This window comes from Bradyrhizobium sp. GW821-FHT12B03 (genome assembly GCF_058807535.1).
This window is the reverse complement of sequence record NZ_JBXAQU010000002.1, coordinates 342053-396877: the sequence shown is the minus strand read 5'-3', so window position 1 is coordinate 396877 and position 54825 is coordinate 342053. Positions and strand designations below refer to the sequence as shown.

General features: G+C 64.0%; 55 protein-coding genes (1 of these 55 running past the window's edge). 25 read left to right on the top strand and 30 right to left on the bottom strand.

From position 1 onward, the window contains the following. The 4 genes from AC1RUR_RS05885 to AC1RUR_RS05870 all read right to left on the bottom strand — a co-directional run. Positions 1 to 916: the 5' portion of a HEAT repeat domain-containing protein gene (locus tag AC1RUR_RS05885; protein ID WP_492842146.1), read on the bottom strand. 62 nt of this gene lie to the left of the window's left edge; 916 of the gene's 978 nt are visible here — the first part of the coding sequence; it begins with the start codon at positions 914 to 916; its stop codon lies beyond the left edge, outside the window. 2 nt (positions 917 to 918) lie between these two features. Further along, complete coding sequence (locus AC1RUR_RS05880; RefSeq protein WP_008141081.1) at positions 919 to 1152, bottom strand: 4Fe-4S dicluster domain-containing protein; 234 nt, start codon at positions 1150 to 1152, stop codon at positions 919 to 921. Positions 1153 to 1183: 31 nt separating this feature from the next. Then, positions 1184 to 2926 (bottom strand): fumarate reductase/succinate dehydrogenase flavoprotein subunit, encoded by a 1743-nt coding sequence (locus AC1RUR_RS05875; RefSeq protein ID WP_492842145.1) that lies wholly within the window; start codon positions 2924 to 2926, stop codon positions 1184 to 1186. A gap of 102 nt (positions 2927 to 3028) precedes the next feature. Continuing rightward, the gene (locus AC1RUR_RS05870; RefSeq protein ID WP_492842144.1) at positions 3029 to 3802 is read right to left on the bottom strand and encodes a ferredoxin--NADP reductase; all 774 of its coding nucleotides are present in this window, start codon (positions 3800 to 3802) and stop codon (positions 3029 to 3031) included. A gap of 199 nt (positions 3803 to 4001) precedes the next feature. Here AC1RUR_RS05870 and AC1RUR_RS05865 point away from each other — a divergent pair, with 199 nt between their 5' ends. Beyond that, positions 4002 to 4304: a gamma-butyrobetaine hydroxylase-like domain-containing protein gene (locus tag AC1RUR_RS05865; protein ID WP_492842143.1), complete on the top strand. Its 303-nt coding sequence runs from the start codon at positions 4002 to 4004 to the stop codon at positions 4302 to 4304. A gap of 78 nt (positions 4305 to 4382) precedes the next feature. Here AC1RUR_RS05865 and AC1RUR_RS05860 read toward each other — a convergent pair whose 3' ends face one another. Next, the gene (locus AC1RUR_RS05860) at positions 4383 to 4949 is read right to left on the bottom strand and encodes a hypothetical protein (protein WP_492842142.1); all 567 of its coding nucleotides are present in this window, start codon (positions 4947 to 4949) and stop codon (positions 4383 to 4385) included. A gap of 316 nt (positions 4950 to 5265) precedes the next feature. Here AC1RUR_RS05860 and AC1RUR_RS05855 point away from each other — a divergent pair, with 316 nt between their 5' ends. From AC1RUR_RS05855 to AC1RUR_RS05840, 4 genes are all read left to right on the top strand, one after another. Beyond that, entirely contained in the window at positions 5266 to 6039 is a 774-nt protein-coding gene (locus AC1RUR_RS05855; RefSeq protein WP_492842141.1) for a Crp/Fnr family transcriptional regulator, read from the top strand. Between the two features lie 180 nt (positions 6040 to 6219). Beyond that, positions 6220 to 7641 (top strand): ABC transporter substrate-binding protein, encoded by a 1422-nt coding sequence (locus AC1RUR_RS05850; protein WP_492842140.1) that lies wholly within the window; start codon positions 6220 to 6222, stop codon positions 7639 to 7641. Beyond that, on the top strand, positions 7638 to 8543 hold the full coding sequence (locus AC1RUR_RS05845) for an ABC transporter permease (RefSeq protein ID WP_492842139.1): 906 nt from the start codon (positions 7638 to 7640) through the stop codon (positions 8541 to 8543). Before AC1RUR_RS05850 ends, AC1RUR_RS05845 begins: the two co-directional genes overlap by 4 nt. Further along, a complete protein-coding gene (locus AC1RUR_RS05840) occupies positions 8540 to 9412 on the top strand; it encodes an ABC transporter ATP-binding protein (RefSeq protein WP_492842138.1) in 873 nt (290 codons plus the stop codon). Before AC1RUR_RS05845 ends, AC1RUR_RS05840 begins: the two co-directional genes overlap by 4 nt. A 181-nt stretch (positions 9413 to 9593) precedes the next feature. On the opposite strand, the gene AC1RUR_RS05835 is transcribed toward AC1RUR_RS05840, so the two are convergent. The 7 genes from AC1RUR_RS05835 to AC1RUR_RS05805 form a co-directional block, all read right to left on the bottom strand. Continuing rightward, positions 9594 to 10652 carry a YeiH family protein gene (locus AC1RUR_RS05835; protein ID WP_492842137.1) on the bottom strand — a complete coding sequence of 353 codons (1059 nt, stop codon included), beginning with the start codon at positions 10650 to 10652 and terminating at the stop codon, positions 9594 to 9596. Positions 10653 to 10763: 111 nt separating this feature from the next. After that, positions 10764 to 10982 carry a hypothetical protein gene (locus AC1RUR_RS05830; protein WP_027546306.1) on the bottom strand — a complete coding sequence of 73 codons (219 nt, stop codon included), beginning with the start codon at positions 10980 to 10982 and terminating at the stop codon, positions 10764 to 10766. 167 nt (positions 10983 to 11149) lie between these two features. After that, entirely contained in the window at positions 11150 to 11863 is a 714-nt protein-coding gene (locus tag AC1RUR_RS05825; protein ID WP_492842136.1) for an ABC transporter ATP-binding protein, read from the bottom strand. After that, on the bottom strand, positions 11860 to 12615 hold the full coding sequence (locus AC1RUR_RS05820) for an ABC transporter ATP-binding protein (protein WP_492842135.1): 756 nt from the start codon (positions 12613 to 12615) through the stop codon (positions 11860 to 11862). Before AC1RUR_RS05820 ends, AC1RUR_RS05825 begins: the two co-directional genes overlap by 4 nt. Before the next feature lie 2 nt (positions 12616 to 12617). Next, positions 12618 to 13637, bottom strand: coding sequence for a branched-chain amino acid ABC transporter permease (locus AC1RUR_RS05815; protein ID WP_492842134.1), 1020 nt, complete (start codon positions 13635 to 13637; stop codon positions 12618 to 12620). After that, positions 13634 to 14536 (bottom strand): branched-chain amino acid ABC transporter permease, encoded by a 903-nt coding sequence (locus tag AC1RUR_RS05810; RefSeq protein WP_492842133.1) that lies wholly within the window; start codon positions 14534 to 14536, stop codon positions 13634 to 13636. Before AC1RUR_RS05810 ends, AC1RUR_RS05815 begins: the two co-directional genes overlap by 4 nt. Positions 14537 to 14626: 90 nt before the next feature. Then, the gene (locus AC1RUR_RS05805; protein ID WP_492842132.1) at positions 14627 to 15886 is read right to left on the bottom strand and encodes an ABC transporter substrate-binding protein; all 1260 of its coding nucleotides are present in this window, start codon (positions 15884 to 15886) and stop codon (positions 14627 to 14629) included. 168 nt (positions 15887 to 16054) lie between these two features. On the opposite strand from AC1RUR_RS05805, the gene AC1RUR_RS05800 reads away from it, so the two are divergent. Genes AC1RUR_RS05800 through AC1RUR_RS05790 form a run of 3 tightly spaced genes read left to right on the top strand, consistent with a single transcriptional unit; the run spans position 16055 to position 20093 of the window. Next, positions 16055 to 17548: an AMP-binding protein gene (locus tag AC1RUR_RS05800; protein WP_492842131.1), complete on the top strand. Its 1494-nt coding sequence runs from the start codon at positions 16055 to 16057 to the stop codon at positions 17546 to 17548. Continuing rightward, positions 17545 to 18186: a TetR/AcrR family transcriptional regulator gene (locus tag AC1RUR_RS05795; RefSeq protein ID WP_492842130.1), complete on the top strand. Its 642-nt coding sequence runs from the start codon at positions 17545 to 17547 to the stop codon at positions 18184 to 18186. Before AC1RUR_RS05800 ends, AC1RUR_RS05795 begins: the two co-directional genes overlap by 4 nt. Continuing rightward, positions 18183 to 20093, top strand: coding sequence for a flavin-containing monooxygenase (locus AC1RUR_RS05790; protein WP_492842129.1), 1911 nt, complete (start codon positions 18183 to 18185; stop codon positions 20091 to 20093). Before AC1RUR_RS05795 ends, AC1RUR_RS05790 begins: the two co-directional genes overlap by 4 nt. A 213-nt stretch (positions 20094 to 20306) precedes the next feature. Here the strand turns inward: AC1RUR_RS05790 and ald are convergent, their stop codons facing one another. Then, positions 20307 to 21422: an alanine dehydrogenase gene (ald, locus tag AC1RUR_RS05785; RefSeq protein ID WP_492842128.1), complete on the bottom strand. Its 1116-nt coding sequence runs from the start codon at positions 21420 to 21422 to the stop codon at positions 20307 to 20309. 141 nt (positions 21423 to 21563) lie between these two features. Between ald and AC1RUR_RS05780 the strand changes: the two genes are divergently transcribed. The 4 genes from AC1RUR_RS05780 (at position 21564) to AC1RUR_RS05765 (ending at position 26483) form a co-directional block, all read left to right on the top strand. Then, positions 21564 to 22043, top strand: a complete 480-nt coding sequence (locus AC1RUR_RS05780; RefSeq protein WP_492842127.1) for an Lrp/AsnC family transcriptional regulator — start codon at positions 21564 to 21566, stop codon at positions 22041 to 22043. Between the two features lie 225 nt (positions 22044 to 22268). Continuing rightward, positions 22269 to 23456 (top strand): cupin domain-containing protein, encoded by a 1188-nt coding sequence (locus AC1RUR_RS05775; RefSeq protein WP_492842126.1) that lies wholly within the window; start codon positions 22269 to 22271, stop codon positions 23454 to 23456. Between the two features lie 84 nt (positions 23457 to 23540). Beyond that, positions 23541 to 25898 carry an Orn/Lys/Arg family decarboxylase gene (locus AC1RUR_RS05770; protein ID WP_492842125.1) on the top strand — a complete coding sequence of 786 codons (2358 nt, stop codon included), beginning with the start codon at positions 23541 to 23543 and terminating at the stop codon, positions 25896 to 25898. 6 nt (positions 25899 to 25904) lie between these two features. Next, positions 25905 to 26483 (top strand): GNAT family N-acetyltransferase, encoded by a 579-nt coding sequence (locus AC1RUR_RS05765; protein ID WP_492842124.1) that lies wholly within the window; start codon positions 25905 to 25907, stop codon positions 26481 to 26483. A gap of 3 nt (positions 26484 to 26486) precedes the next feature. Here the strand turns inward: AC1RUR_RS05765 and AC1RUR_RS05760 are convergent, their stop codons facing one another. From AC1RUR_RS05760 to AC1RUR_RS05750, 3 genes are all read right to left on the bottom strand, one after another. After that, entirely contained in the window at positions 26487 to 26699 is a 213-nt protein-coding gene (locus tag AC1RUR_RS05760; protein ID WP_492842123.1) for a hypothetical protein, read from the bottom strand. A gap of 213 nt (positions 26700 to 26912) precedes the next feature. Further along, complete coding sequence (locus AC1RUR_RS05755) at positions 26913 to 27353, bottom strand: flagellar basal body rod protein FlgC (RefSeq protein ID WP_492842399.1); 441 nt, start codon at positions 27351 to 27353, stop codon at positions 26913 to 26915. Positions 27354 to 27470: 117 nt separating this feature from the next. After that, positions 27471 to 28520 (bottom strand): hydroxyacid dehydrogenase, encoded by a 1050-nt coding sequence (locus AC1RUR_RS05750; protein WP_492842122.1) that lies wholly within the window; start codon positions 28518 to 28520, stop codon positions 27471 to 27473. 239 nt (positions 28521 to 28759) lie between these two features. Here AC1RUR_RS05750 and AC1RUR_RS05745 point away from each other — a divergent pair, with 239 nt between their 5' ends. The 3 genes from AC1RUR_RS05745 to AC1RUR_RS05735 all read left to right on the top strand — a co-directional run bounded on the left by AC1RUR_RS05745 (position 28760) and on the right by AC1RUR_RS05735 (position 30386). Next, positions 28760 to 29326 carry a thiamine pyrophosphate-binding protein gene (locus AC1RUR_RS05745; protein WP_492842121.1) on the top strand — a complete coding sequence of 189 codons (567 nt, stop codon included), beginning with the start codon at positions 28760 to 28762 and terminating at the stop codon, positions 29324 to 29326. A gap of 8 nt (positions 29327 to 29334) precedes the next feature. Beyond that, positions 29335 to 29931 (top strand): thiamine pyrophosphate-dependent enzyme, encoded by a 597-nt coding sequence (locus AC1RUR_RS05740; protein WP_492842120.1) that lies wholly within the window; start codon positions 29335 to 29337, stop codon positions 29929 to 29931. A gap of 77 nt (positions 29932 to 30008) precedes the next feature. Beyond that, positions 30009 to 30386, top strand: coding sequence for a VanZ family protein (locus AC1RUR_RS05735; protein ID WP_492842119.1), 378 nt, complete (start codon positions 30009 to 30011; stop codon positions 30384 to 30386). 39 nt (positions 30387 to 30425) lie between these two features. Here AC1RUR_RS05735 and AC1RUR_RS05730 read toward each other — a convergent pair whose 3' ends face one another. The 11 genes from AC1RUR_RS05730 to AC1RUR_RS05680 form a co-directional block, all read right to left on the bottom strand. Further along, entirely contained in the window at positions 30426 to 30809 is a 384-nt protein-coding gene (locus AC1RUR_RS05730) for a DUF1236 domain-containing protein (protein ID WP_027546318.1), read from the bottom strand. 112 nt (positions 30810 to 30921) lie between these two features. Next, positions 30922 to 31809, bottom strand: a complete 888-nt coding sequence (locus tag AC1RUR_RS05725; RefSeq protein ID WP_492842118.1) for a 2-hydroxy-3-oxopropionate reductase — start codon at positions 31807 to 31809, stop codon at positions 30922 to 30924. Positions 31810 to 32016: 207 nt separating this feature from the next. After that, positions 32017 to 32802 carry a hydroxypyruvate isomerase gene (gene hyi, locus AC1RUR_RS05720; RefSeq protein ID WP_492842117.1) on the bottom strand — a complete coding sequence of 262 codons (786 nt, stop codon included), beginning with the start codon at positions 32800 to 32802 and terminating at the stop codon, positions 32017 to 32019. Between the two features lie 12 nt (positions 32803 to 32814). After that, positions 32815 to 34605 carry a glyoxylate carboligase gene (gene gcl, locus AC1RUR_RS05715; protein ID WP_492842116.1) on the bottom strand — a complete coding sequence of 597 codons (1791 nt, stop codon included), beginning with the start codon at positions 34603 to 34605 and terminating at the stop codon, positions 32815 to 32817. A gap of 152 nt (positions 34606 to 34757) precedes the next feature. Then, on the bottom strand, positions 34758 to 36560 hold the full coding sequence (locus tag AC1RUR_RS05710; RefSeq protein ID WP_492842115.1) for an adenine deaminase C-terminal domain-containing protein: 1803 nt from the start codon (positions 36558 to 36560) through the stop codon (positions 34758 to 34760). 85 nt (positions 36561 to 36645) lie between these two features. After that, the gene (locus tag AC1RUR_RS05705; RefSeq protein ID WP_492842114.1) at positions 36646 to 37446 is read right to left on the bottom strand and encodes an NYN domain-containing protein; all 801 of its coding nucleotides are present in this window, start codon (positions 37444 to 37446) and stop codon (positions 36646 to 36648) included. Positions 37447 to 37496: 50 nt separating this feature from the next. Beyond that, positions 37497 to 38996: a tripartite tricarboxylate transporter permease gene (locus AC1RUR_RS05700; protein ID WP_492842113.1), complete on the bottom strand. Its 1500-nt coding sequence runs from the start codon at positions 38994 to 38996 to the stop codon at positions 37497 to 37499. Further along, positions 38996 to 39493: a tripartite tricarboxylate transporter TctB family protein gene (locus AC1RUR_RS05695; RefSeq protein WP_492842112.1), complete on the bottom strand. Its 498-nt coding sequence runs from the start codon at positions 39491 to 39493 to the stop codon at positions 38996 to 38998. The genes AC1RUR_RS05700 and AC1RUR_RS05695 overlap by 1 nt, the downstream gene beginning before the upstream one ends. Continuing rightward, a complete protein-coding gene (locus AC1RUR_RS05690) occupies positions 39490 to 40458 on the bottom strand; it encodes a Bug family tripartite tricarboxylate transporter substrate binding protein (RefSeq protein ID WP_492842111.1) in 969 nt (322 codons plus the stop codon). Before AC1RUR_RS05690 ends, AC1RUR_RS05695 begins: the two co-directional genes overlap by 4 nt. A 105-nt stretch (positions 40459 to 40563) precedes the next feature. After that, complete coding sequence (locus AC1RUR_RS05685; protein ID WP_492842110.1) at positions 40564 to 41406, bottom strand: IclR family transcriptional regulator; 843 nt, start codon at positions 41404 to 41406, stop codon at positions 40564 to 40566. A 90-nt stretch (positions 41407 to 41496) separates the two neighbouring features. Further along, on the bottom strand, positions 41497 to 43626 hold the full coding sequence (locus AC1RUR_RS05680) for an acetate--CoA ligase family protein (protein ID WP_492842109.1): 2130 nt from the start codon (positions 43624 to 43626) through the stop codon (positions 41497 to 41499). 350 nt (positions 43627 to 43976) lie between these two features. On the opposite strand from AC1RUR_RS05680, the gene AC1RUR_RS05675 reads away from it, so the two are divergent. From AC1RUR_RS05675 to AC1RUR_RS05640, 8 genes are all read left to right on the top strand, one after another. After that, positions 43977 to 44669, top strand: a complete 693-nt coding sequence (locus tag AC1RUR_RS05675) for a GntR family transcriptional regulator (RefSeq protein WP_162137408.1) — start codon at positions 43977 to 43979, stop codon at positions 44667 to 44669. Between the two features lie 74 nt (positions 44670 to 44743). Further along, positions 44744 to 46477, top strand: a complete 1734-nt coding sequence (gene oxc, locus AC1RUR_RS05670) for an oxalyl-CoA decarboxylase (protein WP_492842108.1) — start codon at positions 44744 to 44746, stop codon at positions 46475 to 46477. Between the two features lie 66 nt (positions 46478 to 46543). After that, entirely contained in the window at positions 46544 to 47821 is a 1278-nt protein-coding gene (frc, locus tag AC1RUR_RS05665; protein WP_492842107.1) for a formyl-CoA transferase, read from the top strand. Between the two features lie 482 nt (positions 47822 to 48303). Further along, on the top strand, positions 48304 to 48732 hold the full coding sequence (locus tag AC1RUR_RS05660; RefSeq protein ID WP_492842106.1) for a hypothetical protein: 429 nt from the start codon (positions 48304 to 48306) through the stop codon (positions 48730 to 48732). Between the two features lie 499 nt (positions 48733 to 49231). Then, positions 49232 to 49834, top strand: a complete 603-nt coding sequence (locus AC1RUR_RS05655) for an SEL1-like repeat protein (protein ID WP_492842105.1) — start codon at positions 49232 to 49234, stop codon at positions 49832 to 49834. An 85-nt stretch (positions 49835 to 49919) separates the two neighbouring features. Continuing rightward, positions 49920 to 50252, top strand: a complete 333-nt coding sequence (locus AC1RUR_RS05650) for a hypothetical protein (RefSeq protein ID WP_492842104.1) — start codon at positions 49920 to 49922, stop codon at positions 50250 to 50252. Positions 50253 to 50530: 278 nt separating this feature from the next. Continuing rightward, positions 50531 to 51097 (top strand): hypothetical protein, encoded by a 567-nt coding sequence (locus AC1RUR_RS05645; RefSeq protein WP_492842103.1) that lies wholly within the window; start codon positions 50531 to 50533, stop codon positions 51095 to 51097. 114 nt (positions 51098 to 51211) lie between these two features. Further along, the gene (locus AC1RUR_RS05640; RefSeq protein WP_492842102.1) at positions 51212 to 51394 is read left to right on the top strand and encodes a hypothetical protein; all 183 of its coding nucleotides are present in this window, start codon (positions 51212 to 51214) and stop codon (positions 51392 to 51394) included. 152 nt (positions 51395 to 51546) lie between these two features. Here AC1RUR_RS05640 and AC1RUR_RS05635 read toward each other — a convergent pair whose 3' ends face one another. The 3 genes from AC1RUR_RS05635 to AC1RUR_RS05625 all read right to left on the bottom strand — a co-directional run bounded on the left by AC1RUR_RS05635 (position 51547) and on the right by AC1RUR_RS05625 (position 52382). Beyond that, entirely contained in the window at positions 51547 to 51777 is a 231-nt protein-coding gene (locus tag AC1RUR_RS05635) for a hypothetical protein (RefSeq protein ID WP_492842101.1), read from the bottom strand. 54 nt (positions 51778 to 51831) lie between these two features. Next, complete coding sequence (locus AC1RUR_RS05630) at positions 51832 to 52074, bottom strand: transcriptional regulator (protein ID WP_492842100.1); 243 nt, start codon at positions 52072 to 52074, stop codon at positions 51832 to 51834. A gap of 98 nt (positions 52075 to 52172) precedes the next feature. Further along, on the bottom strand, positions 52173 to 52382 hold the full coding sequence (locus AC1RUR_RS05625) for a cold-shock protein (RefSeq protein WP_097663012.1): 210 nt from the start codon (positions 52380 to 52382) through the stop codon (positions 52173 to 52175). A gap of 969 nt (positions 52383 to 53351) precedes the next feature. Between AC1RUR_RS05625 and AC1RUR_RS05620 the strand changes: the two genes are divergently transcribed. Together AC1RUR_RS05620 and AC1RUR_RS05615 are read left to right on the top strand one after the other, a co-directional pair. Further along, on the top strand, positions 53352 to 54041 hold the full coding sequence (locus tag AC1RUR_RS05620) for a hypothetical protein (RefSeq protein ID WP_492842099.1): 690 nt from the start codon (positions 53352 to 53354) through the stop codon (positions 54039 to 54041). Positions 54042 to 54174: 133 nt separating this feature from the next. Then, positions 54175 to 54618: an SRPBCC family protein gene (locus tag AC1RUR_RS05615; protein ID WP_092188903.1), complete on the top strand. Its 444-nt coding sequence runs from the start codon at positions 54175 to 54177 to the stop codon at positions 54616 to 54618. Positions 54619 to 54825: the final 207 nt, after the last annotated feature.

The window sequence follows — 54825 nt, the reverse complement described above, 5'->3', positions numbered from 1 at the left end:
GGACGTCGGGATCGCCATCGTCGGCGATGACGGCCAGGAACGCCTCACCGTCGGGATGGGCGATCTCGCCCAGCGCGGCGGCCGATTCCTTCCGCAAATTGGCCTGGTCGTGGTTGATGCAATTGCCGATCGGGCGGACCGCACGCTCGATCTTCATCTTACCCAAGCTGCGGATCGCCTTCAGCCGCACCTGCCAGAATTCGTCGGCAAGGCAGGCGATGAGCTGGTCGGCAGCGAGCGAACCGTTGACGTTGAGGCCGAGCGTTTCCGCCGCCATCTCGCGGACCATCCAGTCCGAATCCTTCAGCGCACGCGTGATCGTCTCGGCCGCCGGCTTCAGCTGCGAGAACGCCAGCGCGCTGACGGCGGCGCGGCGCACATGGGCATCGGGATCGTTGATCAGCGCGGTCAGCGCCGGAATGGATTCTTCCAGCTTGAGGAACCCGATCACGCCGATTGCCTGCACGCGCACCGCAGCGTCGGAATCCAGGAGCGCTTCCAGCGCCGGCTTCAGCGTGTTCTTGCAGCGCAGCTCCTTCAGCGCGCGCAACGCGCCCATACGAACGAAGGCGTGAGCGTGCTTGACCAGCGGCAGAATGATTTCGGCACAGGCCGGATCCTTGAACTCGGCCATGCTGTCGGCCGCGGCCGATGCGACGATTCTCTCGGGATCGACCAGCAGCTTCACCAACGCGCTCGCGGCCTCCGGCCCGTCAAACTCGCCGAGCGCCATGGCGACCTGCTGGCGCACGCCGGCATCGGGATCCGCCACCATGTTGGCGAGATGGCCGACGGCCGCGGGATCGCCGGAATGACCGAGCGCGATGATGGCGACACGGCGCTCGCCGGGATCGGCGGCCTGAAGCCGCTCGTCGGCGTCTTCGAGATCGTCATAGGACTCGAACGGGCTCGACATGATCACCTCAGCAGATAGGGAATGTTGACGGTGACGGCACCGGTCGGGCAATCGGCTTCGCAGGGCATGCAGTACCAGCACTCGTCATAGGCCATGTAGGCCTTGCCGGTCATGTCGCTGATGCGCAAGACGTCGAGCGGGCAGACGTCGACGCAGACGGTGCAGCCCTTGTCGGCGATGCATTTGGCGTCGTCGACGACCACCGGAACCGATGTCTGATAGGACGCGAGAGGCATTTGATGTCTCCTGTTGCTGTGGTCTGGTGGGTCAGGCCGAGGCGCGGATGCGCTGCTTGTCGTAGAGATCCTTCTCGTCGTCGGCGATCGGCACGACGTAAGGTTCGACGGCGCGCTTCTCGCTGGTCATCTTGCCGTCCTGCTTGGAGAGCAGCGTGTGGCAGAACCAGTTCTCGTTGTCCTTCTCCGGGAAATCCGTGCGCCAGTGATAGAGGCCCCAGCGGCTCTCCTCGCGGTACAGCGAGGCATGCACCGCCATGTCGGCGCAGTCCATGATCGACTGCACTTCCAGCGCGCGCAGCAGCTCGTGGGCGTTGCGCGCGATCATGTGCTCCTGCATGTCCTGCCGCGTCTCGGCGAGGCGGCGCATGCCGAGCTCGTATTTGCGCGTCACCTTCGGCGGCTGGAGATAATCGTTGACGAGCCGGCGGGTCTTGTACTCGACCTGGTTCGGCGGAATGCCGTCCTCACGCTTGGTCGGCGCCATCACGCGGTCGCGTTCCCTGGCGACATCGGCTGCATCAAATTCTGCGAAGTCGTGATTGTCGGCGAACTCCATCGCGTCGATGCCGGCAACCGAGCCGTTGGTGAAGGCGCCGAGCATGTAATTGTGCGGCACGCTCGCCATATCGCCGGCGGCATAGAGGCCGGGCACGGTGGTGCGGGCATTGTCGTCGACGAACACGCCGGAAGCGCTGTGGCCGGAGCAGAAGCCGATCTCGGAGATGTGCATTTCGATCGACTCGCTGCGGTAGTCGACGCCGCGCCCCTGCTGGAACAGGCCGCGCGTGGGACGCTCCACTTTGTGCAGCGTGGACTCGATCTCCGAGATCGTATCAGGATGGAGATGCTTGAGCTGGAGGAACACCGGCCCCTTGCCGGACAACAGCTCGTTGTAGAATTCGAGCATCATCTGGCCGGACCAGTAGTCGCATTCGATGAAGCGTGAGCCCTCGTTGTTGGCGGTGAAGGCGCCGAAGGGACCGGCGACATAGGCGCAGGCCGGGCCGTTATAGTCCTTGATCAAAGGATTGATCTGGTAGCATTCGAGGTTCGCGAGCGCGGCGCCGGCGTGATAGGCCATGGAATAGCCGTCGCCGGAATTGGCGGCATTCTCGTAGGTGCCGAACATGTAACCGGAGGTCGGCAGGCCGAGGCGGCCGGCGGCGCCCATGCACAGGATCACGGCCTTGGCCTTGATCACCAGCATTTCGGCGGTGCGGGTGTTGACGCTGATCGCACCGGCAATGCGGCCGTCGGACGATTTGAGCAGCCGCGTCGCCATGTAGCGATTCGAGATCAGGATGCGGGCGCGGCGGAGCTGGCGGTACAGCGCCTTCTTCACGGTCTCGCCGTTCGGCATCGGCAGAACGTAGGTGCCGATGTGATGCACCTTCTTGACGGCGTAGTCGCCGTTCTCGTTCTTCAGGAAGCGGATGCCGAAACTGTCGAGCTCCTCGATAATCTTGTAACAGTTCTGCGCATATTTATAGACCGCCTTCTGATCGACGATGCCGTCATTGGCGATGGTGATTTCCTTGGTGTACTGCTCCGGCGTCGCGTAGCCGGGGATGACCGCGTTGTTCAACCCGTCCATGCCCATCGAGATCGCGCCGGAGCGCTTGACGTTGGCCTTTTCGAGCAGGACGACATTGGCCTTCGGGTTCTTCAGTTTCGCCTTGAGTGCTGCCATCGGGCCGGCCGTGCCGCCGCCGATCACCAGCACATCGCAGGAAACCTCCGAAAGTCCGTCGACGATCTGATCTAGTGCCATCGCTTGCTCCTGGTTCGCCGATAGTCGGCGCCTTTGCATCAGATTTGTTCAGGGGGCTGTCCGGCGATAGCAATTAGTTGTCGCCGGGACGCGATTTGCGCCTCAGCGCTCGACAAAGGCCTTTTCGATGACGAAATGGCCGGGCCGGCTGTGATTGCCCTCGACAAAGCCGCGTTCGGAGAACATCGCGGGGAGTTCCTCGAGCATTGCCGGGCTGCCGCACAGCATGATGCGGTCGGTCTCGATGTCGAGACCTGACAGCCCGATGTCGTCGAACAGCTGGTTCGAGGCGATCAGATCGGTGATGCGGCCGCGGTTCCTGAACGGCTCGCGCGTGACGGTCGGATAGTAGACCAGCTTGTCGCGGATCAGGGGACCGAAGAATTCGTGGTTGCGCAGGCCTTCGACCAGGTGCTCGCCATAGGCAAGTTCGGAAACCTGCCGGCAGCCATGGGCGAGCACGATGGTCTCGTAATTCTCGTAGACGTCGGGGTCCTTGATCAGGCTGGCGAAGGGCGCAAGGCCCGTGCCGGTCGAGAGCAGCAGCAGGCGTTTTCCCGGAATGAGGTTGCCGGTGATCAGCGTGCCCGTCGCCTTGCGGCCGACCAGGATGATGTCGCCTTCCCGGATCTTCTGGAGGCGCGAGGTCAGCGGGCCGTCCTGCACCTTGATCGAGAAGAACTCGAGCGCCTCCTCGTGATTGGCGCTCGCCATGCTGTAGGCCCGCATCAACGGCTTGCCTTCGACCTCCAGCCCGATCATGGCGAACTGGCCGTTCTGGAAGCGGAAGCCTGGATCACGCGTCGCGGTGAAGCTGAACAGGGACTCGGTCCAGTGCCGGACCGACAGGACCGTTTCCTTCTGAAATGCGCTCATGCTCTCTCCTTGGCCATCGATGGGGACAAGGTCTCGGAGAGAGGAGAGTCCGGCAATTCGTAAGTGAAATCCCCGGTCGATTAGTTTCACATTTCGCGGGCGGTGATCGAAGAGAAGGCACATGGCCACGCCCGTGCCGGCAATTAGTTGCTATTCGCGGCCGCTCGCGCCGACGTAGATAGAGAGTCGGAGATACGTCATGACAACGACCTTGGTGGCACCGACCGTAGCCGACTACGAAGCCAGCGCCGATCTCGCCACACTCCTCGTTCGCACCACGCAGGACGACGCGTTGAGCTTGCCGGCCGAACAGCTTCGCCTCTCCTGCAAATGCGCCCACTGCACCCGCGCCCGCTTCGACGGCCGCTTCCCCGAGGCATTCCCGGGCATTGCGATCACCGAGATCGGCGATCTCGGCTATGGGCTGAACATCTCGTTTTCGGACGGGCACAACCGGGGGATTTACCCGAAGCCGTATCTGCTGAGCCTGGCGGGGCGCTGAGGTCGCGGCGCCCATTGTCGCGAGGGGTCATGCTCCCCCGTCCGTACCGGCCCTGGTCACGGCCGGATGATGCAATCCTCAGTTCGTCCTGACCGCCCGCTCCGCAAATCCCGCCGCCAATGCCAGCACGCGAAATTGTTCGGTGGCGTCGCCAGCCCCGCGTGAGGCGCCTTCATTGACGATCACCGCAACGGACCGGCGCGGCGGCGTGTCGGCCCGGCACAGCGCGATCGCTTCTCTCACGATCGCATCGTTGGCCGCAGCGTAAGCGGCCTCGCCGTCGCCGGCATCGAGGACGACGACGTCGCCGGCCTTGCCCACCTCGTCCACGACGCGATCGAACAGCCCGCCCCAGTCGCCGGGACGGTCGGTCACCGACGTCTCGCGGAACCGGCCGGGCGCGAACGGCAGCACGATCCGGCGCCGGATGCCGAGGCGTCCGGCCTCCTCGAGCGCAATCAGATCGGCCCCGCACGCCGCCGAGCAGACCAGGGCAACGGCCTGCTCCTGCTGGAAGAGATCGGCAAGCCGCTGGCGGACCAGCGGCACCGCGTCCAGCGGAAAGCGCGTCGCCTTGGCGTCCGGAGCATCAATGCGGCGGCCGGCCAGCGCAATGACGGCCTTCTGTGGTTCGTCCTGCGGCATCACATGCTCCTTAACGAGGTGGTAGACATCTTTAACGAGGTGGTGGACATCTTTCGAGCTCGGCCAGAATCGCCACGCTCATCAGCCCGAAAATCCCGCCGCCGTTGCAGGACAGGATACGCTTTTGTCCGCCAGAAGTACGTTTCTGTTGTGGCGTTCGGTGCCCGGTAGGCTGACGTGCATCTGCTGCAAACGCAAGCTCTCGATGTGCAGGACGCGGCCCGCCACCGTATCGCTGTTCCGCAGCAGCCGCTGCCGGGATCTGGCACGGACATTGCTCCTCTTTAGAACGATTTGAACGTTCCGGAGGCACACAATGTTGCAGGCGGCCAATGTGGTTCGCGGGACGGTTCCCGCAACAGTCCGGCCTGCCGGCAGCTCCTCGCTGCTGCTCACCGAGAACCAGCAATGGATCGGCGGACCGCCGTCGCTGATGGACAAGCTCTCACCGCGCGAGCGGGAGCTGGTGCTGAAGCAGGGCCGCCGCAAGGTGCTCAACCGCGGCCAGACGCTGTTCAGCCAGGGCGGCAAGCATGACGGCATCTGGCTGATCGAAAGCGGCCGCATCCGTGTGTTCTACACCTCGCCGCTCGGGCGCGAGATCACGCTGGCCTATTGGCATGTCGGCAATTTCGTCGGCGGCCCCGAAGTGTTCGAGGGCACCGTGCATCAATGGTCCGGCGTCGCATCCAGCAATTGCAGCGTGGTGCACCTTCCCGGAAAGGAACTGCGGTCCCTCGCCTCGGAGATCCCCAACCTTGCGATCGGCCTGATCGAAGGCCTCACCTTCAAGGGCAAGTGCTATTCGGCGCTGGCGCAGATGCTGGGAACGCGCTCCATCACGCAGCGCCTTGCGCATCTGTTGCTGCATCTCGTCGAGCTGTACGGCGTTGCTGACGCCGACGGCACCGTGATCGCCGCCGCCTTCACCCATGCCGACATCGCCCACATGGTCGGCGCGACCCGGCAATGGGTCACGATCAGCCTGAAGCGGATGCAGGAGAAGGGAATCGTCGTGACCAAACGGTCGCAGATCGTGGTCTGCCGGCCCGACGTGCTGGAAGAGATGCGCGGCCAGGCGTCTGATTAGAGGGCCCGCGACCGGGGCCGCTGCCCAGGCAAGCGGCTTTATAATGCAGGACTGCCCAAGGAGTATGCAATCAGCTTTTCCCGGCAACTAATCGACTGCGGTCATCATTCCGGATTTGCCCTGCCCAAGCCCTCACCCAATCATGGCAACCACAGCACATCCAACCGAATGAGGATGAGAATGGTCCGCCATCTTCCCACGCTCTCGATCGCGACGTCGGTGACGTCGCTGGCGCTGCTCCTCGCGCAGCCGGCTTCGGCGGAAACCGTCACGCTCGGCATCGGAACGCAGGACACCACAACCAATACGGTGACGGCCGGTGTCGTCATCCGCCAGCTCCACCTCCTCGAAAAGTACCTGCCGAAGGACGGCAAATATTCCAACATCAAGTTCGAGCTGGAATGGCAGAACTTCACCTCCGGCCCGCCCGTCACCAACGCGATGATGGCGAACAAGCTTCAGATCGGCATGATGGGCGACTATCCGCTGATCGTGAACGGCTTCACCTTCGAGAGCAATCCGGAGAGCAAGAGCCGCCTGATCGGTATCGCCGCCTACAGCCTGTCCGGCTCCGGCAACGGCCTCGTCGTCCACAAGGACTCGCCCTACTACGATCTCGCCGATCTCAAGGGCAAGCTCGTCAGCGTGCCCTTCGGCTCCGCCGCGCACGGCATGGTGCTCAAGGCGATGCAAGACCGCGGCTATTCGTCCGATTTCTTCCAGCTCGTCAGCCAGAGCCCGGAGGTCGGCTCGACCAATCTCCAGGAGAAGAAGATCGACGCCCATGCCGACTTCGTCCCCTTCGCCGAGCTGCTGCCGTTCCGCGGCTTTGCGCGCAAGATCTTTGACGGCGTCGAGACCAATCTGCCGACCTTCCACGGCATCGTGGTTCGCACCGACTTCGCCGAAAAATATCCTGAGGTCGTCGTCGCCTATTTCAAGGCGCTGATCGCCGCCAACCAGTGGCTGCGCGACGATCCCAAGCTCGCCGCCGAGAAGATCCAGGAATGGACAGGGATCAACAAGGAAGTCGTCTATATCTTCCTCGGCCCCAGCGGCAACATGACCACCGATCCCACGGTGAAGCCGGCGCTGATCGATGCGGCCACGACCGACGTCAAGGTGCTCCAGAATCTCGGCCGCATGAAGGAGTTCGATCCGAAGAAATGGGTCGATGACAGCTACCTCCGCAAAGCCTATGTCGAGATGAAGCTCGACTATGACGCGCAGCTTGCGAGCACGAAGAATTACGAGATCTCCGGCGAGGATAGCTTCTGCAAGAAGCCGATCGCCGATCCGCGCAAGGCCGGCGAGGTCTGGGTCGATGACGCCGGCATCCTGCCGTTCTCATCGGCAAGCTGCACGCTCGGGGCCTATGCCGACTTCAAGGCCAAGGGCAAGAAGATCAACGTCGCCTACGTCTTCGACACCACGCGCGGCATCAAGCTGTTCGCCGACCAGGCCTTCTTTGCCGTCGGCGATGGCGAGGTCGCGCCGTTCCTGCTGAAGAAGGATGCCGAAGCTTACGCGGCCAAGATCAGCGGCAAGGTGCTCGGCTTCGACGACGCGGTGAAGGCGGCCGTCAGCGGAGGCAAGACGTGAGCAGTCCCGCCCTCCTCAGACATCCCGAGGACAGCATGCCGGCAACAACTGCAATGGCTGAGGCGGGCCCCGTGCCCGCCCCGCCCGCGACACCGCCCACTTTCGGCACGCTCGCGCTGCGCTGGTACCGGCTGAACCAGGGCCGGCTGCGCGCCACCGCGATCGGCATCGCTTCGCTGATCGCGTTTCTTCTGGTCTGGCACCTGCTGACGACCTATCGCGTCGTGTTCTTCGTGCGCTTCACCAACGTGCCTTCGCCGCTCGCAGTTTATGCCAGCTTCACCAAGGCGATCCATGACCCCAAATTCCTGATGCACATCGTGCTGAGCTGCCGACGTATCCTCGTTGGTTTCTCGCTCGCAGCCGTCATCGGCGTGCCGCTCGGCCTGATCATGGGCCGTTTCAAGCTGGTGCACGAGATCATCTTCCCCGTGGCCGAAGTATTGCGGCCGATCCCGGCGATCGCCTGGGTGCCGATGGCGATCATGCTGTGGCCGACCAACGAGCAGAGCATCGTGTTCATCACCTTCCTCGGCTCGTTCTTCCCGATCCTGATCAATACGCTGCACGGGATGTCGCTGGTCGATCCGGTGCTGGTGCGCGCCGCGCAGTGCCTCGGCGCGCGCGAACGCTCGATCTTCCGCGAGGTGTATTTTCCGGCCTCGCTGCCGCACATCTTCACCGGCCTCACCGTCGGCATGGGTGTCGCCTGGGTATCGCTGATCGCCGCCGAGATGATCTCGGGGCAGTACGGCATCGGCTATTTCACCTGGGAGGCCTATTCGCTGGTGCAGTATGCCGACATCGCGCTCGGCATGATCGCGATCGGCGTGCTTGGCCTCGGATCGAGCCTGCTCATCAGGGGCGCCGGGCAATTGGTGATGCCGTGGAGGTCGACATGAGCGAGTTTCTGGCCAACCCGTCGAAGGGCCATATCGAGGTCAGGAACTTTTCCCTGAGCTATGACAGCATCGAGGGACCGGTCCAGGCCGTCACCGATACGCAGATCCACGTAAAGCCCGGCGAGTTCGTCTCGATCGTCGGGCCCTCGGGCTGCGGAAAATCGACGCTGCTCAACGCGGTCGCGGGATTCCTCAAGCCCACCACCGGAATCGTCACCGTCGACGGCGAGCGCGTCAACGGACCCAGCGCCGAACGCGGCATGGTGTTCCAGCAATATTCGCTGTTTCCCTGGAAGACGGTGCGGGAGAACGTCGAATTCGGCCTGAAGATGCGCGGCATGGCGCGCTCCCAGCGTGAGCGCGCCGCACGCACGCTGCTGGGGCTTGCAGGCCTCGAGGCGTTCGAAAAACACTATCCCGAAAAACTCTCCGGCGGCATGAAGCAGCGCGTCGGCATCGTCCGCGCACTTGCCACGGGGCCGAAGGTGCTGCTGCTCGATGAGCCCTTCGGCGCGCTGGACGCGCAGACCCGCGTCATCATGCAGCAGATCCTCACCAACATGTGGCAGCGGCTGAAGATCTCGGTGCTGTTCGTCACCCACGACATCGACGAGGCGATCTTCCTGTCCGACCGCGTCTACTGCATGACCGCGCGCCCCGGCTCGATCAAGGCGGAGATTCCGATTCCGCTGGAGCGGCCGCGCCAGCAAGCGATGATGATGTCGTCGGAATTTCTGGCGCTGCGCCGCGGATTGATGTCGCTGATCCGCGAGGAGAGCCTGAAGGCGATGGGCGGCGAGATCACCGACATGGGCATGCAGGGGCTGAACATCGAGCTGCAGGGGCACTCGCTGGCGGATGTGATTTAGCGATCTGCCTTCCCTTCTCCCCTTGTGGGAGAAGGTGGCGCGAAGCGCCGGATGAGGGGTTCTATCCGCGTACTCACGGCAACAGAGTCAGGCGCGGATAGAACCCCTCACCCGTCTCGCCGCTATGCGGCGAGCCACCCTCTCCCACAAGGGGCGAGGGTGCGCCGCCGTCGCGGCGAGATTATTTGAACCAATGCACCAGCGCGATGCTGATCCCTAGCAGCAGCATCAGCGACAGCGTCACGGCGGCCGTCACCCTGCCCCCGACATTGGCAAGCACCTTCACGTCGACGCCGAGGCCAAGAGCGGCCATCGACACGACGGTAAGGAACCCCGTGATCCGCGTGATCGGAGCCACGACCGTGCCGGGCACGATCTCCAGCGAGCGCAGGGTTGCTAGCGCAAGAAAGCCGAGGATGAACCACGGGACCAGGCGGAAGAAGCCGACATTGGTCTTCTTGGCGTCGGTCTGCCAGCGCGCAGCGACGAGGGACAGGCCGACGACGACGGGCCCGAGCATCAGCACGCGCATCAGCTTCACCAGCGTGCCGATCTGTGTCGAGACGAGGCCGGCCGGCACCGTCGCCGCGAGGACCTGTGGCACCGCATAGACGGTGAGGCCCGCGAGAATCCCGTATTGCGTGGCGGACAATTGCAACAGCGGGATCAGCAGTGGCAGGCCGAGCACCATCATTACACCGAGGATCGCCGTGAAGGAGATCGAGGACGCGATCTCGTCATTGTTGGCACCGATGATCGGCGCCACGGCGGCGATCGCCGAATTGCCGCAGATCGAGTTGCCGCAGGCGATCAGGATCGACAGCCGCGTCGACAGGCCGAGCAGACGACTGATACCGAAGGATACGCAGAGCGCGACGACGACGACCGCGGCGATCGATGCCAGCAGCGCGACGCCCGAGGCCGCAATCGCGGCAAAGCTGATGGAGGCGCCGAGCAGCATGACCGCGACTTCGAGCAGCTGCTTGGCGCTGAAGGCGATGCCGGCCTGCCAGCGCGGTGCGGGCTTCCAGAAGCTGCGAACCGCCATGCCGAGCAGGATCGCCATCACCAGCGCCTCGACATAGGGATGCTCGAAAACGCCCAGTTCCGCCCGCTCGAGCAGGGCCGAGACGCCGGCGACGGCAACGCAGAGGAGAATGCCCGGAATCAGCGCCGCAATGCGGCCTGCGGCGGTGGCCGGCTTGGCATCGGCCGGGCTGGATGCTTGATTCTGCGACACAAATCTCTCCCAGAGGAGAAGGATTTATACGCAGCGACGTCCGATTGGGAAATAAGTTTTCGACATATCAGGGCCGAGGGAAGTTCTGTCCTGAGCCCGGAATAAACGGTCTCAGAAGATCAGGTTCTTGGCCAGCGAGGCGACCCGGCTGAAGCCGTCATAGATGCCCGGCTCGAAAAAGGCCGCGCGCGCAAGCACGATGCCCGCGACCAGCGACCAGAACAGCGTGGTGCCGGCCCGCAACAGGAGCTTCGAGGCGCGCGACTTCGGCTGCGTGTCCGTCGCGGACACCAGCTGCTCGCCGAAGGGCTCAAATCCAGTGCGTTCCATAGCTTGCGCCAATCCATCAAATTCTGAACGGAATGTCGTCGTTTCCGCCCCAAACGGCAATGGAAGCGATTGGCGTTTTTGCGCCTCGACGGGGAAACTCCTTCCGCCGGGCGCCCACGCGGCAATAGTTTTCTTCTTTTGGCCTATTTGGACACCGGCGGCCCGGCTTAGAGCGCCAGATAACGCCGCCGGATCGCCTCGTTGGCCTTCAGCTCGTCGATTCCGGCGGCATAGACGATCTGGCCCTTGTCGATGACCGTGGCGTGGCTCGCCAGGCCGAGGCAGAAATGCATGTTCTGCTCGGCGATCAGCACGGTCGAGCCGAGTTGACGGAGCTGCCGCAACAGCTCGCCGATCCGCTGCACGATGATCGGCGCGAGCCCCTCGCTCGGCTCGTCCAGCAGCAGCAGCGCTGGATTGCCCATCAGCGTGCGCGCGATCGCCAGCATCTGCTGCTCGCCGCCGGACAGGCGTCCGGCGATGCGATGGCGCAGCGGCTCCAGCAGCGGGAAGACGTCATAGATGCGCTTGATCGGCCATTCGTCCTGGCCCTCCGGCCCCTTCTTGCGACCGATGACGAGATTGTCCTCGACGCTGTGCTCCGGGAAGATCTGACGATCCTCCGGCACGAAGCCAAGTCCGGCGCGCGCGATCGTGTGCGGCTTCTGGCCTGAGATCACCGCGCCGCGCAGGCTGACCTTGCCCCGTCGCGGCGGCGCGAGGCCCATGATCGCCTTCATGGTCGTCGACTTGCCGGCGCCGTTGCGCCCCAGGAGCGCCATGGTCTCGCCCTGCCGCACGGACAGGCCGACGCCGAACAGGATCTGGCTGGTGCCGTAATAGACGTCGAGATCGGCGACTTCGATGATGGCGGCGCTCATGCGGCGGCTCCCGCATGTTCGGTGCCGAGATAGGCCTCGATCACCGCACTGCTGTTGCGGATCTCGTCGGGCGTGCCGGTGGCGAGGATGCGGCCGTAGCAGAGCACGACGATCTTCGGCGCGATCTTGAACACGATGTCCATGTCGTGCTCGATGAAGACGACGGTGATCTTCTCGCGCTCCCAGAGCTCGCGCACCTTGTCGATCATGCGCCAGCGTTCCTCCGGGCCCATGCCGGCGGTCGGCTCGTCCAGCAGCAGCACCTTCGGCTCGAGCACGAGCGCCAGCGCGATGTCGAGCAGCTTCTGATCGCCGTGCGACAGCGTCGCGGCGGTGCGATGGCGCTTGCCGGCAAAGCCCAATAGTTCCATCACATATTCGGCGCGGTCGCGCGTCTCGGGTAGCGGAAACCGCTTGTGCAGCACCGCGGAGGTGCGCTGGTCGGCGCTGACGGCGGCGAGCATCGTCTCCTGCACCGTCAGCGATTTGAAGATGCTCGCGACCTGGAAGGCGCGGCCGATGCCATGGCGCACGATCTCCGGCGGCGAGCGCCCGGCGAGATCGACGCCGTCGAGCAGCACCTGACCGGAATCCGGCCTCAAGGCGCCGGTGATCAGGTTGAAGAAGGTGCTCTTGCCGGCGCCGTTCGGGCCGATCACAGCGGTGAGCGAACCGTCGGGGAAGTCCAGCGTGACGTCGTTGGTCGCCTTCACGCCACCGAAGGATTTTGCGAGGTTGCGGATCTCGAGCATCGCTAGCGCCCCTCGCCAGCGTCACGCCGGTGCGAAAACCACTCGGTCACGAAATCGAGCAAGCCTTTGCGCAAGCCCAGCGCAAAGAACAGGATGACCACGCCGAGCACGATGCCGTGGTACTCGGTGAAGCGCGTGACGGTGTCGTTGAGCAGCAGCAGCAGCACGGTGCCGACCATCGGTCCTAGGAAGGTCGAGACGCCGCCGAGCATGTTGATGAAGATGCCCTCGCCCGAGATCGTCCAGTAGGCGAATTCCGGATAGGCGCCGGAGACGAACAGCGCCATCACCATGCCGCCCATCGCCGCGAACAGCGCCGCCAGCACGAACACGGTGAGCTTTGCGCGCCAGACGTCGATGCCGAGGAAGCTCGCGCGCGTGGCGTTGTCGCGGATCATGCGCAGCGTGTAGCCGAACGGCGATTGCGCGATCTGGCGCATCGCGAGCAGGCCGAGGATCAGCAGCGCGCAGCTCACGATGTAGAGATGGACGTGGTTGGCGAGATTGATGCCGAGAAATACGGGGCGCGGAATGCCGCCGCGCAGGCCCTGGTCGCCGCCGGTGAAGGAGGCCCAGGACAGGATGGTCGAATGGATCAGCATCTGGAACGCGAGCGTGACGAAGGCGAAATAGATCTCCTTCAGCCGCACGCAGATCGCGCCGATCACGGCCGCAATCACTGCCGTAATCGCCAGAGTCGCCACGAAGGCGACCGGAATGGGCACGCCGAGCTTCTGCATGATCAGGCCGAAGCTGTAGGCGCCAAGACCGAAGAACATGCCGTGGCCGAACGAGGTCAGGCCGGTGTAGCCGACCAGCAGGTTCAGCGAGGTCGCGAACAGGCCGTAGGCGGAGCAGCGGATGACGAAATCGAGCAGCGCCTTGCTGCCGGTCAGCAGCGGCAGGCTGGCCAGCGCGGCGAAGGCGATCAGCGCGATCAGGACGTCGCGGTAGCGGTGAAGCGCCGCGCCGCTGCGCACCGGCGCCAGCGTTTGCGCGCGCCCTGCTTCCAGCTCGGTCATGCCGCCTCCTTGCCGAACAGGCCGGTGGGCTTTGAGACCAGAACGATCACCATGAACAGGTACATCAGGCCTTCCGTGAACAGCGGAAAACCGAGCGAGCCGAACGAGCGGATGAGGCCGAGCAGCAGCGCGCCGATCAGCGCGCCCAGGATCGAGCCCATGCCGCCGATCACGGTGACGATGAAGGATTCGATCAGCACCGAAAATCCCATGCCGGGGGTCAGTGAGCGCACCGGCGCGGCCAGCGCGCCGGCCAGCCCCGCCAGCATGCCGCCGAGCGCGAACACGCCGCCATAGATCAGGCCGGTGTTGATGCCGAGCGCGGAGACCATGCCGGGATTATGCGCGGCGGCGCGGATCACCTTGCCGATGCGGCTGCGCGACAGCCCGATGCCGAGCACGATGGCCGCGATGAGCGCGACGCCGATCAGCAGCAGGTAATAGGGCGGCACCACGCCGCCGGCGATGAACAGCGGCATCACCTGGAATGCGGCGGGCATGCCCATCGACTTGAATTCAGGTCCCCAGATCAGCCGCACCACATCGTCAAAGATCAGCACGAAGGCGTAGCAGACGAGCAGCTGCATCAAGACGTCGGCGCCATAGACCCGGCTCATGAAGACACGCTCGAAGACCAGGCCGAGAATGGCGGTGCCGGCTGCACCCGCGAGCATCGCCAGCGCAAAGCTGCCGGTGAGCTGATAGGCCGTCATCGCGAAATAGGCGCCGAACATGTAGAAGGCGCCGTGGCTGAAATTGACGATCTTGAGCACGCCGAAGATCAAGGTCAGCCCGACCGCGACCAGAAATAAGAGCATGCCGATGATCAGGCCGCTGGTGGTTTGCGTCACCAGGCAGGCAGAGCTGGAGAGGCAGCCGGCGAGCGCGTCGAGATCCACAGGACCACTTTCATTGCAGCGCGCCTGATGCGGCGCGGGAAGCCAAACGAAAACGGCGGAGACGGGCGCCCGTCCCCGCCGCGCATCGGATCAGGTGTAGCCCTTGCTCTTCTTCCACTCCGCCTCGAGCTCGAAGATGGTCTTCCAGTCGCCGGCCTTGACCTCGGGCACATAAGGCTCCTGCGGGATCGTGGTGCCCCAGCCAATGGCGTAGCCGACCAGCGTGTGATCGTCGCCGCGCATCGTCACGGTGCCGTCGGCGCCGAACGGGCACTTGATGGTGAGGCCGGCCAGCACCTCCGCGATCTTCTTGCCGTCGGTGGCGTTCGCCTTCTTGGCGGCCTCGGCCAGGAACATCACCGCGGTGGCATTCTGCCACGACCAGTTGGTCGGGTACTCGTTGTACTTGGCCTTGTAGGCATCGCCCCAGGCGGCGTTCTCCGGCGTGGTCGGGAAAGTCTTGATGTAGCGGTTGCCAGAGTGGATGCCCTTGGGCAGGTTCTTCACCACCGTCAGCGCGGTGTAGTCGGCCATGTTGACCGCGAACACCTCCATCTGGCTGAACATCGCGTAGATGTTGGCCTGGTCGATATAGGAGGTGAGATCGCCGCCCCACAGGCAGGAGTACAGCGCCTGCGGCTTGGCCTGGAGGATCTTGGTCACCACTTCGGTGTAGTCGGGCTGGAACAGTTTTGGCCAGGACTCGCTGATGACTTCCACGTCGGGCGCAAAGCGCTTCAGGTACAGCGTGAACTCGCCGGTGGTGTCGCGGCCATAGGCATAGTCCGGCGAGCAGGTCGCCCACTTCTTCAGGCCCTTGGCTTTTGCGATCGCTGCGGCGTAGCTGCCGCCGACGATGGAATCGTGGATGCCCTGACGCACGCAGCGGAACGCGTTCGGGATGTGCTGCTTGGGATCGGCGGTCAGCGAAGAGGCTTCCGAGCAGGTGTGAATGCAGAGCACGCCGAGATCGCGCGCAACTTCATGCACCGCGAACGATCCGGAGGACGCCTCGCCGTCGAGCAGCAGCTCGCAGCCGTCGGTATTGACGAGCTCGCGCGCAACGCGGGCCGCTTCCTGCGGCTGGCCCTTGGAATCGCGGACCACCATCTCGATTTGCCGGCCGGCGAGACCACCGGCGGCGTTGACCTTGTCGACTTCCAGCATCACCGCATTGCGCGAGGACGTGCCGAGCTGCGCGACGCGGCCGGACAAAATCGTCGGCATGCCGATCTTGATGGTCTTGGCCTGGGCGCGCGCCACCCAGGGCGCGGCAACACTCATCGCGCCGGCGCCCATCAGCGCCAGCGTTGAACGGCGGCTGATGCCCGGCGTGCGGGGTCTCGTCATTCTTCCCTCCCTCTGTCGGGTCGGCGTTTCAAATCCCTGCCGGAGATCGTCCGTCTCCGTGTTCCCAACAATTTCAGAGGGAGGGGGTGACGTCAAGACAAACATGAATTATGAGTCATCATTCATCGGGGGAGGACGCGAGGCCGGCAATCGGCCCGAAACCGCAGAATGATCAACCTTTCGAGCTTCATCGCCTTTCATGCCCGGCGCACGCCGGCCCGGCCCGCGCTGAAATACCGCGGCGAGGAGATTTCCTACGCGGTGTTCGACGCGCGCATTCGGCAAGCGGCCGGCTGGCTCGCGGCGCAAGGCATCGGCGCCGGCGATGTCGTCGCCGTGCTGATGAAGAACAGCGCGGCGTTCCTGGAGCTGGTGTTTGCCACCAGCCATCTCGGCGCGGTGTTCCTGCCGATCAACTTCCGCCTCTCGCGCGACGAGGTCGGCTACATCGCCGGCAATGCCGGCGCACGGTTGCTGATCGTCGATGAAGAATTGGCCGTGAACGCCGCGGGCGCGGGGATCGTCGTGCTCGACGAGACCGCACAGCAGAGCGTCACGCGCCTCGCTGGCGATACGGCAGACGCACCGATGCATGTCCGCGCACCGTCTGACCTGATGCGGCTGATGTACACCTCGGGCACGACCGACCGCCCAAAAGGCGTGATGCTCACTTACGATAATTTCTACTGGAAGTCGGCGGACCAAACGATCGCGCTCGGCCTCAGCGCCGACACGCGCCTGCTCGTCGTCGGCCCGCTCTATCACGTCGGCGCGCTCGACCTGCCCGGCGTCGCCGTGCTCTGGCATGGCGGCTTCCTCCGCATCGAACGCAATTTCGAGCCGGAGACCGCGCTCGCAGCGATCGCGGAGGACAAGCTCAACGCGGCCTGGTTCGCGCCTGTCATGACCACGGCGATGCTGACCTGCCCCACCCGCGACCGCTACGACGTTTCCAGTCTGGCATGGGCGATCGGCGGCGGCGAGAAGACCCCGGAGCAGCGCATCCGCGCCTTCTCGCAAGTCTTCCGCAACGCGCGCTACATCGATGCCTACGGCCTCACCGAGACCGTCGGCGGCGACACCTTCATGGAGGCCGGCCGCGAGATCGAGAAGATCGGCTCGACCGGGCGAGCCATCGCCCATGTCGAGATCGAGATCCGCGACGAGGATGGCCGGGCGCTGCCGCCGAACGTCAACGGCGAGATCTGCCTGCGCGGGCCGAAGATCACGCGCGGCTACTGGAAGGATCCGGAGAAGACGGCCGCGGCCTTCTTCGGCGATTGGTTCCGCAGCGGCGACGTCGGCTATCTCGACGATGAGGGCTTTCTGTACCTGACCGACCGCAAGAAGGACATGATCATCTCCGGCGGCGAGAACATCGCCTCTTCCGAGGTCGAGCGCGTCATCTACGATTTGCCTGAAGTGCGGGAGGTCGCGGTGATCGGCCTGCACGATGCGCGCTGGGGCGAGCGGCCGGTGGCGATCGTCGTACTGGCAGAAGGCGCAAGCCTCGCGCTCCCTGCCCTCACCGAGCACTGCCGCGCGCGGCTGGCGAGCTTCAAGGTGCCGAAACAGCTCGTCATCCGCGACAGCCTGCCGCGCAACCCCTCAGGAAAGATCCTCAAGCGCGTGCTGCGCGCCGAGCTGGAGACCTCCGAATGACGCAAGCCAATGCCAAGGTCACAAAGCTCAACCGCGTCGAGCGCAACGCCTGGACCAAGCAGAAGATATTTGACGCCGCGACCAAGGTCGTCGGCAAGCATGGCTATGCCGAGGCCTCCGTCGCCCGCATCACCGAGGAAGCCGGCGTCGCGCAAGGCACCTTCTACAATCATTTCGAGAACCGCCAGGAGCTGCTCGACCAGCTCCTGCCCAAGATCGGCCTCGACATGGTCGAGTTCATCCGCGCCCGCACCGGCACGGCGGATGCGGCGCGGCAGGAGATCGCGCGTTTCTCCGCCTTCTTCGACTTCATCCGCGAGGTGCCGGAGTTCTTGCGCATCCTCAACGAGGCCGAATTCTTTGCACCTCACGGCTACCAGAAGCATCTCGACAACATCTCGGTCGCCTATGTCCGCATTTTGCGTCGTGCGCGCCGCTCGGGCGCGATCGAGGACTATAGCGACGAGGAATTCGAGGCCATCGTCCACATGCTGATGGGCTCGCGCGGCTATCTCAGCCGGCGCTACTCCTATTCGGACGGCGGCGTCACCGCCGTGCCCGAGCACGTCATCTCCGCCTATCGCAAGCTGATGACGCGCGGCCTCTTCACTGCATCCGGAGATCAGGACACACCATGACCATCGCATCTCCCCACCAGCCGCTCGACCTCGCCTCGGCCATCGCCGAGGGCGACATCCGCTGCCTCCTGATGGTGCTGGTGCACATGACCGGCGATGAGCGCTGGCTCGAGCCGCCCTACTTGCCCAAGCGCGACATCCGCCTCATTCCCGATCCGGATGCCGGGGTGCCGAAGGAGGCCCAGGAGGAAATTCGCGCCGCCGTCGTCAAGCTCTTTGCCAAGGGCACACCGAAACCCGTCATCAGCGACCCCGGCGAAGAGCTGCTGCTGAAGATGATGCGCGCCTGCCTCGGCGAGAATGTCGCGCCGGAATATGCGCCCCTGATGCGCGAGGAGATGGGGTTCGTGGCACGCGAGCCGCGCTGGACGACGCGCCCCTCCGACGAGAAGCTTGCCGGCCAGCATGTGCTGATCGTCGGCGCCGGTGTCTGCGCCATCGCGCTCGGCGTGGCGCTCGGCCATCTCGGCATCCCCTACACCATCGTCGAGAAGAACGCCGAGCTCGGCGGCACCTGGTGGATCAACCGCTATCCCGGTTGCGGCGTCGACACGCCGAACCATTCCTATTCCTATTCGTTCGGCTCGGGCAATGCATGGACGCGCTATTTCTGTCAGCGCGAGGAACTGCTCGGGTATTTGCAGAAGGTCGCCGAGGAATACGGCATCCGCAAGCATCTGCGCCTCAACACCGAGCTGACCTCGTCGCGCTGGGATGAAAGCAAGCGGCGCTGGATATCGACGCTGAAGACCAGGGACGGCGAAGAGACCTTCGAGTCCACCGCGCTGGTCTCCGCCATCGGCCAGCTCAACGATCCCTCCCGCGCGCACTTCAAGGGCGAGGAAAATTTCGCGGGAACGATCCTGCATTCGGCGGTGTGGTCCGACGAGATCGATCTCGACGGCAAGCATGTCGCCGTGATCGGCACGGGCGCGACGTCGATGCAGCTGGTGCCGACCATCGCCGGCCGCGTCGCTTCCGTCACCGTCTATCAGCGCAGCGCGCAATGGGCGCGGCCGGTGAAGGGCTATGCCGATCCGATCAGCGAGGGCGCGCGCTGGCTGCTCGCGCATCTGCCGTTCTATGTGCAGTGGTACCGCTTCAACATGTTCTGGCGCTACGGCGACGGCCTGTTGCCGTTTCTGCGCAAGGACCCGGCCTGGCCGCATCCCGAGCGGGCCGTCAACAAGGGCAATGACCGGCATCGCCAGGAGCTGACCGACTTCATCGCCACCGAGCTGAAGGACCGACCCGACCTGATCGCCAAATGCGTGCCGACCTACCCGCCCTATGGCAAGCGCATCCTGCTCGACAACAACTGGTTCAAGACCTTGACGCGGGACAATGTCGAGCTCGTCACCGACGCGATCGATCATTTCGACGAAAACGGCATCGTCACAGCGGACGGCAAACATCGCCCCGCCGACATCATCGTGGTTGCGACCGGCTTCAAGGTGACGGAGATGGCGGCGCGCCTCAACATCAGCGGCCGCGGCGGCAGGGATTTGCGGCAGGCCTGGGGCAACGACAACCCGACCGCATTCCTCGGCCTCACCGTGCCTGATTTCCCCAACTTCTTCTGCATGCTCGGGCCGAACTCCGGCCCGGCGCATGGCGGCAGCGTCATCTTCCAGTCGGAATGCCAGAGCCGCTACATCTCGGCGTGCCTCGCCGGCATGATCGAGCAGGACGTCGCCGCCATCGATGTCCGCCCGGACGTGCTCGACGATTACGTCCGCAAGGTCGACGCCGAGCACGAGGCCATGATCTGGACTCATCCCGGCATGACGACCTACTATCGCAACGCGAGCGGCCGCGTGTTTTCAGCGATGCCGTGGCGGTTCGTCGATTACTGGCGCATGACGCATGATCCGGATCTGGGGCAATACAGGCTGACGAAGGCATAAGGCGTTTGCTCGCGCCACAGCGGCAGTGCACCCTCTCCCCTTGTGGGAGAGGGTGGCTTCGCGACAGCGAAGCCGGGTGAGGGGTTGTCTCCGCGAGTCCAACTGCTAATTGATCTCGCGGAGAGAAACCCCTCATCCGGCGCTTCGCGCCACCTTCTCCCACAAGGGGAGAAGGAAGAAAGCACCGCTTCGCGCGAGCGGTCACGCCTCGCCTTACGCCGCGAGCCCGCTCTCCACCGGCGCGAATTCCAGCCCGAGGCTTTCCGCCACCGCCTTGTTGGTGATGCGGCCACGATGAACGTTGAGGCCGTTGCGCAGGTGCGGATTTTCCAGCACCGCGGCAAAGCCCTTGCTGGCCAGTATTAGGCCGAACGGCAAGGTCGCGTTGTTCAGTGCCTGGCTCGACGTCACCGGCACCGCGCCCGGCATGTTGGCGACGCAATAATGCACGACGCCGTCGACCTCGTAGGTCGGCTCCGCGTGCGTGGTCGCATGCGAGGTCTCGAAGCAGCCGCCCTGGTCGATGGCGACGTCGACCAGCACCGCGCCCGGCCGCATCGATTTGAGCATCGCGCGCGTGACGAGTTTTGGCGCGCTGGCGCCCGGCACCAGCACCGCACCGATGACGACGTCGGCGGAAAACACCTCGTCCTCAACCGACTCGATGGTCGAAAATCGCGTACGCACGCGTCCGGCAAAAAGATCATCGAGCTGGCGCAGCCGGGGAATCGAACGGTCGATCACGGTGACTTCGGCGCCGAGGCCTGCGGCCATCCGTGCCGCCTGCGTGCCCACCACGCCGCCGCCGAGCACGACGACCCGCGCCGGCTGCACGCCGGGCACGCCGCCGAGCAGCACCCCGCGACCGCCGGCCGAACGCTTGAGCGCGGCGCCGGCGGCCTCGATGGCGAGGCGGCCGGCGACTTCGCTCATCGGCGCAAGCAGGGGGAGGTGACCGGCCGCGTCGGTGACGGTTTCATAGGCGATCGCCGTGCAGCCGGACGCGAGCAAGCCCTTCGCCTGTTCGGGATCCGGCGCAAGATGGAGATAGGTAAACAGGATCTGGCCTTCGCGGAGCTGGGCCCATTCGCTGGCTTGCGGCTCCTTCACCTTCACGATCATGTCGGACTTCGCAAAGATGTCGCGGGCATTCCCGGCGATCTCCGCCCCTGCCCGCCGATACACCTCGTCCGTAGCGCCGATGCCGCTGCCGGCGCCGGCCTCGACCGTCACCTGGTGCCCGGCCGCGACATATTCGCGAACGGCGCCCGGGGTGAGCCCGACGCGATATTCCTGCACCTTGATCTCCTTGGGCACACCGACGCGCATCTTGGGCTCCTTCCAACCTCTTGATTCTCCTCTTCATCGTAGCCACGGGACCAGTTTGGTTTCGTGCAAATATCAGCTAGTTTCGCCCTCCCCGCGCCGGTTTCCGGCGCGCAAACGCTCTTTCACGCTGGAAACGAAACATTGGCCCTCGACCGGAAAGATCTCGCCATCCTCGCGGAACTCACGACCAATGCGCGAGCCAGCCACACCGAGCTTGCCAACAAGGTCGGGCTATCCAGCACGGCGCTGGCCCGGCGGCAGAAAACGCTGGAGGACGATGGCTACATCCAGGCCTATCAGGCCGCACTCGACCTCTCGCAATTCGGTCTCACCACGACGGTGCTGGTGCGCATTGCGCTGGAGAGCCAGAGCGACGAGGCGCTGAAGGCGTTCGAGGCGGAGGTGGTGAAATGCCCCTCCGTCGTGCGCTGCTTCCTGATGTCGGGGACCGACGACTACATCCTGATCGTGCTCGCCCGCGACATCCAGGATTTCGAGCGCATCCACCGCACCGAGCTGTCGCGGTTGCCGCGCGTCGCGCGGGTGCAATCGAGTTTTGCGCTGCGCGAAGTCGTCAACCGCGCGGTGCCGACCGTGGTGTTCGGCGAGGTGAAGCGATAGCGGACGCGACGCCGACCTCCGCCATCAACAATACGCTGCTTACCAGGCCCACGGCCGCGGCAACTTGCGCAAGAGGAATTTTCTAATCCCCCATCAAAGATAATTGAAGTGCCACCTCAACCATACGGTGGAGGCCGAGTACGCGCGTTCAACAGACCCAATTGAGGGGGCAACACAACCGGTTTGCGCTCCTCTTCGTACCATTTCAGATATTTGGGGTCTTCGATGTTCAGATCTAACCGCCGTGTCTTCATTCAGTCAGTCGCGTTCGGCGCCGGTGTATTGGGCGCTTCACAATCTGCAATCGCAGCTCCTGACGGACACGCTGCGGGCTACGACGTTGCTCCGGCGTCGGAGTTCCTCAAGACAATCCCGCGAAAATCCGGCGACCCCGTGGCCTTCACGGCCTCGCTGGATAAGGGACCGATCAAGGCTACCTCCGGCGGCTGGGCGCGCGAGATCACGACCCGCACCCTTCCGCTCGCGACCGGCATTGCCGGCGCGCATCTTTTCGTCAACGCGGGCGGCGCCCGGGAAATGCATTGGCATAATTCGGCCGAATGGGCCTATGTCGTCGACGGCCATTGCCAGGTGACGGTGGTCGATCCCGAGGGCCAGCTTGAAATCGTCAATCTCGCACCCGGCGATCTCTGGTTCTTCCCGAAAGGCCACAGCCACGCCATCCAGACGCTGGGAACTGCCCCCTGTCACGCCATCCTCGCCTTCGATGACGGCCTCTACTCCGAGCATGGCACCTTCGGGATCAGCGACTGGATGAGCCGCTACGACGCCCCCACCCTGTCGCAGGCACTGGGCGTGTCCACCGACATCTTCGGCGCCAGTCCGAAGGCTGAAACCTACATCATGCAGGGCGAGGTCCTCGCTCTCGATGGCCCGCAGGCAAAAGCCGCCCGTGCGCTGGACCGCGATCGGAGCCACCGCTTCCCGCTGATGTCGCAGAAGCCGCGCGTGAGCACGGCCGGCGGCCAACTCTATGTGGCCTCCGCCAAGGAGTTTCCGGTCTCGAGCTCCATGACCGGGATCGTGCTCAAGCTCAAGCCGGGCGCGATGCACGAGCCGCATTGGCACACCGACGCCAACGAATGGCACTATGTGTTGAAGGGACGCACGCGCGTCACCCTGTTTGCGTTCGACAAGCGCGTCGCCGTCGCCGAGCTTTCGGCAGGGGAATGCGCGTATATTCCCAGCAACTGCGGACATTCCATTCAGAACATCGGCAACGAGGACGCCGAAGTCGTTGGTGCGCTCGACAGCGGCGCCTATCACGAAAGCAGCCTGGGCGACTGGCTGGCCAAGGCGCCGCGGCACCTGCTGGCCAACAATTTCGGCGTTGCGGAGGGGGCGGTCGCGAATTTTGGGCGCAAGCGCATGGTCATCGCCAGCGCGAACTGACCGCTTCGTCACGCGAGAACCGCTGTCATCCAATTGTCATCGAATGTGCCGAGAGCTGTGCTTCTCGCACATTCGGGACAGACAATGGACTATTTCAAGCGCTTCAACTTCCTGTTCGCCGCCCCCGTATTTGACGTCGACGATCTCGAAGGCGTCCGCTTCAACCAGATCATCGAGGAGATCCAGCGCTCCGGCTTCGAGGTGGTCCGGGCCCGCAAGCTGGAGGACGCCGAGATGGCGGTGCAGACCGACGCCGCGATCGGCTGCATGGTGGTGGACTGGGGCAAGAAGGGCCTGGAGGGCAAGACCTCGGCGCTGATCAACCTGATGCGGCGCCGCGGCCTGGACTTCCCGATCATCCTGCTGATCCGGCGCAAGCGGTTCGAGGATCTGCCGGTCGAGGTGCTCGACTTCATCGACGGCTATGTCTTCCTGTCCGAGGAGACGCCGACCTTCATCGCCAAGAACCTGATCAGCCGGCTCAAGCAATATGCGGAGACATTGAAGACCCCATTCTTCGGCGCGCTGGTCGACTATGCCGAGGAAGGCAACCAGCTCTGGACCTGTCCGGGCCACAATGGCGGCGTGTTCTACAACCGCAGCCCGATCGGCCGCGTGTTCGTCGAGCATCTCGGCGAGTCCGTGTTCCGCGACGACCTCGACAATTCCGTGCTCGACCTCGGCGACCTCCTCACCCATGAGGGCCCGGCGCTGAAGGCGCAGAAGGAAGCCGCTGCGATCTTTGGCGCGGAAAAGACCTATTTCGTGCTCAACGGCACCTCGACCTCGAACAAAGTCGCGCTCGGCGCACTCGTCACCGACGGCGACCTCGTGCTGTTCGACCGCAACAACCACAAGGCCGCCCATCACGGCGCGCTGATGATCAATGGCGGCATCCCGATCTACGTGCCGACCATCCGCAACGCCTGGGGCCTGATCGGCCCGATGCGCTGGGATGTGCTCGACGAGAAGGCTTTGCGCGAGGCGATCCGCAACCATCCGCTGGTCACGGACAAGGACGCCTGGCGCAAGGAACGGCCGTTCCGCGTCGCCGTGGTCGAGCAGTGCACCTATGACGGCTCGATCCACAGTGCCGAGATGATTCTGAAGCGCATCGGTCATCTCTGCGAATACATCCTGTTCGACGAGGCCTGGGCCGGCTTCATGAAATTCCATCCGCTCTATGCCGGCCGCTTCGCCATGGGCCTCGCCAATCTTCCCCCGGAGGCGCCCGGCATCATCGCGACGCAGTCGACCCACAAGCAGCTCGCGAGCTTTTCGCAAGCCTCGCAAATCCACATCAAGGACCGTCACATCCGCGGCCAGAAGCGGCGCGTCGAGCATCGCCGCTTCAACGAAAGCTTCATGCAGCACGCCTCGACTTCGCCGTTCTATCCGCTGTTTGCCTCGCTCGACGTCGGTGCGCAGATGATGAAGGGCCGTTCCGGCGAAGTGCTGTGGGACGACACGATCCGCCTCGGCATCGAGCTGCGCAAAAAAATCCGCGCGATGCGCCGGGAGTTCGAGGAGAAGGAGCAGAACCCGGAGCGACGCTGGTTCTTCGAGCCCTTCGTGCCCGATCGTGTCGCCATCCCCGATGTCAGCCGCCCCGGCGCCGCCCACAACGTCGCCTGGGAAACGCTCTCCACCGACGAGCTCGCCACCAATCCCGCACTGTGGCAGCTCTCCCCCGATACCAACTGGCACGGCTTTCCCGATCTTGCGGAAGGCTTTGCCATGACCGATCCGAACAAGCTGACGCTGCTCACGCCCGGCTTCGACCGCACTACCGGCGCCTATGCCGAGCACGGCATCCCCGCGCCCGTGGTCGCGCAATATCTGCGCGAAAACCGCATCGTGCCCGAAAAGAACGACCTCAACTCCCTGCTCTTCCTGCTCACCCCCGGCGTCGAGGCGAGCAAGGCCGGCACGCTGATCTCCGGCCTCGTCGCATTCAAGAGACTGCACGACGACAATGCGCTGCTGGCGGATGCGATCCCGGAATTCCATCAGCGGCGGCAGGCGCGCTATGCCGGCGTGCGGCTGCGCGATCTCTGCGGCGAGATGCACCGCTTCTTCCGCGCCGCCGACGTCAGCGCACTGCAGGCCCGACAGTTCATGCCCGAGCACATGCCTGAGATCGCGATGTCACCCCGTGATGCCGCGCGCTATCTGATCAAGAACGACGTCGATTATCTGCCGATCGAGGCGATCGCAGGCCGCATCGCCACCACGCCCTTCGTGGTCTATCCGCCCGGCATCGCCACCATCGTGCCCGGCGAGCGGCTGACGGAACGGGCCAAGCCCATGGTGGATTATCTCAAGATGTTCGAGACCTGCTTCAACACGTTCCCGGGCTTCGACGTCGAAATCCAGGGTGTCTACAAGGAGGTCGACGCGAACGGGCGCATCGGACTCTATACTTACGTCGTTGCCGAGTAGGTGCCGATGACCGAAACAGCAGCTGCACGTTCGGACGACGAGCCGGTTCTGGTCCGGCCCTCACGCGAGAGCGACGTCGAGGCGATGCTGGCGATCTACCGCCATCACGTCCGCAACGGCGTGCCGCGCGACGTCGAGGGAACCGGCGCGCCGGAGCCGGACGATCTGCGCGACCGCCGCAAGAATTTGAAGCAGACCCGCCTGCCGCATCTGGTCGCGACATATCGCGGCGAGGTCGTCGGCTATGCCTATGCGGTGCTGTTCCGCAAGCGCCCGGCCTATCGCTACACCGCCAAGCACTCGATCTACGTCCACCACGCCCATCTCGGCCGCGGCGTCGGACGGCTATTGCTTCAGGAGTTGGTCGATGTTTGTGCTGCGGCCGGCTTCCGGCAGCTGATCGGCTATATCGACGCCGACAATGCACCCTCACTGGCGCTGCACGAGCGGTTCGGCTTCGCGCGCGCCGGCCTGCTCTGCGGCGTCGCCTATCGGCACGGCCGCTGGTCCGACACCGTCATGGTGCAACGCTCGCTGGGCGCGGGCGCGACAGCCCCGCCGCCGGCAACGGCACCCGGCCGGTAGGCCTTACGAGGGAAAGTCAGCCGGTCTGACGTGGATGCGATCGGCATGCAGCGACCAGTGATGGAGCGCCTGGTCCTTGCAGAACCTCGCCTTCGCCCGCTCCTTCGCCTCGTCCTCGTCGGCGGCGTCGATCTCAAGCGTGCCCTGGCAAACCTCGCACTGCCGGCCGTACTCCCCGAGCACGTCCTTCATGAACCTGACGACATAAGTGGACATGGGACCTCCTGCTGCCCCGGCAGCACTCTAATCCCATTTAGCCGGAATGCGGGAGCGGGATTTTGACGCGGATCAAAGCCGGCGACGGTTCCCGCCGCCAAATCAGGCGCCGGTTCGATCTTTCAGCTACCCCGCCCTAGGTCAGGGTCGCGCCGCCAGACATGAGCCCGAGGAAGGCGCGCGCGACACGGGCGCACAAACCGACCTCAGCCGTCACGTCGTGATATCGAGCAGCGACTCCGTCGTCTCCGAGTAGGCCTGAATGACCTTCGCATTGGCAATGAAGCTGTATTTTGCGGTCGCCAGTTCGACGAATTCGCTGGCGAGATCGACATTCGGCGCTGCGACCAGGCCGTCCTGGTTCGCGAAGGGAGCGCCTGGGTCGGATTGTGCGGTAAAGCTCGGCGAGACCGTCGACACGGTCGCAACCGTACCGCCCGGCGTCGAGCCGCTCGATTGAGAGACCTGATCGACTCGCAACGGCACATAGGCGGCCGGAAACGTCGGAGCAATGCCCGAACCGGCCGGTGTGCTCGATCCGCCTGATGCCGGGAGCGGGCCGGTCGTGCTGACGTTGGCGATGTTGCTCGCGGCTACGTTCACGCGCAAACTCGCCGCAGAAAGTCCGGATGTGGCAATTGAAAGTATGCTCATGCCCTCCGATCTACAGGACAAGACATACGTGTTCATTCACGCCATCGGTAAAATCCGCCGTTTTCTGTTTTCATCCTCGTAACCAACGATCGGAGCGCGATAAGACTTCGCGCACCCCTACCCCGGCGTGACGCCAAAGGCCTGCTTGAAGCGCTCGGCATAGCGCGGCCAGACTTCGGGATTGATGATGCGCGACGGGCGCTTGCCGTCGAGTGTCTCCAGCACCTGCTCGGCGGCGATGCGGCCCATGTTCTGGCGCGCTTCGGTCGTCACGCCCGCCGTATGCGGGCTCGCCAGCACGTTGTCGAACTGGAGCAGCGGATGCTCCGGCGGCGGCGGCTCCTTGGACCAGACGTCGAGACCGGCACCGGCAATGCGCTTGTCGCGCAACGCCTGGAGCAGCGCGTCCTCGTCGTGGATGAAGCCGCGCGCCGTGGTGATGAAGTACGCATGCGGCTGCATCAGCGCGAATTCGCGCACGCTGATCATGTTGCGGCTGCCCTTGTTGAGCGGGCACGAGATCGAGACGAAATCGGCGCGCCGCAAGAGCTCGTCCAGCTCGACCTTCTCCCCGCCCCGCTCGGCCATCACCTCGGCCGACAAATACGGGTCATAAGCCAGCACCTTCATGCCGAGCAGGCCCTTGCACAGCGCGGCGATGCGGCGGCCGACATTGCCGAGGCCGACGATGCCGACGGTCTTGTGCTCGACCTCGTTGCCGACCAGCTCGTTGCGATTGACGTCGCGCTCCCGGCGCAAGCGGCGGTCGGACTGGATGATGCGCTTGGACAGCGTCAGCATCATCGCCAGCGCATGCTCGGCGACCGAATGAGCGTTGCCGCCGGACTGGTTGACGACCAGTACGCCCGCATCCGTGCAGGCCTCGGCGTCGACGGGGTCGAAGCCGGCGCCATTGCTGGAGACGAGCAGCAGGTTCGGCGTGCGCTTCAGGAAGGCGGCATCGACATGGAAATGGGGCGCGAGTTCGTCGCGGGCGGCGCCGATCTGGTAGACATGGGCCGCGCTCAGGATCGGCGCATAGAAATCTTCAGGGCTTGCGTTCTCGATGCGATCGAGCCGGACGTCGGGCCGCGCCTTCAGGATGTCGATATAGATCGGATTGGCCAGATAATTGGAGTAGACGACACGCTTGCTATTGACCGACATCAGGACCCTTCCGGCTCTCCAGGGATCAGCCGAGGCCGGCGCGACGCGCGCCCCCTCCGTGCTTCCTCCCATTCTTTCTTTGCCCCCATATGACATGGCGGTGTCGGCCGCGGCAGGCCGCCTGGCGCAGATCACGATGCAGGCCCGGACATGTTGACAATCCCGCTGCCTGCGTCAAGGTCGGCAGACCGCCGCGACGGCCACTACCAAGAAGCATGCGCGGCTCGAGGGAGAACGCAATGGCGATTGCGGAACAGCAGACTACGCCCCAGGCAGCACAGGGGTCCAGCGACAAGAGCTGGCATAGCATCGTCCTGCAAACCCTGAAGCGGAACGAGATCAGCCTGATCCCTTACGTGCCCGACCGGGTGCTGACGCCGCTGATCAAGAACCTGCACGCCGATCCCTTCTTCACGACCTTTGCCACCGCCCGCGAAGAAGAAGCCGTCGGCATCGTCTCCGGCGCCTGGATGGGCGGACGGCGGGCTGCGGTGCTGATGCAGACCTCCGGGTTTGCGACGCTGGCCAACGTGCTGGCCTCGCTCGCGGTGCCCTACCAGATCCCGCTGATCATGTTCGTCTCCGAACGCGGCACGCTCGGCGAGTTCAACTACGGCCAGTCGCTGGTCTGCCGCACCATGCGCCCGGTGCTGGATTCGCTGGCGCTGGAGCACCACACCATCACCCGGCTGGACGAGCTCGAATTCATCGCCGACCGCTCGATCAAGCAGGCCGTCACCACCCAGGCGCCGGTGGCGCTGATCCTCAACCCGCTGCTCACCGGCGGCAAGACGTTCGACAAGTGAGCCCGGCCATGAACACGCGCAACACCAAGGTCATGAACCGCTTCGACGTGACCTCGCGCCTGATCGCAAAGCTCAAGCACGAGGAAGCCGTGATCGGCGGCATCGGCAACACCAATTTCGACCTCTGGGCCGCCGGTCACCGCCCGCAGAATTTCTACATGCTCGGCAGCATGGGCCTCGCCTTCCCGATCGCGCTCGGCGTGGCGCTGGCGCAGCCCGAGCGCCGTGTGTTCGCGCTCGAAGGCGACGGCTCGCTGCTGATGCAGCTCGGCGCGCTCTCGACGATCGCGGCATTGAAACCCAAAAACCTCATCATGATCGTGATGGACAATGGCATCTACCAGATCACCGGCGCGCAGCCGACGCCGGCGGCCGCCGTCGCTGACATCGTCGCGATCGCCGCCGGCTCGGGCCTAGCCAACAGCGCCTGGGCCGCGGACGAGGAGGATTTCGAGCGCCTGGTCGACGAGGCCATGTCGGCCTCCGAGCCCAGCCTGATCGCGGTCCGCATCGACGACAAGCCCGGCGTCGGCACCACAAGGCGCGATCCCGTGCAGATCCGGGAGCGTTTCATGCACGGCCTCGGCGTGCGCGAGCCACTTTAACGTTTCGTCATTAACTACACGGCGATCTGATCCGCAGCCCGCCGCTGGACGCTGCAAAACCGTGCTACGCGGTGCGGATGTCCATTTTGGTTCGCGCCTTTGCCTGGCTGCTCGCCGCCGCCGTGACCTTCTCGACGCTTGGTCCGCCCGGCCTGCGTCCGCATTCCGACCTCGGCCAGGACGGCGAGCATGCGCTCGCCTTCGTTCTGATCGGGCTGGCCTTCGGCTTCGCCTACCGGCAGCGACGCCTGGCAGTGGCGGCCATCTCGGTGGTCCTGATCGGCCTGCTCGAGCTGATGCAGTTCTGGGCGCCGGGGCGTCATGCCCGGCTGGAGGATTTTCTGGTCGATGCCGCCACAGCCTGTGTCGGCTTTGCGTTCGCAGCCGCAGCCGATTGGGTCGTGACACGCCTCCGCCCGAGCGTATCCGTCACGAGCGAAGGCCCCGCGGAGTGACGCTCCGCAGGGCCTGATTTCACGCAACGCCTATGTCGATCAGTCGATGATCTTGACGACGCGGCGCGTGCGCGGCTCGACGATGACGCGGCGATCGTTCACGACCGCATAGCGATACTCGGTGTAGTTCGGCACGGGACGCAGCACCACGGTCGGGGGCAGCGGCTCGCCAACCACGACGCGCTCGTGGATCACGACGGAGTCATCGCGCGGAATTCCGCCCAGGATCGCATTGGGGATTTCCAGGCCGGCGCCGACGGCCGCACCGACGGTGCCGCCGACCATCGCGCCGACCGGACCGCCGATATCGCCGCCCGCACGCGCGCCATCCCTGGCGCCCTGTTCGGTCGTCGACTGGGCAAAGGCTGCGCTCGACGCCAGCAGCGACACGGCAGCCAGTGAAATCGCAAGACGGGTTTTCATGTTCACACTCTCCAGTGATTGTTCTGCGCCTTCAACCGCGGGGGTGGACCATTGTTCCGGTTCCCGCGCGACGAAAGACACGCCAAATCCGAAGAGTGTTACTGCGTAACACTTATGCCGCGGCGATCTCGTGGCCCGCCATCAGTTCCAGCGCGCGCACCATCGCCGAATGATCCCAGCCCTTGCCGCCATGCGCGGTGCAGGACGAGAACAATTGCTGCGCCACCGCCGTGCTCGGCAGCGACAGGCCGAGCGCACGCGCGCCTTCGAGCGCGAGATTGAGATCCTTCTGGTGCAGCTCGATGCGGAAGCCGGGATCGAAATTGCGCTTCACCATGCGCTCGCCATGCACTTCGAGAATCCGCGAGGACGCAAAGCCGCCCATCAGCGCCTTGCGCACCAGCGCGGGGTTCGCCCCGGCCTTCGACGCGAACAACAGCGCTTCGCTCACCGCCTCGATCGTCAGGGCGACAATGATCTGGTTGGCGACCTTCGTGGTCTGGCCGTCGCCATTGGCGCCGACATGGGTGACGTTCTTGCCCATCTTGTCGAAGATCGGCTTCATGGTGCCAAAGGCGCGCTCGGGTCCGCCGACCATGATGGTGAGGCTCGCCGCCTTGGCGCCGACCTCCCCGCCCGACACCGGCGCGTCGAGATAGTCCGCGCCCAGCGCCTCGATCTTCCTGGCGAACTCCTTGGTCGCCAGCGGCGAGATCGAGCTCATGTCGACGACGATCTTGCCCTTCGAGATGCCGCTCGCGACGCCGTCCTTGCCGAACAGCACCGCCTCCACATGCGGCGTATCCGGCACCATGATGATGACGGCATCCGCCTCCTCCGCGACCTCCTTTGCTGACTTGCAGGCGATGCCGCCCGCGGAAATCAGCTCAGGCGCGACCGGTGCGACGTCATGCAGGAGCACGCGATGGCCCGCGGCCAGAAGATGGCCGGCCATTGGCCGTCCCATGGTGCCAAGTCCGATGAAGCCGATGTCGATCATGGTTCAACCTTCTCTAGTTGCATAAGCGAAGTTCATCCGCGGGCTCGCTGCACCTCTCCCGCTTGCGGGAGAGGTCGGCGCGAAGCGCCGGGTGAGGGCTTTCTCCGCTTTGGGATTTTCACGGTGCACCTCAGCAGCCCCATCGCGGAGACACCCTCTCCCCAGCCCTCTCCCGCAAGCGGGAGGGGAGCGCACCGGCGCTGTGTCTCAGGTCTCGAACGTCTGCGCCGCGTGCCAGGACAGGCCTTCCAGCGTCGTGGTGCGCGGCTTGTATTCGCAGCCGATCCAGCCGCGATAGCCGATTGCGTCAAGGTGGCGGAACAGGAAGGGATAGTTGATCTCGCCGGTGCCCGGCTCATGGCGGCCGGGATTGTCGGCAAGCTGGATGTGGGCGATCTGCGGCAGATATTCCTGCATGGTGCGGGCGAGATCGCCCTCCATGATCTGCATGTGGTAGATGTCGTACTGGATGAACAGATTGTTCGACCGCACCTCCGAGATGAGCTGCACCGCCTGCTCGGTGCCGTTGAGATAGAAGCCGGGAATGTCGAGCGTGTTGATCGGTTCGATCAGCAGCTTGATGTTCTCCCGCGCCAGCGTCGAGGCCGCAAAGCGCAGATTGCCGACCAGCGTCTCCTGAAGCTCACGTGGATCGGCATCGACAGGCGCGATACCGACCAGGCAGTTGAGCTGCTCACAATCGAGCGCCTTGGCATAGTCGATGGCGCGGAACACGCCGTCGCGGAACTCGCTGACGCGATCGGGCAGGATCGCGATGCCGCGCTCGCCCGCGGCCCAGTTGCCGGCCGGCAGATTGTGCAGCACCTGCGTCAGCCCATGACCCTCGAGCTGCTCGCGCAGCTGCGCCTTGTCGAAATCATAGGGAAAGAGATATTCGACCCCGGCAAAGCCCGCCGCCTTCGCCGCGGCGAAGCGGTCGAGGAACGGCATCTCGTTGAAGAGCATGGTGAGGTTGGCGGCGAATTTCGGCATGATGCAATCTCCTTATTCCGCCGGCTGCAGCACGCCGGGCCGCTTGGTTCCGACTTCGTCCAGCGGCAAATCCAACACCTCCTCGAACTCGACGATGTTGTCGATCTCCGTCCCCATCGCGATGTTGGTGACGCGTTCGAGAATGAACTCGACCACCACGGGCACACGGTGCTTCGCCATCAATTCGCGGGCGGTCGCGAACGCGGCCTGCGAGTCTCTGGGGTCGGTGACGCGGATCGCCTTGCAGCCGAGACCTTCGGCGACGGCGACATGGTCGACGCCGTAACCGCCGAGCTCGGGTGCATTGATGTTCTCGAAGGAGAGCTGGACGTGATAGTCCATGTCGAAGCCGCGCTGGGCCTGGCGGATCAGGCCGAGATAGGAGTTGTTCACGACGACGTGGATGTAGGGCAGATTGAACTGCGCGCCGACCGCGAGCTCCTCGATCAGGAACTGGAAGTCGTAGTCGCCCGACAGCGCGACGATGTCGCGGTCAGGGCACGCCGCGCGCACGCCGAGTGCGGCCGGCAGCGTCCAGCCGAGCGGCCCGGCCTGCCCCGCATTGATCCAGTTGCGCGGCTTGTAGACGCCGAGAAACTGCGCGCCTGCGATCTGCGACAGGCCGATCACGGTGACGTAAGTGGTGTCACGGCCAAAGGCCTTGTTCATCTCCTCATAGACGCGCTGCGGCTTGATCGGGACGTTGTCGAAATGGCTCTTGCGCAGCATCGTCTTCTTGCGATCGCGGCAGGCGGCGGGCCACGCCTGGCGCTCGCGGAGCCTACCCGACCGGCGCCACTCCCTGGCGACGGTGACGAAAAGCTCGAGCGCGGCCTTGGCGTCCGAGACGATGCCGAGATCGGGATTGAACACCCGGCCAATCTGGGTCGGCTCGATATCGACATGCACGAAGGTGCGGCCCTTGGTGTAGGTCTCGATCGAACCGGTGTGCCGGTTGGCCCAGCGGTTGCCGATGCCGAGCACGAAATCGGATTCGAGCATCGTGGCGTTGCCGTAGCGATGGCTGGTCTGAAGACCGACCATGCCGGCCATCAGCACGTGATCGTCGGGGATCGCGCCCCATCCCATCAGCGTCGGCACGACGGGCACATTTGCGATCTCGGCGAACTCGACCAACAGGTCCGAGGCGTCGGCGTTGATGACGCCGCCGCCTGCCACGATCAGCGGCCGCTCGGCGGCGTTGAGCATCTCCAGCGCCTTCTCGACCTGTTTTCGCGTCGCGGCTGGCTTGTAGACCGGCAGCGGCTCATAGGTCTCGTCGTCGAACTCGATCTCGGCGAGCTGCACGTCGAGCGGCATGTCGATCAGCACAGGCCCTGGCCGCCCCGAGCGCATCACATGAAACGCCTGGCTGAACACGCGCGGCACCAGCGCCGGCTCGCGCACCGTCACCGCCCATTTGGTCACGGGCTTTGCGATCGACTCGATGTCGACGGCCTGAAAGTCCTCCTTGTAGAGCCGTGCCCGCGGCGCCTGCCCGGTGATGCAGAGGATCGGAATGGAATCGGCGATCGCCGAATAAAGCCCGGTGATCATGTCGGTGCCGGCCGGTCCCGACGTGCCGATACAGACGCCGATATTGCCGGCCTTGGCACGCGTATAGCCCTCCGCCATGTGGGAAGCGCCCTCGACGTGGCGCGCCAGGATGTGGCGGATCGAGCCGCGCTTCTTCAGCGCCGAGTAAAGCGGATTGATCGCGGCCCCGGGAACACCGAAGGCGGTCGAGATGCCTTCCTTCTCCAAAATTCGCACGGCCGCATCGATAGCTCGCATCTTCGCCATATCGGACCTCGCTCAAGTTGCGTCAGCGAGCGAGATCATCGGGCGCGCAGAAGCTGATCTCAACGAGATCGATTTTATTTTCCACGATGCGGCAGCCGTGGAAAAATCGTGGCGGTCTCAAGCGGTTAGATCGAGATATCAGTGAAAGCCGATCACTCGAATAACGGCGCCAGCTCCATCTGCGGCACCAGCACGAGGCCCTTGTCGGTGATGCGAATTTCCGGAATGACCGATAGCGGAATCAGATTGAAGCCCATGTAGGGGATGGTGCAGCCGGCTTCCGCCCATTCCTTCTTCAGCACCTTGACCTCTTCGGCCACTTCGGTGACGCGCTTGTCGGACAGGAGTCCGGCGATCGGCAGCGGGACCAGCGCCCTCACTTTGCCGTCGGCGACGACGCAGACCGCTCCCTGCTGCGCTTTGATGGCCGCGATCGCCACCTGCATGTCGGCCTCGTTGGTACCGGCGACGATGATGTTGTGGCTGTCATGTCCGACGCTCGAGGCCACGGCGCCGCGCTTCAGGCCAAAATCCTTGAGCAGACCATAGGCGACATTGCCGGCCGACTTGCCGTGGCGCTCGACCACCGTGACGAAGCACAGACCGTAGCGCGCGAACAGCGTCGGCCAGTCCGTGGCGGGCTCGATTGCAACCTTCTCATGGATCAGCGTGATGCCGGGTAGCGCCGTCTTGATGGCGTTGACGGTGCAGGCTTTCGCCGGCAGCCCCGGCGTCAGCGTCATCTTCTCCGGCAGCTTCACGGTCGCATAGGCCGCCTTCGGATATTGATAGCGCTGCGACAGCGCCTGATCGAGACGCGGTGTGATCTTGCGGTTCTCCACCACCAGCTCGCCGCCATACCAAGTCGATTGCGGCTTGAGATTGTCGTCCATCAGGACGAGATCGGCGCGGCGGCCGCCGCCGAGACCGCCAATATCGCCTTCCATGCCGAAGCGCGTGGCGCCATGCAGCGAGCCCATCGACCAGGCCTGCTCCGGCGACATCCCGGCTTTCACGGCCTCGCGCACCACCCAGTCGAGGCCGAACAGGAGGAGATCGTCGGCATCGCGATCGTCGGTGCACACGGCGGTGCGCTTGTGCGAGGCGCCGAGCTCGGTGATCGTGCGGATGGCCTGCGGCAGCGAGTGCCAGGGCGTGGTCGGCGGTCCCCCGCGCAGGAACACCCAGACGCCGGCATCGAGCAGATCGTCGGCGATGTCGCGGTCGATCGCTTCATGCGTGTCGGTGACGCCGCTCGCCGCATAGGCCGCGACGAATTCGCGGCCGTAGACGTGGCCGGACACCGGGCGTCCGCGCTTCAAGGCGGCGGCGAGGATGGCGTGGCTGCGCTCGTCACCCATCGTCACAGGCACGAAATCCATCTTCTCGCCGAGCGCGACCGCTTCCGGCCAGCGGTCGAACAGGCCGGCGATCTTGTCGGGCGTGAGGTCGCCGCCCGCGGTCTCCAATTCCGCCGATGTCGCCGGCACCGTCGACGGCACGGTCAAGAAGATCGAAAGCGGCGCCTCGCGCGCGTCCTCCAGCATCGCCTCGACGCCGGCGACGTCCATGACGTTGCCGATCTCGTGGCTATCGCAGAAGATCGTGGTGGTGCCGTTGAGGAGCGCAGCCTCGGCATAGGCGCAAGCCGTCACCATCGAGGATTCGATGTGGATGTGCGGATCGACCAGCCCCGGCGCGACAATGCCGCCGGCCGCGTCGTAGAGCGCAACGTCACTCCAAGCCTTCTTCGCTGTTCCGGCAGGCTTGACCGCGGCGACACGGCCGCCCGTGATCCAGACCTCGCGGTTCGCGTGGATGCGCTCCGAATAGGTCGAGAGCACCCGGGCACCCGTGACGACGAGATCCGGCGCGACGCGCGCGGAGGCGACATCGGCGAGACGCCGGGTCATCGCATGCAGCGGTGCGACGGCGAAGCGGGTGAGTTTGGTCATTGGGACCCTCGCATGGCGTTACAGCCCAGCGATGGTTACGCCCCGCGCCATGGCGGGCAAGCGCAAATATAACGGCAGGCCCTGCTTACGCCTTAGGCGCCGAGCCGCCTGCCGCCCCCGCCCTTGCAGGCCTGCGCGGGTTCCGCCGTCGCGGCGGTGCTGCGGCAGCCGGCTTGACCCGAATTCGGATCGAGCGACCGTTCGATTCATCGATCTCGAACGAATTCGTCTTTCGCACGAGGTCGCTCAGCTTGCGGGAGCCGTAGGTTCTTGAATCGAAATCGGGGGCGAGGTTGGTCAGCCCTTTTCCGACCTCCCCGAGAGAAACCCATCCATCTTCGCTTTCCATCTGGGCGATGACCTTCTTGATCATGGGGATGGCAGCGTCAGGGGGTTGAAGTAGCGGCGACCTCGAGGCGGTATCCTGATTGTTCGCCGTCCCGGCAAGCAGGTTCTCGGTGTAGACGAACCTTCGGCAGGCCTGCCTGAAGCTTTCAGGCGTCTTCTGCTCGCCGAACCCGAAGACATCGACGCCCTGTTCCCGGATGCGAGCGGCCAGACGCGTAAAGTCGCTGTCGGATGACACCAGGCAGAAACCGTCGAACCGGCCGCTGTGAAGCAGGTCCATGGCGTCGATGACCAGGGTTATGTCGGACGCGTTCTTTCCGGTCGTATAGGCGAACTGCTGCTGCGGGATGATGGCGTGCTTCGACAGGATGTCGGCCCAGCCCTTGGACCGCGAGCTGGAGAAGTCGCCATAGATGCGGCGAACGCTGGCCTCGCCGATCTTGGCAATCTCCTCGAACAGGCCGTCCGCAATTTTTGCGGAGGCGTTGTCGGCATCGATCAGGACGGCAAGGCGGGGCGAGCGAAGTTCCGACGGCATGGCGTTTCCTCAACGAGCTGGACACAGCGTTCAAGGACGCGCCGGGACGGCTAGTCTTCGTTCGCCTTGAAGCGTCCCATCCCCTTCAGCACGAACGGGGCCAGCAGCGCAACCAGCGCAATGCCGAGCAGCGTCGCCGAGATCGGGCTCTGGAGCAGCGTCATGGGATCGCCGAGGCTGATCGCGAGCGCCCGGCGCAACTGGCTCTCGGCGATCGGACCGAGGATCAAGCCGACGACGACCGGCGCGATCGGAAAATCGAACCGGCGCATCAGGAAGCCGAGCACGCCGAAGCCGGCCAGCATCGACAATTCGACCACCGACGGCTTGGCCGCGATGGTGCCCATGGTCGCAAAGACGAGAATGCCGGCATAGAGCCAGGGCTGCGGGATCGCGAGCAGCCGCACCCACAGGCCAACCAGCGGCAGGTTGAGCACCAGCAGCATGCAATTGGCGATGAAAAGACTCGCGATCAGGCCCCAGACCAGATCGGGCCGCTCGGCGAACAGCAGCGGCCCCGGGTTGAGGCCGTATTGCTGGAAGCCCGCCAGCATCATCGCGGCCGTCGCCGAGGTCGGCAATCCCAGTGTCAGGAGCGGCACCAGCGTGCCGGCGGCCGAAGCATTGTTGGCGGCCTCCGGTCCCGCGACGCCTTCGATCGCACCCTTGCCGAATTCTTCGGGATACCTGGTCAGCCGTTTCTCGGTCGAATAGGACAGGAAGGTCGGGATCTCCGCGCCGCCCGCGGGCAGCGCGCCGATCGGGAAGCCGAACATGGTGCCGCGCAGCCACGGCTTCCACGACCGCTTCCAGTCTTCCTTTGTCATCCACAGCGAGCCGCGCACCGGCTCCAGCTTCTCCTCGGTGTGGTGGCGGCGCGATGCGACGTAGAGCGCCTCGCCGACCGCAAACAGGCCAACCGCAAGCGTCGTCACCTCGACGCCGTCGAGCAGCTCGGGGACACCGAACGCGAGCCGCGCCTGACCGGTCAGCTTGTCGATGCCGACGAGCCCCAGCGTCAGGCCGATGAACAGGCTGGTGAGGCCGCGGATCGGGGAATCGCCGAAGGTCGCCGATACCGTGACGAAGGCGACGCACATCAACGCGAAGTAATCCTCAGGGCCGAAGCGCACGGCGAAATCGACCAGCCACGGCGCGAGAAAGGCGAGCCCGATGGTGGCGATGGTGCCGGCGACGAAAGACCCGATCGCGGAGGTCGCAAGCGCCGGCCCGCCGCGGCCGGCCTTGGCCATCTTGTTGCCTTCGAGCGCGGTCGCCATCGAGGCGCTCTCGCCGGGCGTGTTGATCAGGATCGCGGTGGTCGAGCCACCATACATGCCGCCATAATAGATGCCGGCAAACATGATCAGCGAGCCGCCGGGATCGAGCTTGTAGGTGACAGGCAGCAGTAGCGCGACCGTCAACGCCGGGCCGATGCCGGGCAGCACGCCCACGGCCGTGCCGAGGAACACACCGATCAGCGCATAAAGCAGATTCATCGGCTGGACGGCGACCGCCATGCCATGCGCCAGCGCGGCAAAGGTGTCCATCACAGCAGTCGCTCCAGCGGGCCGGCGGGGAGGCTCAGCGTCAACAGCCGGTCGAACGCGAGATAGATGAGAGTGGACATCACGAGCGCGATGATGCTGTCGACGAGGACGGCCCGGCGTCCGAAGGCGGCTGAGGTCGTGACGAACAGCGCCGACGTCGCCAGGATGAAGCCGCCGCCGAAGCCGATGATGGCGATCAGCAGCGCAAGGCCGGCGAGGATCAAGACAACCGGCACAGGATCGGCGCTCTCGCGCGCCGGCAGGTTGCCGCGCAGCGCGTCGATGAAATTGCCGATCGCGAGCAGTGCGAGGCCGGTCGCGATCACCACCGGCATTGCCTCCGGTCCCATCCCGTACATCGTGGTGGATTGCAGGCCGCGTGCGTCCCAGACCAGCACCGCGGCGAGACCTGCGAGCAAGGCGGCGATGGCGATGCCGGCGCGATCGACGCGCCGCGGCGGCTGGGCGGGATCGCCAGACGCGTGATCCTGGGTCATGACTTGACCAGGCCGACCGATTTCAGCACGTCGGTGACGCGCACGGTCTCCTTCTTCAGGAAGTCGGCGAAAGCGTCACCGCCGAGATAGGCGTCCTCCCAGCCCTTCTGCTTGAGGATCTCCTTCCAGGCGTCCGACTTCACCATCTTCTCGACGGCATCGCTCAAGGTCTTGCGCTGCTCCGGCGTGATTCCGGGAGGCGCGACCACCGAACGCCAGTTGGCGATGACGAGGTCGATGCCCTGTTCCTTGAAGGTCGGGATGTCGCTGCCGGCGATGCGCTTCTCCGAAGTCACCCCGATCGCGCGCAGCTTGCCGGACTTGATCTGGCCGTCATATTCGCTCATCCCCGAAATGCCCGCGGTGACCTTGCCGCCGAGGATCGCCGCCAGTGACTCGCCGCCGCCGGAGAACGGGATGTAGTTGATCTTCTTCGCATCGGCGCCGACGGCGCCGGCGAACAAGGCCGCCATCACATGGTCGACGCCGCCGGCCGAGCCGCCGGCAAAGGTCACCTTGGCGATATCGGCCTTCACCGCGGCCGCCAGATCCTGCGCGGTCTTGATCGGCGAATTCGCGGGCACCACGATCACCTGGATCTCTTCGGTGAGGCGGGCAATCGGCGTCACCTGCTCGAGCGTCACCGGCGACTTGTTCATGGCGAGCGCACCCACCATGACGAAGCCGTTGACCATCATCTGGTTGCCGTCGCCCTTGGCGCCGTTGACGAACTGCGCGATGCCGACGCTGCCGCCGGCGCCTGGAACGTTGGTGACCTGCACGCTGCGCGCGACGCCGGAAGCGACCAGCGCCTGCTGCATCGAGCGCGCGGTCTGATCCCAGCCACCGCCGGGAGCCGCCGGCGCCATCAGCTTGAGCTCGAGCTGCTGGGCAAAGGCAGGCGTCGCTGCCGCGAGGGTCAGCGCGACGGCTGCGCCGGCAAGGCGCGCGGGAAATTGGAACATGAGGACGCTCTCCAGGCTCGTGCGGATGCTTGCCGCATTGTGTCGTTTGGTCGCATATCAACCAAAACGGCCGAGGCTGTCCAGCGACATCCCCCGAGGGGCCGGTCAGCTGGACGCCGGCATCACCCCGCCGAGTGCAATGGTCAGTTCGCCGGCAACTTCGCGCACGATCTGGCCGATTTCCGGCAACCTGTCGTCGGTCAGGCGGCTGGTCATGCCGGAGACGGAAATCGCCGCCAGCGGCTCGGCGCAGTCGTTGTAGACGACTGCGGCAATACAGCGCAGGCCCATGCAGGCCTCCTCATCGTCGATCGCAAAGCCCTGCTTGCGGATTTTTTCGAGCTCCTTGAACAGGTCGCTCGGCCGCACGATCGACTTCTCGGTCAGGCGCGGCATGCCATGATGGCGGATGACGGCGCCAACGTCGTCGTCGGAATAGGTTGCAAGCACCGCCTTGCCGACGCCTGACGTCACCATGGCGACACGGCCGCCGACCTGGGTCAGCGAGCGCATGATCTCGCGGCTCTCCATGCGGGTGAGCACGATGATGAATTCGTCGTCGACCACGGCGAGATTGGCGGTCTCGCGGGTGAGATCACGCAGCTTGCGCAAATAAGGAATGGCCTGGGTGGAGAAATTGCGGCGCCGCGCAAAGCTGGCGCCGACCGTGAAGCCGCGCACGCCGACATGCCATTTGGATTCGGCCCGGTCGAACTGAACGAAGCGGCGACTTTCCAGCGTTGCCAGCAGGCGGTGGACGGTGGAGGCCGACAGGCCTGTGCGCACGGCGAGGTCGCTGAGGCGATAGCCCTCGTCGTCCTCGGAGAGCGTTTCGAGGATCGATAGCGCGCGGTCCACCGACTGCACGCCGCCGTCACGTGCGTCGTGGTCGGCCTCCGATGGCGATCGAGGCTCGAGAGATTTACGCCGGATCACGTTCTTGCCCATCGCGACCTGACTGTTCTCACCTCTCCCCGCGCTTGTCCGCCGAAGCCTCGGCGAAGGCCGATGCGGGAAGAGGTGAAGGTCTTCGTCGTCTCAGAGCAGCCCTGCCCCGCGCGCCCACTTGTACTTGGCGCCGAGCACCTCGACCGGCAGTTCGGTCGAATAGGCGTAGGCCGGGATGCCGTTCTGGTAGAGATATTCGGCGGCTTCCTCGACCTCGACGTCGCCGGCGAGCGAGGCCACGATCGGCTTCACGAAGCCCTTGGCCTCCATCTCCTTCTTCACCTCGACCATGTTGCGGGCGAACACCATCGGCGGCGTGACGATGGTGTGCCAGTAGCCGAGGATCAACGAATGGATCCGCTCGTCCGACAGGCCGAGCTTTACCGTGTTGACATAGGTGATCGGCGGCTCGCCACCGGTGATATCCACAGGATTTCCGGCCGCTCCGAACGGCGGGATGAACTTGCGGAAGGCCGCATCCAGATCGGGCGGCATCGACATCAGCGACAGGCCGTTGTCGACGCAGGAGTCCGACAGCAGCACGCCCGAGCCGCCGGCACCTGTGATGATCAGCACGTTCTCGCCCTTCGGCGTCGGCAGCACCGGCACGCCGCGGGCGAATTCGAGCAGTTGCCGCAGGCTGCGGGCGCGGATCACGCCGGACTGCGCCAGCACGTCCTCGTAGATCTTGTCGTTGCCGGCGAGCGCGCCGGTGTGCGAGGACGCCGCCTTGGCACCGGCCGAAGTGCGCCCGGCCTTGAGCACGACGACCGGCTTCTTCTTGGAGACGCGCTTGGCGGCTTCCGCGAAGGCGCGGCCATCCTTGAGATCCTCGCAGTGCTGCGCGATCAAATTGGTGTTCGGGTCCTGCTCGAAGAAGGCGAGCAGATCGTCCTCGTCGATATCCGACTTGTTGCCGAGGCCGACGATCGCGGAGACGCCCATCTTGGCCGAGCGCGAGAAGCCGATGATGGCCATGCCGATGCCGCCCGACTGCGACGACAGCGCCGCGTGGCCCTTGACGTCGTAGGCGGTGCAGAAGGTCGCGCAGAGATTGGCCGGCGTATAGTAGAAGCCGTAGATGTTCGGCCCCATCAGGCGGATGTCGTACTTCTTGCCGACCTCGACGATCTCGGCCTGCAGCTCCGGCGCGCCGGCTTCAGCGAAGCCCGACGGAATCAGCACCGCACCCGGGATTTTCTTCTCACCGCATTCGGTCAGCGCAGCTGCGACGAACTTCGCGGGGATCGCGAACACGGCGGTGTCGATCACACCGGGCACGTCCTTGACGCTCTTGTAGGCCTTGTAGCCGAGGATCTCGGTCGCCTTGGGATGGATCGGATAGATGTCGCCCTTGTAGCCGCCGTTGATGAGGTTCTTCATCACGGAGTTGCCGATCTTGCCGTCCTCGGCGGAGGCGCCGACCACGGCGACCGCCTTCGGCTGCATGATGCGGCTCATCGCCGCGACGATCTCTTCGGTCGGGCGCGGCTTCGGCTTGGGCACATAAGCGAAGTCGACGACGATGCGCACGTCGGCCGCGATCGCGCTCTTCGCCGTCGCGAACACCGGGTTGAGGTCGAGCTCGACGATTTCAGGGAAATCGGTGACGAGCTGCGAGACCTTGACGATGACATCGGCGAGCGCCGTGCGGTTCACCGCCTCGCCGCCGCGCACGCCCTTCAGGATCTCATGGGCCTGGATGCCGTCGAGCATCGACAGCGCGTCTTCCCTGGTCGCAGGCGCGAGGCGGAACGTGATGTCCTTCAGCACCTCGACCAGCACGCCGCCGAGACCGAAAGCGACCAGCTTGCCGAACGAGCCGTCGGTGATCGAGCCGACGATGACTTCGGTGCCGCCGGCCAGCATCTGCTGCACCTGGACGCCCTCGATCTTGGCGTCGGCCTTGTACTTCCTGGCGTTGCCGAGAATGGTCTCGTACGCCTTTTCGGCGTCTTCAGCCGTCTTGAGGCCGACGATGACGCCGCCGGCTTCGGTCTTGTGGAGAATGTCGGGCGAGACGATCTTCATCACGACCGGGAAGCCCATCGAAGAGGCCATCTTGCCGGCTTCGCCCGCCGACTTGGCCACGCCCTCCTTCGGCACCGGAATGCCATAGGCGTCGCAGACCAGCTTGCCTTCCGGCGCCGTCAGGCTGGTGCGGTTGTCCGCCTTGACCTGGTCGAGCACCTTGCGGACGGCATCTTTGGAATTGGACATGTGGCTTCTCCCTTGACCTGGTTCGTTCTTTGCAAAGCGCGCGCATGGTTAGCGGCTGCCCATGATGCTTGCCATTCGCCGCGCTCTGTTCCATGCGGCGGAACGGAGTGGCATAACGCCCGAGATTGCTCCGCCGCCTTGGATCAAAAATGGCTGGCGATGGCATTTGGTATGCCAGAAGCCAATTTGTCAAGCTGATGCACTGCCTAGAATGCCGCAAAAAATAGCCAGCTTGACATTCTGGCATGTGGTATGCCAAAAACTTTCCCGTTAATAATCCTGTAAAAGACGACTCCCACTGGAGGAGATTCGTCGTGTCACTGCGGAAACCAACCAAGGCGTTGCCGAACATGGCCGAGGCAGATATCGCAATCGTTCGTATTGCCCCGGAGAGCAGCTTCAAGAACAAGGCGTATGACGCCTTGAAAGAAGCCATCCTCAAGATGGACATCTACTCGACGCCCGAGCCGGTGATGCTCGACGAGCGCGCGCTGTCCGAGCGCCTGGGTGTCAGCCGCACGCCGATCCGCGAAGCCATCGCCATGCTGGAGCAGGACGGTTTCGTGAAGACGGTTCCGCGCCGCGGCATCATGGTGGTGCGCAGGACCAAGAGCGAGATCGTCGACATGATCCGCGCCTGGGCGGCGCTGGAGAGCATGGCGGCCCGCCTCATCACCACCACCGCACGCAAGAAAGACATCACGGCGCTGCGCGACTATTTCAAGGACTTCGGCAAGGACCGCCTGCCCGAGGATCACGTCGAGGAATATTCGCGCGCCAACATCGCCTTCCACCAGGCGCTGATCTCGCTGTCGGAATCCCCGGTGCTGGTCGATCTCACCAACGACCTCCTGCTGCACGTGCGCGGCTATCGTCAGCTGACCATCGGACGCAAGGACCGCACCGCGACCTCGCTGCCCGAGCATCTCGGCATGATCGAAGCCCTCGAAGCGCGCGACACCGAGCTCGCCGAGAAGCGCGCCCGCGACCACACCCTTGGCCTTGCCGCGTACGTCGAAGCGCACGGCCAGGAACTCTTCTAGCAACGTTCACCAGAAGGGCGAAACATTCGCCCGCGAAGCCTAAACGGCATATTGAGACCAGGGAGACAAGGCCCATGCTGAACACCGCGACCAAGTCCGAGGCACCGGGCACCGAGCAGGAATTGACGGATGGCTTCCATCTCGTCATCGACGCGCTCAAGCTGAACGGCATCAACACCATCTATAATGTGCCGGGCATCCCGATCACGGATTTGGGCCGCATGGCGCAGGCCGCCGGCATTCGCGTGATCTCCTTCCGCCACGAGCAGAACGCCGGTTACGCCGCAGGCATCGCCGGCTACCTCACCAAGAAGCCCGGCGTCTGCCTCACGGTCTCGGCGCCCGGCTTCCTCAACGGCCTCACCGCGCTCGCGCACGCCACCACCAACTGCTACCCGATGATCCTGGTCTCGGGCTCCTCCGAGCGCGAGATCGTCGACCTCCAGCAGGGCGACTACGAGGAGATGGACCAGCTCGCGATCGCCAAGCCGCTGTGCAAGGCGGCCTATCGCGTGCTGCACGCCCAGGACATCGGCATCGGTTTTGCCCGCGCCATCCGCGCCGCGGTCTCGGGCCGTCCAGGCGGCGTCTATCTCGACCTGCCGGCAAAGCTGTTCGGCCAGGTGATGAACGCCGAGGCCGGCCAGAAGTCGCTGGTCAAGGTGATTGATGCAGCGCCCGCGCAGCTCCCCTCGCCTGCTTCCGTCAAGCGCGCGCTCGACGTGCTCAAGAGCGCAAAGCGCCCGCTCATCATCCTCGGCAAGGGCGCGGCCTACGCGCAGGCCGATGAAGAAATCAAGACGTTCGTCGAGAAGAGCGGCGTGCCGTTCCTGCCGATGAGCATGGCGAAGGGCCTGCTCCCCGACACCCATCCGCAATGCGCCGGCGCGGCCCGCTCGACGGTGCTGAAAGAGTCCGACGTCGTCATGCTGATCGGCGCGCGGCTGAACTGGCTGCTCTCGCACGGCAAGGGCAAGAGCTGGGGCGAAGCGCCCAAGAAGTTCATCCAGGTCGACATCGAGCCCAGGGAAATGGACTCCAACGTCGAGATCGTCGCGCCCGTCGTCGGCGACATCGGCTCGGTCGTCTCGGCCTTCAACCAGGCGATCGGCACGGGCTGGACTGCGCCGCCGGCCGAATGGACAAAGGCCATCGTGTCCAAGCGCGACGAGAACGTCGCGAAGATGGCGCCGAAGCTGATGAACAACAAGTCGCCGATGGACTATCACGGCGCGCTCGGCGTGCTGAAGAACGTCATCAAGGATCATCCCGAGGCGATCCTCGTCAACGAAGGTGCCAACACGCTCGACCTCGCCCGCGGCGTCATCGACATGTATCGTCCGCGCAAGCGTCTCGACGTCGGCACCTGGGGTGTGATGGGCATCGGCATGGGCCAGGCGATTGCCGCAGCCCTCGAGACCGGCCATCCCGTGCTCGCGGTGGAAGGCGACAGCGCGTTCGGCTTCTCCGGCATGGAGGTCGAGACCATCTGCCGCTACAACCTTCCGATCTGCGTCGTCATCTTCAACAATGACGGCATCTATCGCGGCACCGACGTCAACAGTGTCAACGCCGATCCCGCGACGACCGTGTTCGTCAAGGGCGCGCGCTACGACAAGATGATGGAAGCCTTCGGCGGCGTCGGCGTGAATGCCAGCTCGCCCGACGAGCTCAAGCGCGCCGTCAACGAGGCGATGGCCTCGGGCAAGCCGACGCTCATCAACGCGGTGATCGATCCGGCCGCAGGCTCGGAGAGCGGCCGCATCGGCAATCTCAATCCGCAGAGCGTTCTGCAGAAGAAAAAGTAAGTCCTCCCCTTCAACCCTTTATTCCCTGCCGGGTGCAGGGGCAGACAGAGTATACGGAGCAACACGATGACCAAAGCGCTCACGGGCGTTCGCATTCTCGACTTCACCCACGTTCAATCAGGACCGACCTGCACGCAGCTGCTCGCCTGGTTCGGTGCCGACGTGATCAAGGTTGAACGCCCGGGCGTGGGTGACATTACCCGCGGCCAGTTGCAGGACATCCCGAACGTGGACAGCCTGTATTTCACCATGCTGAACCACAACAAGCGCTCGATCACGCTCGACACCAAGAACCCCAAGGGCAAGGAAGTCCTCACCGAGTTGATCAAGAAGTGCGACGTGCTGGTGGAGAACTTCGGCCCCGGCGTGCTCGACCGCATGGGCTTCCCCTGGGAGAAGATCCAGGCGATCAACCCGAAGATGATCGTCGCCTCGATCAAGGGCTTTGGCCCCGGCCCCTACGAAGACTGCAAGGTCTACGAGAACGTCGCGCAGTGCACCGGTGGCGCCGCCTCCACCACCGGCTTCCGTGACGGCCTGCCGCTCGTCACCGGCGCGCAGATCGGCGACAGCGGCACCGGCCTGCATCTGGCGCTCGGCATCGTCACCGCGCTCTATCAGCGCACGCATTCGGGCAAGGGCCAGCGCGTCACGGCTGCGATGCAGGACGGCGTGCTCAACCTCGCCCGCGTCAAGCTGCGCGACCAGCAGCGCCTCGAGCGCGGTCCGCTCAAGGAGTACAGCCAGTTCGGCGAAGGCATTCCGTTCGGCGATGCCGTGCCGCGCGCCGGCAACGATTCCGGCGGCGGCCAGCCCGGCCGCATCCTGAAGTGCAAGGGTTTCGAGACCGATCCGAACGCCTACATCTACTTCATCACCCAGGCTCCGGTCTGGGAGAAGATCTGCGACGTGATCGGCGAGCCCTCCTGGAAGACCGATCCGAACTACGCCAAGCCGGCCGCGCGCCTGCCGCGCCTGAACGAGATCTTCGCCCGCATCGAGCAGTGGACGATGACCAAGACCAAGTTCGAGGCGATGGAGATCCTCAACAAGGACGACATCCCCTGCGGCCCGATCCTGTCGATGAAGGAGATCGCCGAGGACCAGTCGCTGCGCGCGACCGGCACCGTGGTCGAGGTCGACCACCCCACCCGCGGCAAGTACATCTCGGTCGGCAACCCGATCAAGCTGTCGGACTCTCCGAGCGACGTGGAGCGCTCCCCGCTGCTCGGCGAGCATACCGACGAGATCCTGCGCTCCGTGCTCGGCTTCTCGGACCACCAGGTCGCCGAGATCCACAAGTCCGGCGCGCTCGACCCGCCGCAGAAGCAGGCCGCTGAGTAAGCGGCACTACCACCAGTGGACACGAAAGGGCCGCCCATCGAGGCGGCCCTTTTTGCATGAGAATGCCGCTGGGGTGCGGGCTCAAACTAAAAACTTAAAAACAACCCCATGCACAGTAGCCAACCCCTTGGCCTCAAAATCAATTTCGTATTTTTCGAATTTCCTGTTGACGCGTCGGGCAAAACACGGGTATCAATCCATACTGGCCCAACTCGCAAGACGCCTGCGATCTCCCTGATGAAGAGCATTCCGACGCGACCGCGCATTTGGACGGATATCCGCAAACAGATCGGGAGACGCCCACCCCAATGAAAAAGGCATTGGGAGTGAAGATCATTGCCACGATTGGGGCCGTCCTCCTGGCGGCGGCAGACCAAGCGATGAGGATCGCGGAAAGTCTCGATCGCCGGAACCCGGAGATCCGCCGATCCTCAGGGGACCGAACGTCCCGCCGCCATGATTAAAAATATATGCGAGGCACCATGAAGATCGATTGGACGATCGACAGCACAGGCCAGATGAGAGGCTTTAGCTATCACGATGGGAGTTTGGAAGCACTTGAATGGGTCAAGAAGCGTTATATTCGTATGAGGATTGCGACCGTCGATGGATCCATCACCGTGGTCGAATTGTGTGACCTTGATACCGTCGCGCTGCAGCTATGGGAGGGAGCGATCATTTCCGATCTCTTCGCGTGGCCCATCGACGCCGTGCCAGAGGCGCAATGGAATACGAACGATGGTGCATGGCACGTCTTGCTCTCCGGACGAGCTGGCCGTTCAGATCGAAGGTCTGCGGCTGCTGAAATCGTGAAACGAAAACCAACGGCGTTTCTGGTTCAAGTGCTCACATCATACGGCGGCACCATGGCCGTTGTCTGCGAGTCGATCAATGTTTCGAAGGAATCTTAGCAACGTGAAGGGCGGCCTAACTATCGCCGACACTTCTTCCACTGGCGGAAATCCATCGGCGCCGTGGAGGATTTTGCCGGTAGTCCAACAGGCCTGGAAGTCGCATTGACAGATCTTGTCGACGACTCCAGTCTTCGAGAACTGATCGGGCTGTTGACCAGGTATGGCCCCGGCCCCGACACGAAGTGGTTGCGGAGGCTTCGCACGCAGCATAACGAAGGTTGGTTTGCTTGCGAGCGGATGTTTTGGCACGAAGCGCGTATGCGCTTCAGCGCCTTGAAGACGTCGAAACGACGAACCTGGATATCGGCATCGTGATGAATGGACCGCTGTCCAAGTCGATAACTCTCGATCGCGCGCTTGTTGCAGAATTGGGCAGATACGGAATCTCGATTTCGGTCACTGCCTATCCGCCCCAACTGACTAAACCTCCGGGGGGAGGTAAAGGTCCTACACCTCCAGAGCCGCCAGCACCTCCACCCAGTCCACCCATTAGTCGATGATTGATTCTGGTACGATGGTTGTGAAGGATTCCTTCGGACGCGATCGGGTCATCGATCGCATCCCCTTGCCTTTACATGGGGTGAATTGCATGGTCAGAGAAAACAAGATTGAAGAATACCGCCAAAGGGCGGATCGCGGTGATACCGATGCTCTGTATTTATTGGCTTGGGAGTATTACAGGGGGGAGGTAGTCACCAAAGACGTTGGCACGGCAATCGCGCTATTTCGGCAGTTGGAGGAAACGCAGCCGTTACTGGCGCGGTTTAACATTGCGAAGATAAAGTATGCGGAAGGCGATAATTCTTTGGTTGACGATATTCGAGCGGATTGCGCCGCTGGATTTGGGCCGTCCCTTTACCTTATGGGGTCGTACTCGCTGAAGAAAGTGGGAGGGAAAAGCGGCCGGGCAAGTGCAATCGGATACTATAGCGCGGCAGCACAGAATGGACATTGGCCTTCGGAGTTTCAGGTATGGCGACTTAGCAAGCTGGGTTTTCGGCAACGTCTTGCAACAGCCATTCCCGCGTTTCGGGCCCTCCATCGTGTGCTCGCCGCCAGATGGCGCAATGAAAGCCAAGATCACCATACTCTGATATGAGCCGGCCCTCTGACTTTACACCTGCGGCTGAGGCGACGGGAACTATGGCAACGGGCCTGGGTGGCACAAGAAGCGTTATATTCGCATGAGGATTGCGACCGTCGATGGATCCATCACCGTGGTCGAATTGTGCGACCTTGATACCGTCGCGCTGCAGCTATGGGAGGGAGCGATCATTTCCGATCTCTTCGCTTGGCCCATCGACGCCGTGCCAGAGGCGCAATGGAATACGAACGATGGTGCATGGCACGTCTTGCTCTCCGGACGAGCTGGCCGTTCAGATCAAAGGCCTGCGGCGGCTGAAATCGTGAAACGAAAACCAACGGCATTTCTGGTTCAAGTGCTCACATCATATGGCGGCACCATGGCCGTTGTCTGCGAGTCGATCAATGTTTCGAAGGCACCCTTAGCAACATGAAGGGCGGCCCAACTATGGCCGACACTTCTTCCACTGGCTGAAATCCATCGACGCCGTGCAGGATTTTTCCGGTAGTCCAGCGGTCCTGAAGGTCGCATTGACAGATCCTGTCGACGATTCCAGTCTTCGAGAACTGATCGGGCTGTTGACCAGGCACGGCCTCGACACGAAGTGGTTGCGGAGGCTTCGCACGCAGCATAACGAAGGTTGGTTTGCTAGCGAGCGGATGTTTTGGCACGAAGCTGTATTCAAGGATTGAGGAGCGGTCAGAAGCCTGCATGCTCTGTGTCCTGCAAATCGAAGGAAACGCGCTGGAGAATGGCATCGCCAAACACTTCGCCGCGCCATTCTATCGCAAGGATATTTCGAAGGACGGGCGTGACCTGCTGTTCTATGAGGTCGCCGACGCGTCGAACAGATCCGAGCTATCGCTGCATGTCCGGCAGTTCATCGACCAGAATAAAGCGGCGCTCGCATATGCGCTTCAGCACCCTGAAGACGTCGAAACGATGAAACCTGGATATCGGCATCGTGATGAATGGGCCGCTGTCAAAGTCGATAACTCTCGATCGCGCGCTTGTTGCAGAATTGGGCGGATACGGAATTTCGGTTTCCGTCACTGCCTATCAAGGGGAAATCGTCTTGAGCGACAACCATCCATAAACGGCTGGAATTGCCGTGGTGGCGCACGCGATGAACCAGCCGACGCCAAATTAAAGACGGGTCCCGATGGAACCGATACGGTGGCCGGCCGTTGTTCTTCCGCCGGTGCGCTCTCGACATGCGAGTGTGCCGCTTCCACAGCGAGTGACCAAGCGCCTCGCAGAATATCTGCCCAACGCTGAAGATTGTCCGCCTTCTCGTCCCGAGGGTGACAAGTCGATCCATCTCAGCTTGCGAGCGGGAGGCGTCGCGTCCAGCACTCGCCGGACCACGCCCGTTGATCAAACGAGGACGACATGTTGAAAGATCAAACCTCAGATCGCGCCAAGCGTGAAGCCAACAAGGCGTTCAAGCCTGCCAAAACGCAAAAGCCGATGAACGACTATGCGAAGGACCAGCACTCCTTCAACGAGAACCGTGAGCGGCTGAAGGCGGAGCGATTGGCCCGCGAGGCCAAGCCGGATGGTCGTTCCGAATAACAGGCGATCGCATATTGAGAACAACGAGGCTTGCAGCTTGCCTCCGGCCCATCCTTCGAGACGCCCGCCAAGGGCGGGCCCTCAGGATGAGGTCGCGTTTTGCGGCGAGGATATCCGAGCCTCATGCCTCAAGATCGACGCCAGCCCTTGGCCTAGAGCATCGAGAGCACGACGATCCCGTCTTCGAGCTCGCCGGACGCCAACCGTATCCGCGCGATACGCTCGAACTCCGTCCGGTATTTCTGAAGATAGCTGAAGGCCTGCTTCTGCGTCTGAAACGTGGTGGCGAGCCGGCACATCTGTCGACCTGCGCCAAGCGCGAGAAAAAAGGTGATTGTGCCGCCGCTATCGCTATCCGGCTTGATCCTAGGCACGACCCGCACTCTTTGGCATGTGACCGGCCCTCCTGGAGTGATCGTCGGCGCTATCGAACCTGGCTAGCGCGGCGATTTCCGCGCGCGCTTCTTCGGCGTCGGCGCCGGCAACGATGCGCGGAGATCCGCGTCGGCCGCTTCCTTGGCTTCCCGCAACTCGCGTAGCCGTGCCATGTTCTTGCGGAGTTCGGCAGACTGCTTTTCGGCATCCGCCATCGCCCGCGCGCCCTCTTCAGCCGCCAGACGCTGGCGGTTAGAACGCGCGATACCTGCGGGCGAAGGTTCAGCCGATTTCCTGGCGCTCATCTTCCACCCTGTTCAGCAACGGACAAAACCCGCTCAATCCAGGGATCGAGCGGGTCGCACGGCCGTTTCAGTACATCCGTGAAACGGCACTGGAGAGCTTAAGCCAGCGAGAGATTCTCAGCGCTGACCTTGCCCCGCATCTTGTCGGTCTTGGCTTCGAAGTTGACCTTTTGGCCCTCGGCGAGACCCGCAAGACCGGCCCGCTCGACCGCGCTGACATGAACGAACACGTCGTTGCCGCCGTCGTCGGGCTGAATGAATCCAAAGCCCTTCTGGCCGTTAAACCACTTCACTGTACCTGTCGGCATTCTTCTTCTCCAAAGCGCGCATGCGCGTAGCCCGCGTGACGCTCACGCAGAATCGATTCAATTCGTCGATGTCTCTGGAAAAAGGAGCCCGCGGGCGCATTCAACAAGGCACAGCGGCTGAACGAATGCCGATAACGTATACCCCATCATGGTCGGTTACAAGGCTCGGGCCGGATTTAATTGCGCGCCGGCGGCAGCGGAACACCCGCATTCGAGGCCTCAGGTGTCGCGCGAGACGTGGCACCTCCAGGTGTCCGACACGACAACCATGCGCTCGAATGCCGACCACCAGCGATTCCAGTTCGACGACGTGTCGTTGTGGACATACGCGCCGCGGATTCCTGGGTACATTGTCTCGTCGCCGCCCGGCTCTTGGCATCTATCGGTGATGAGAACGCCGCTTGCGCTCCCGCCTTCTCCAACAAGGAGTCGCGCCATGGAACGGCGTCGTATCAAGCAGATTCAAACGCTCGGGCACCGGCTGGCGGACGAAGTCAGACGCCTGCGTGACGAGGCCCGCTCACTTCCGCCCGGGCGGCGCCGCGAGATCTTGCTGCGAAGGGTTCGGCAGGATGAAACAGCCGTCCGGATCGATGCATGGCTCAGCTCTCCGGGTCTGAGAGCACCGACGTGACGAAACGATATCAGGCTTATTTGGTCGGACAGAGCGGCGTGATCAATCCGCCGAGGCGACCGCGCCTCAGGTAGCCTCGATCTTGACTGAGCCCTCAAGCGATCGCCACTCCCAAGCTGCTCGCAAAAATACTTCACCACGGCCGCGTTGAACTCGCGGTGAAAGGCGAGCCGGTCGAACCCCGCCGGCACGTCGATGCAGATACACGGGATCGCTGCCGCGAGCTCGGGGCGAGGAAGGCCCCGACAACTTGGCCTTGCCGCACACCGTTGATCTTGAAACACTCGTGCTCTCCCGGGCTCGCCGTCCGCCCGCAAGCCAGACACGAGGTCAGCATGTCCCTGCTCGGCACGGCCGCCGTCGCGATGTGGTGGAATATCAGCCCCGAGCAACGTGAGGAATTCGGCGACTGGCACTCGCACGAGCATTTCCCGGAACGCCTGAGCATTCCCGGCTTCCGGCGCGGATCGCGCTGGACCAGCACCGAGAACGCCGAGGGCTTCTTCGTGCTGTATGAGCTGGAGCAGTACGGCATCCTCACCTCGAAGGGATATCTCGACCGCCTCAACGCGCCGACGCCATGGTCGACAAAGATGATGCCGCATCATCTCGGCATGATCCGCAGCCAGTGCCGGGTGACGGCGAGCTTTGGCGGCGGCGTTGCGACCTCCCTCGCGACCATCAGGCTTTCGGCAGCCGTGGGACGCGAAGCAGAATTGCAGGCGAACCTTTCGGAGACGCTCGGCGCATTTGCGCATAGGCCGGGACTGACAGGTGCCCATCTGCTCCTGACCGACACGCCCAGGACGAGCTCGCCCACGACCGAACAGCAGATCCGCGGCGAGGACAGCGTCGCCGACTGGATCGCACTGCTGTCCGGCTACGACCCCGATGCGGTCGAAGACGTTGTCGCCAACCAGCTCTCGCCGTCAGGGCTTCACGCCGCGGGCGCGCGGGACAATCCGACAATCGGCCGCTACCGACTGGCGTTCACCATGACGCCGCAGGATGTCGCAGCCGTCTAGCAACGCGGCCAGACAAACCTCCAAAAAAAAATCGAGACGCCCTGTCGGATCGGCAACGCCTCGGTCGTCCTCGGGACATGAATGGGCCGTAGACGCTAATATCGGGTCCATCAATTCATGAGGGATGACCAAGATGCCCAGCACTGTCCGCCTGCACCGCGTTCTCTCGACCAGTCCGGAGAAGGTCTATCGCGCCTTCCTCGAAGCGGACGCGCTGGCGAAATGGCTTCCGCCCAACGGCTTTACCTGCACCGTGCATCATCTGGAGCCCAAGGTCGGCGGCACGTTCAAGATGTCGTTCCGGAACTTCACGACGGGGAACAGCCACGCCTTCGGCGGCGAATATCTCGAGCTCGTGCCCGGAGAACGTCTCCGATACACCGACAAGTTCGACGATCCCAATCTGCCCGGCGAAATTCAGGTGACCGTGACGCTGAAGAAGGTCTCGGTCGGCACCGAGGTCGACATCACGCAGGCCGGCATCCCCGACGTCATCCCGCCGGAAGCCTGTTACCTCGGCTGGCAGGAATCGCTGCGAAACCTCGCAAGGCTCGTCGAGCCCGAGATCAATCAATAGGGCCAAAGCGGAGCGAGCGCCTCGTCCTTCGAGACGACCGCTTCGCGGTCTCCTCAGGATGAGGCTAAACGGCATCGACGCCCGTTGAAACTGCGGCCACGCACTCCGCCCTCATCCTGAGGGCCCGCCAAAGGCGGGCGTCTCGAAGGACGGCCGCAGAAACGGTCTTCCAATGCGATAGCGGCGTCCGCAAGCGGGGCGAGCAAT

What these genes read in the sequence shown, in the direction of transcription:
- AC1RUR_RS05645 (WP_492842103.1), top strand. Translation starts at nt 50,531, where the DNA reads ATGCTCTGTGTCCTGCAAATCGAAGGAAACGCGCTGGAGAATGGCATC.
- AC1RUR_RS05755 (WP_492842399.1), bottom strand. Translation starts at nt 27,353, where the DNA reads ATGAGCATACTTTCAATTGCCACATCCGGACTTTCTGCGGCGAGTTTG.
- AC1RUR_RS05800 (WP_492842131.1), top strand. Translation starts at nt 16,055, where the DNA reads ATGATCAACCTTTCGAGCTTCATCGCCTTTCATGCCCGGCGCACGCCG.
- AC1RUR_RS05655 (WP_492842105.1), top strand. Translation starts at nt 49,232, where the DNA reads ATGATTGATTCTGGTACGATGGTTGTGAAGGATTCCTTCGGACGCGAT.
- AC1RUR_RS05690 (WP_492842111.1), bottom strand. Translation starts at nt 40,458, where the DNA reads ATGTTCCAATTTCCCGCGCGCCTTGCCGGCGCAGCCGTCGCGCTGACC.
- AC1RUR_RS05855 (WP_492842141.1), top strand. Translation starts at nt 5,266, where the DNA reads ATGTTGCAGGCGGCCAATGTGGTTCGCGGGACGGTTCCCGCAACAGTC.
- AC1RUR_RS05695 (WP_492842112.1), bottom strand. Translation starts at nt 39,493, where the DNA reads ATGACCCAGGATCACGCGTCTGGCGATCCCGCCCAGCCGCCGCGGCGC.
- AC1RUR_RS05765 (WP_492842124.1), top strand. Translation starts at nt 25,905, where the DNA reads ATGACCGAAACAGCAGCTGCACGTTCGGACGACGAGCCGGTTCTGGTC.
- AC1RUR_RS05825 (WP_492842136.1), bottom strand. Translation starts at nt 11,863, where the DNA reads ATGAGCGCCGCCATCATCGAAGTCGCCGATCTCGACGTCTATTACGGC.
- AC1RUR_RS05680 (WP_492842109.1), bottom strand. Translation starts at nt 43,626, where the DNA reads ATGTCCAATTCCAAAGATGCCGTCCGCAAGGTGCTCGACCAGGTCAAG.
- frc (WP_492842107.1), top strand. Translation starts at nt 46,544, where the DNA reads ATGACCAAAGCGCTCACGGGCGTTCGCATTCTCGACTTCACCCACGTT.
- AC1RUR_RS05880 (WP_008141081.1), bottom strand. Translation starts at nt 1,152, where the DNA reads ATGCCTCTCGCGTCCTATCAGACATCGGTTCCGGTGGTCGTCGACGAC.
- AC1RUR_RS05630 (WP_492842100.1), bottom strand. Translation starts at nt 52,074, where the DNA reads ATGAGCGCCAGGAAATCGGCTGAACCTTCGCCCGCAGGTATCGCGCGT.
- AC1RUR_RS05740 (WP_492842120.1), top strand. Translation starts at nt 29,335, where the DNA reads ATGAACACGCGCAACACCAAGGTCATGAACCGCTTCGACGTGACCTCG.
- AC1RUR_RS05775 (WP_492842126.1), top strand. Translation starts at nt 22,269, where the DNA reads ATGTTCAGATCTAACCGCCGTGTCTTCATTCAGTCAGTCGCGTTCGGC.
- oxc (WP_492842108.1), top strand. Translation starts at nt 44,744, where the DNA reads ATGCTGAACACCGCGACCAAGTCCGAGGCACCGGGCACCGAGCAGGAA.
- AC1RUR_RS05760 (WP_492842123.1), bottom strand. Translation starts at nt 26,699, where the DNA reads ATGTCCACTTATGTCGTCAGGTTCATGAAGGACGTGCTCGGGGAGTAC.
- gcl (WP_492842116.1), bottom strand. Translation starts at nt 34,605, where the DNA reads ATGGCGAAGATGCGAGCTATCGATGCGGCCGTGCGAATTTTGGAGAAG.
- AC1RUR_RS05725 (WP_492842118.1), bottom strand. Translation starts at nt 31,809, where the DNA reads ATGATCGACATCGGCTTCATCGGACTTGGCACCATGGGACGGCCAATG.
- AC1RUR_RS05660 (WP_492842106.1), top strand. Translation starts at nt 48,304, where the DNA reads ATGAAGATCGATTGGACGATCGACAGCACAGGCCAGATGAGAGGCTTT.
- AC1RUR_RS05875 (WP_492842145.1), bottom strand. Translation starts at nt 2,926, where the DNA reads ATGGCACTAGATCAGATCGTCGACGGACTTTCGGAGGTTTCCTGCGAT.
- AC1RUR_RS05700 (WP_492842113.1), bottom strand. Translation starts at nt 38,996, where the DNA reads ATGGACACCTTTGCCGCGCTGGCGCATGGCATGGCGGTCGCCGTCCAG.
- AC1RUR_RS05730 (WP_027546318.1), bottom strand. Translation starts at nt 30,809, where the DNA reads ATGAAAACCCGTCTTGCGATTTCACTGGCTGCCGTGTCGCTGCTGGCG.
- AC1RUR_RS05675 (WP_162137408.1), top strand. Translation starts at nt 43,977, where the DNA reads ATGGCCGAGGCAGATATCGCAATCGTTCGTATTGCCCCGGAGAGCAGC.
- AC1RUR_RS05735 (WP_492842119.1), top strand. Translation starts at nt 30,009, where the DNA reads ATGTCCATTTTGGTTCGCGCCTTTGCCTGGCTGCTCGCCGCCGCCGTG.
- AC1RUR_RS05710 (WP_492842115.1), bottom strand. Translation starts at nt 36,560, where the DNA reads ATGACCAAACTCACCCGCTTCGCCGTCGCACCGCTGCATGCGATGACC.
- AC1RUR_RS05850 (WP_492842140.1), top strand. Translation starts at nt 6,220, where the DNA reads ATGGTCCGCCATCTTCCCACGCTCTCGATCGCGACGTCGGTGACGTCG.
- AC1RUR_RS05640 (WP_492842102.1), top strand. Translation starts at nt 51,212, where the DNA reads ATGTTGAAAGATCAAACCTCAGATCGCGCCAAGCGTGAAGCCAACAAG.
- AC1RUR_RS05865 (WP_492842143.1), top strand. Translation starts at nt 4,002, where the DNA reads ATGACAACGACCTTGGTGGCACCGACCGTAGCCGACTACGAAGCCAGC.
- AC1RUR_RS05685 (WP_492842110.1), bottom strand. Translation starts at nt 41,406, where the DNA reads ATGGGCAAGAACGTGATCCGGCGTAAATCTCTCGAGCCTCGATCGCCA.
- AC1RUR_RS05870 (WP_492842144.1), bottom strand. Translation starts at nt 3,802, where the DNA reads ATGAGCGCATTTCAGAAGGAAACGGTCCTGTCGGTCCGGCACTGGACC.
- AC1RUR_RS05820 (WP_492842135.1), bottom strand. Translation starts at nt 12,615, where the DNA reads ATGCTCGAGATCCGCAACCTCGCAAAATCCTTCGGTGGCGTGAAGGCG.
- AC1RUR_RS05860 (WP_492842142.1), bottom strand. Translation starts at nt 4,949, where the DNA reads ATGCCGCAGGACGAACCACAGAAGGCCGTCATTGCGCTGGCCGGCCGC.
- AC1RUR_RS05705 (WP_492842114.1), bottom strand. Translation starts at nt 37,446, where the DNA reads ATGCCGTCGGAACTTCGCTCGCCCCGCCTTGCCGTCCTGATCGATGCC.
- AC1RUR_RS05620 (WP_492842099.1), top strand. Translation starts at nt 53,352, where the DNA reads ATGTCCCTGCTCGGCACGGCCGCCGTCGCGATGTGGTGGAATATCAGC.
- AC1RUR_RS05805 (WP_492842132.1), bottom strand. Translation starts at nt 15,886, where the DNA reads ATGACGAGACCCCGCACGCCGGGCATCAGCCGCCGTTCAACGCTGGCG.
- AC1RUR_RS05815 (WP_492842134.1), bottom strand. Translation starts at nt 13,637, where the DNA reads ATGACCGAGCTGGAAGCAGGGCGCGCGCAAACGCTGGCGCCGGTGCGC.
- AC1RUR_RS05650 (WP_492842104.1), top strand. Translation starts at nt 49,920, where the DNA reads ATGAGGATTGCGACCGTCGATGGATCCATCACCGTGGTCGAATTGTGC.
- AC1RUR_RS05770 (WP_492842125.1), top strand. Translation starts at nt 23,541, where the DNA reads ATGGACTATTTCAAGCGCTTCAACTTCCTGTTCGCCGCCCCCGTATTT.
- AC1RUR_RS05745 (WP_492842121.1), top strand. Translation starts at nt 28,760, where the DNA reads ATGGCGATTGCGGAACAGCAGACTACGCCCCAGGCAGCACAGGGGTCC.
- AC1RUR_RS05840 (WP_492842138.1), top strand. Translation starts at nt 8,540, where the DNA reads ATGAGCGAGTTTCTGGCCAACCCGTCGAAGGGCCATATCGAGGTCAGG.
- AC1RUR_RS05615 (WP_092188903.1), top strand. Translation starts at nt 54,175, where the DNA reads ATGCCCAGCACTGTCCGCCTGCACCGCGTTCTCTCGACCAGTCCGGAG.
- AC1RUR_RS05750 (WP_492842122.1), bottom strand. Translation starts at nt 28,520, where the DNA reads ATGTCGGTCAATAGCAAGCGTGTCGTCTACTCCAATTATCTGGCCAAT.
- hyi (WP_492842117.1), bottom strand. Translation starts at nt 32,802, where the DNA reads ATGCCGAAATTCGCCGCCAACCTCACCATGCTCTTCAACGAGATGCCG.
- ald (WP_492842128.1), bottom strand. Translation starts at nt 21,422, where the DNA reads ATGCGCGTCGGTGTGCCCAAGGAGATCAAGGTGCAGGAATATCGCGTC.
- AC1RUR_RS05795 (WP_492842130.1), top strand. Translation starts at nt 17,545, where the DNA reads ATGACGCAAGCCAATGCCAAGGTCACAAAGCTCAACCGCGTCGAGCGC.
- AC1RUR_RS05790 (WP_492842129.1), top strand. Translation starts at nt 18,183, where the DNA reads ATGACCATCGCATCTCCCCACCAGCCGCTCGACCTCGCCTCGGCCATC.
- AC1RUR_RS05830 (WP_027546306.1), bottom strand. Translation starts at nt 10,982, where the DNA reads ATGGAACGCACTGGATTTGAGCCCTTCGGCGAGCAGCTGGTGTCCGCG.
- AC1RUR_RS05625 (WP_097663012.1), bottom strand. Translation starts at nt 52,382, where the DNA reads ATGCCGACAGGTACAGTGAAGTGGTTTAACGGCCAGAAGGGCTTTGGA.